Origin of the sequence: Micromonospora tulbaghiae (genome assembly GCF_900091605.1) — a bacterium.
GTDB classification, from domain to species: Bacteria; Actinomycetota; Actinomycetes; order Mycobacteriales; family Micromonosporaceae; genus Micromonospora; species Micromonospora tulbaghiae.
In genome coordinates this window covers 910,214-965,773 of the sequence record NZ_FMCQ01000001.1, presented here as the reverse complement: position 1 = coordinate 965,773, position 55,560 = coordinate 910,214, and the positions used below count along the sequence as shown (strand labels likewise).

The following is a 55,560-nucleotide window of genomic DNA, read 5'->3' as shown; positions in this document are numbered from 1 at the left end:
GGTGACGTACTGGGCGATCGCACCACCGAGCAGCAGCGCGAAGCCGATCAGATGGACGTAGAGAAGAATCAGTCGAAGAGCTTCCACGCGCCCCATCCTCCCTCATCAACGACGCAACGTAGTAGTCACCCCGCCGACCGCCGTCATACCGTGACCCGCCCTCCCCCGCCCCGTCCCCGCCCCTCTCCCCCGCGATCTTGCAGTTACCGCCCCGGCATCCGGGACGAAAGCCGCGTGCCGCGGGCCGGAACCGCAAGATCGACGGGGTGGGGAGGGGAGGGAAGGCGTCGGCTCAGGGCAGGCGCCAGACCTGGAACGTGGGGCCGTCGGCCGGGAGAGTTACCGCGCCCTCGATGTCGGGGTGGAGGGCGGGGGCGTTGCCGTAGACGTTCTCGGCGGCGGGCAGGCCGGTCAGGCGGACCGGGGTGCCCGCGGCGCGTCTCGCCAGCACCAGCACCGTCGACGTGGGCGCCTCGCGCAGGAAGACGAGCGTGTCCGCGTCCGCGTGCACCCACCGCAGGCCGCCGTGCCGCAGCGCCGGCTCGTCGCGGCGCAGCGTCAGCAACGACCGGTACGCGTCGAACGTGCGCCGGTCCCAGCTCTCCGGCCGGTGCCACGGCATCGGGGTACGCGAGCCCTCCCCGTTCGTGCCGGTCAGGCCCAGCTCGTCCCCGGCGAAGACCACAGGCGTGCCGGGCATGGTGGCGAGCAGTCCGGCGGCCACCTCCTGCCGGGCCGCGTCGCCGACCACGGTGCGGATCCGGGCCGAGTCGTGCGAGCCGAGCAACTGCCACGAGTGCGTGTACGACCGCCACGACACCAGTGACCGGTAGGTGTTCATGGTGGCGAGAATCGCCGCGGCGTCGCGCCGCCGTACCCCGCCCGGGGTGCCGAGGAAGTTCGGCACCGGGTCGTCGCCGTGACGCAGCCAGGACCAGACCGGGTCGGTGAAGCCGACGTAGTTCATGGTGCCGTGCCAGCCGTCGCGGTCCAGGTCACCGGTGTGGTCGTGGCCGTGCTCGGCGAGCAGCAGCGCGTCGGGCCGGGTTTCGGCCACCACCTCGCGCAACAGCCGCGCCACCTCGTGGGTGTACGCGTCCGCGCCGCGCCGCCCGGTCATGTTCGCCACGTCGACCCGCCACCCGTCCAGCCCGTACGGCGGGCGCAGCCAGCGGCGCAGCAGCGAGTCCTCGGCGGTGGCGAACCGGCGGCGCAGCTCCGCGCTGCCCCAGTTCAGCTTCGGCAGCGACTTCACCCCGTTCCACGACTCATAGTCCGAGCCGGGCAGGTCGAAGTAGTACAGCTCGCGTTCCGGCGCGTTCACGTCGGAGACGGCGGCGGTGAACCAGTGGTGGGCGTCGCCGGTGTGGTTGCTGGTGATGTCGCCGAGCATCCGCCAGCCCCGGGCGTGCACCGCGTCGGCGAGCCGAGCCAGCGCCGCGTCGCCGCCGAGCAGCGGGTCGACGGTGTCGAAGCTCGACGCGTCGTACCTGTGGTTGGAGCGCGCCGGGAAGACGGGCGTGAGGTAGACGGTGTTGACGCCGAGCCGGTCCAGGTGGTCCAGGTGCTCGGTGACGCCGTCGAGGTCGCCGCCGTAGAACTGGCGGGGCGTCTCCGGGCCGCGGCCGATCACCGGGGTGTCCCAGTCGCACGGGATCGCCCAGTCCGGCGCGGTCCGGCCGTCGGCGGCGGCCGAGCGGGCGAACCGGTCCGGGAAGATCTGGTAGATGACGGCGTCGCGGGCCCAGGCCGGCGGCGGGGCGTAGCCGACCAGCTTGAAGTCGCCGTTGTCCGGCACGTCGTGGCCGGCCAGACCGGCCGCGTTGAGCCAGCGGGTACCGCGCTCGCCGTCGAGCAGGAAACGGTAGTTGCTGACCGGGTTGCGGACCTCGACGTCGGCCCGCCACCACACGTCGCCGCCGTCGGTGCGGTCGATCCGCGCCTCGGCGAAGCGCGGCTCGCCGTCGCCGGTGGTGCGCACGTGCACCTGGGAGACGCCGGATCCGGCCGGCACCCGGACGAAGACCGGCACGGTCTGCCCGAGCGCGGGCTCCTGCTCCGGGACGTAGGTGGCGGAGCCGTCGTGGTGCGGCTGAAGAGACATGGTGCTGCCTTTCGCGTCGTACCGACAGGGAGAGGGGCGGGCACCCGCCGCGGCCGGTTTCACCCGACCGCGGCGGTCCGCCCGGAAACCGCTCCGGTGTACGCCGACACGACGCCCTTGCCGCAGCGTGAGCCGAGGAGGCTCAGCCCTTGACCGCTCCGGAGGTGAGTCCGGAGACGATGTAGCGCTGGAGCAGCTGGAACACCAGCACCGTCGGGATCGCGGTGAGCAGCGTGCCCGCCGCGAACATCCCGAAGTTGTTGTTACGCTCGCCGGCCACCAGGCCGTACATGCCGACCGCGAGGGTCTTCGACTCGGGTTCGGTGAGGAACACGTTGGCGATGATGAACTCGTTGATCGACCCGATGAACGCGAGCAGGCCGGTCACCGCCAGGATCGGCGCCACCAGCGGCAGCATGATCCGGAAGAAGACCTGCACGTGCGACGCGCCGTCCATGGTCGCCGACTCGTCCAGCTCCTTCGGCAGGGTGTCGAAGAAGCCCTTCATCAGCCAGGTGTTCGCGCCGAGCGCGCCACCCATGTAGAGCAGGAACAGGCCCCACGGGGTGTTGAACCCGATCGCCGGGTAGAGGTCGGTGAGCGTGGTGAAGATCAGGAAGATCGCCACGATCGCCAGGAACTGCGGGAACATCTGGATCAGCAACAGCGCGAGCAGGCCGACCCGGCGCCCGGCGAAGCGCATCCGGGAGAACGCGTACGCCGCCAGCGACGACAGGAAGATCGACGCGAAGCTGGCCACGCCCGCGAGCAGCAGCGAGTTGAGGAACCAGTGGCCGAACGCGGTGTTGTCGAACAGGTTCGTGAAGTTCTCCAGCGACGCCCCGGTCGGCAGCAGCTCGGTGGAGGACAGCGTGCCGAGCGGGTTGAACGCCGCCGAGATCACGAACAGGATCGGGAAGAGGCTGAACACCACCGCCAGCACCCCGACCAGGTGCCGCCAGCCCACCTGGGCGAACCAGCGGCCGCGCGATCGGCGGGCCGGCCTGCGGGTGGACGTGGGCGTCTCCGCGATGGTGGTCACGAGTACACCTCCTCCTGCTTGCGGGTCCGCCGGAAGCTGATCGCCGACACCGTCGCCACGATCGCGAAGATGAAGATCGAGACGGTGGCGGCCAGGCCGAACTCGGCGCCCTGCGCGCCGAACGCGAGCCGGTACGTGTAGGTGATCAGCAGGTCGGTGGCGCCGTTGGTCGGGTTGTCCGGCGCGAACGGGCCGCCCTCGGTGGTGAACAGGATCGCGTTGACGTTGTTGAAGTTGAACGCGAACGACGCGATCAGCAGCGGCGACAGCGCCACCAGCAGCAGCGGCAGGGTGACCGCCCGGAACGACTGCCAGGGCGACGCGCCGTCGACCGAGGTCGCCTCGGTCAGCTCCCGCGGGATGGCCTGCAACGCGCCGGTTGCCACCAGGAACATGTACGGATAGCCGAGCCACAACTGCACCAGGACCACCGCGATGCGGGCCGACCAGTTGCCGCCGAACCAGTCGACGTCCAGCCCGAACAGGTTGTTGAGCAGGCCGAAGTCGGTGTTGAACATGTCCCGCCAGATCAGCAGCATGGCGAACGACGGCATGGCGTACGGCAGGATCAGCACCATCCGGTAGAGGTTGGTGCCGCGCATCCGGGGTGAGTGCAGCGCGAGCGCGATGGCCATGCCGAGCAGGAACGTCAGCCCGGTGGATCCGATCGCGAACGCGAAGTTCCAGGCCAGCGTGCCGAAGAACGGGCCGGAGATGTTGCGGTCGGTGAGCACCGTGGCGAAGTTCTTCAGACCGACGCCGACCTTCCAGCCCTGGGCGAGGCGCTCGCCGTCGGCGGCGACGAAGGAGCCGGAGTCCTCGTCGGCGGTCCACGTCTTGCCGGTCTCGCTGTCCTTGACGCAGTCGCACGCGGCGTCGTACGCCCGGATCGCCTTGCCCTCGTACGCGCGGGTCAGGCCGTTGGAGCGGATGGCGCCGTCGTCGGTGGGCACGATGAGCGCGGTGATCGCGTCGCTGCGGCTGCTGGCCTGCCCGATGTTCAGCAGGGTGTAGCCGTCCGCGGCGGTGATCTTGCCGCTGAGACTGCTCACCTCGACGTCGGCGGCGTCGAGCTTGCGCAGCCCGTCCGCGTCCCCGGCGAAGACCTCCTTGCTCTTCGGGTCGCTGAGCAGGAAGGTCAGGGAGCCGGTCGCCGGGTCGCCGGTGGTCGCGATGGTGAGGTTGTACTCGGTCGAGCCGGGCACCTGCTTCACCGAGGCCGTCTGCACGGCGACGATCGCGTCGTCCTTGCTGCCGCGGTGCCCGTCGCCGAAGTTCGTGAACGCGGTGCTCGCGGTGTAGAGCACCGGGAAGACCTGGAAGGCGATCAGGAAGAGCGTGCCGGGGACCAGGTACTTGGCCGGGATGTGCCGGCGGCTCAGGTAGAGGTAGAACAGGCCGGCGGTGGTGACCGCCAGGACGCCCAGCGCGAGCCAGTGTTCGGCCTCGATGAGCGGGAAGGCCGCCCAGATCGCGATCCCGGCCACCAGGCCGAGCAGGACCACCTTGACGACGAGGCCGGTCGCGGTGATCGGCGCGTGTTGCCGCGCGGTACGGGACATGCGCGGGAGCCCACGGCGTACGGGCTCCCGGCCCGGGGCCTGCGGTGCAGACCCCGGGCCGGACACCGGCGCGCTCATTACTTGATCTGACCCTGGATGGTCTTGCCGGCGGCCGTGATCGTCTTGGCCGGGTCGGCGCCGCCGATGATGGCGGCCTCGGCCTTGCCGAACGGGTCCCAGATCGCGGCCATGGCCGGGATCGCCGGGAGCACCTGGCCGTTCTTGCCGGCCTCGGAGAACTTGGCCAGGTCCGCGTCCTCGCCCTTGACCTGGTCGAAGGCGGCGGTCAGCGCCGGCGGGCGCGGCTCGGCCTTGTACAGCGCGACGGCCAGCTCGGGCTTGGTCACGTAGTTGGTGACGAACTCCTGGGCCAGGGCCTTGTTCTTGCCCTTGGCGGCCACGTAGAACGCCTGGACGCCCACGAACGGCTGAGCCTCCTTGCCGCCGGCGAAGCCGGGGACCGGGGAGATGTCGTACGCGATGTTGGCCTTCTTGGCGTCGGCCACGGCCCACGGCCCGGAGACCAGGAACGCGCACTTCTTGCCGGTGAAGGTGGCGATGGAGTTCTCGCCGGTGATGGAGCGCTTCAGCGCACCCTCGCCCTTCTCACCCAGCTTCGCGATCTTCTGGAAGGCCGCGATCGACTCCGGCTTGCCCACGCCCAGGTCCTTCGGGTCGTAGTCGCCGTTCGCAGCGGTGCCGAACAGGTAGCCGCCGCCGGAGGTGTAGAGCGGGTAGATGTGGTAGGCGTCGCCGTTCTGACCGGACTGGAGGCACAGGATCTCGCTGGCCTTCTTCTCGGCCTTGAGCTTCTTGCCGGTGGCGACCAGGTCCTCGATCGTCTTCGGCGCCTCGGGGGCCAGCTCGGTGTTGCGGATCAGCGCGACGTTCTCGGTGGCGTAGGGAACGCCGTAGACCTGGCCGTTGAACGTGACGGCCTTGATGGCGGTCTCGTTGAAGCCGGCCTTCTGCTCGGCCGGGAGCTGCACCGGGTCGATGGCGCCGTTCTGGACCAGGTTGCCGATCCAGTCGTGCGCGCCGACCACGACGTCCGGGCCGCTGCCCTGCTGCGAGGCGGTGACGAAGTTGGTCTGCAGGTCCTTGGAGACGGCCTGGACCTCGACGGTCACGCCGTTCTCCTTGCCGAACTCCTCGGCGAACGGCTTGAGGGCGGCCGTGCGCTTGTCGTCGGCCCAGATGACCAGCTTGCCGCCGGTCGCCTTGGCGGACTCGTCGGCGGCCGGCTTGTCGCTGCCGCTGTCACCACAGCCGGAGGCGGCGAGCGCCAGGCCGAGGACGGCGACCACACCCGCGGTACGGATGCGCATCGGTACTCCTGTCGTCATGGCGGCCCGCCGGGGGAAGGGCGGCCGCCAGTGGAAACTCTGAAATTTCTTGCTGATCGGCGCCGAGACGCTGCGCCGCTGCTCTCGCATGTTGCGGGGACGTTAGCAAGAGGTTGCAGAGAATGGAAGGGCTTGCAAAAGTGTACGCAAGACTTTGCCGTTCGGCTAAAGTGCCGCACATGCGCGCTCGACTGTCCGACATCGCCCAACAGGCTGAAGTCAGCGAGGCCACGGTGTCGCGGGTGCTCAACGACCGCCCCGGCGTGGCCCCCGAAACCCGCCAGGCGGTCCTCACCGCCCTCGATGTGCTCGGCTACGAGCGCCCCGCCCGGCTGCGCAAGCGAAGCGCCGGACTGGTCGGCCTGGTCGTGCCGGAGCTGGACAACCCGATCTTCCCGGCGTTCGCCCAGATCATCGAGTCCGCGCTCGCCCCCACCGGCTACACGCCGGTGCTCTGCACGCAGACCCCGGGCGGCGTACGCGAGGACGAGTACGTGGAGATGCTGCTGGACCGTCAGGTCTCCGGCATCGTCTTCGTCTCCGGCCTGCACGCCGACACCGCCGCGGACCACGACCGCTACCGCACGCTGCTGGCCCGGCCGCTGCCGATCGTCATGATCAACGGGTACGCGCCCGGCATCCCCGCGCCGTTCGTCTCCTGCGACGACCGGGAGTCGGCCGAACTCGCGGTCGCCCACCTGGTCGCGCTCGGGCACCGGCGGATCGGCCTGATCACCGGCCCGGACCGGTTCGTGCCGGTGCAGCGCAAGGTCGCCGGCTACAAGGCAGCGATGGGGCGCCTCACCGACATCGCCGAGGACGAGCTGACCGAGCTGACCGAACTCTCCCTGTTCGGCGTCGAGGGCGGCGAGGCCGCCGCCGGCCGGCTCATCGAGCGCGGCGTGACCGGGCTGGTCTGCGGCTCCGACCTGATGGCGCTCGGCGCGATCCGGGCCGCCCGGCAGCGCGGGCTGTCGGTCCCCGGCGACATCTCCGTGGTCGGGTACGACGACTCCCCGCTCATGGCGTTCACCGACCCGCCGCTGACCACGGTGCGCCAGCCGGTCGCCGCCATGGCCGTGGCCGCGGTGCGGGCCCTGGTCGACGAGATCAACGGCCACCCGTCCCCGAACTCCGAGTACCTGTTCCGCCCCGAGCTGGTGGTACGCGGCTCGACAGCGGTGACGCGCCCCGTCGATCCCCCGAAGCGCCAGCGCCCCGCCACGCCTTCCTCCCCCACCCCGTCCCTCCCCATCCCCGCCTGACCGCTCGCCGCGCCCACCCTCGACGCGTCGATCATGAAGTTGACGGCGACAAATCGGACGGTGCAGGCCGCCAACCTCATGATCGCGCCAGCCTCCCCGACCGTCCCCACTCCGCGCGCACCCCTCCAGCCCCTCCTCGGTTGATCAAGGAGTTTGGGTCCGAGTCGATCTCCAGCGGGCACACCAACTCCTTGATCAACGCTCGCGGGCGAGTCGGCCGAGGCAGAGGCGGGCAGGGGCGGGCAGGGGCGGGCAGGGGCACCGACGCGCGGCGGGACAGGGGCGGGCGTCCCGGGATTCGGGAGAGGGTTTCGGGGCGAGGGCGGGTGATGGCTGTCATTTCTTGCGCAAGGAATGCTTGACTCTTGCAGTGCAATGGCGGCATTCTGCTCAGACACCCTGCGCCGCACCAGAAGCCGCCACAGAACGGGATCGACAGCGATGACCTCCGCCCCCAGCACCACCCCACGCACCGCCGACGACGACTGGTGGCGGTCCGCTGTCGTCTACCAGGTGTACGTCCGCAGCTTCGCCGACGCGAACTCCGACGGTGTGGGTGACCTCCAGGGCATCCGGCAGCGTCTGCCGTACCTGCGCGACCTCGGCGTGGACGCGCTCTGGCTGACGCCGTTCTACACCTCGCCGCAGGTCGACGCCGGCTACGACGTGGCCGACTACCGCGACGTCGACCCGCTGTTCGGCAACCTGACCGACTTCGACGAGATGATCACCGACGCGCACGCGCTCGGCCTGCGGATCATCGTGGACATGGTGCCGAACCACACCTCCAGCGCGCACCCGTGGTTCGCCGCCGCGCTCGCCGCCGGACCGGGCTCACCGGAGCGCGAGCGCTACCTGTTCGCCGACGGCAAGGGCGAGCAGGGTGAGCTGCCGCCGAACGACTGGGAGAGCATCTTCGGCGGCCCGGCGTGGACGCGCGTGGTCGACGGCCAGTGGTACCTGCACCTGTTCGACCCGGCCCAGCCCGACCTGAACTGGCGCCATCCGGAGGTGCGGGCCGAGTTCGAGGACGTGCTGCGCTTCTGGCTGGACCGGGGCGTGGACGGCTTCCGGATCGATGTGGCGCACGGGATGATCAAGGCGGAGGGCCTGCCGGACGTCGGCTTCAACTCGATGACCACCGGCCAGCGCCAGTCCGAGCTGCTGGGCAAGGGCCGGCTGCCGTACTTCGACCAGGACGAGGTGCACGACATCTACCGCGCCTGGCGGCCGATCCTGGACAGCTACCCGGGCGGCCGGATGGCGGTCGCCGAGGCGTGGGCCGAGACGCCGCAGCGGCTGGCCCGCTACATCGGCCCGGACGAACTGCACCAGGCGTTCAGCTTCGACTTCCTCGACGCCACCTGGTCGGCCGACTCGTTCCGCAAGGTGATCGACACGGCGCTGGCCGAGTCCACGATCGTGGGCGCGCCGACCACCTGGGTGCTCTCCAACCACGACCGGCAGCGGCACGTCACCCGGTACGGCGACGGCGAGGTCGGCCTGCGCCGCGCCCGCGCCGCCGCGCTGCTGATGTTCGCGCTGCCCGGCTGCGCGTACGTCTACCAGGGCGAGGAACTGGGCCTGCCGGAGGTGCTGGACCTCCCCGACGAGCTGCGCCAGGATCCGGCGTTCCGGCGTACCGGGGAGAGCCGGGACGGCTGCCGCGTGCCGATCCCGTGGGGCGGCGAGCTGCCCCCGTACGGCTTCGGGCCGGACGGCAGCGAACTGAGCTGGCTGCCGGCGCCGGCGACCTGGCGGTCGCTGTCGGTGGCCGCCCAGACCGGGCTGCCCGGCTCGACGCTGGAGCTGTACCGGACCGCGCTGCGCATCCGGCACGAGCACCCGGCGCTGGCCGGCCTGGACGGCATCACCTGGCTGGAGACCGAGCCCGGTGTCCTGGCGTTCCGCCGCGCCGCCGGGGACGCCGAGGTGACCTGCGTGGTGAACATCAGCGGCGCCGACGTGACGGTGAGCGGCCACGGCCGCCCGCTCGTCGCCAGCGCCGACCTCACCGAGCGGGGCGACGGGTACGTCCTGCCGGTGGACGCGGCTGCGTGGTTCGAACGGCGCTGAGCCGGGTAACCCGCCAACGACCTGGCCGTCCGTTGTGCCCCGCGCCGACGGGCGGCTGGGCTGCCGACCCCTTGTGGTGGGGGGTGAGGTGGTCCCGGCCCCTCGGGAGTGCGCTCCCGGGGGGCCGGCGTCCATCGGGACCGAGCGTTCTCAGCCGCCCTTGGCGGTGAGCAGCGCGGCGATCCGGGCGAATCCGGCCCGGATCTCCTCCCGGTCGGGCGCCTTCGCCGGCTCGGGCTCCGGCTCGCGCTCGGCGGCCAGTTCCAGCTCCTCGTCGATGACGTCCTCGAAGTCGCCGTAGAGATCCGCCTGGTCGACCTGGGCCGCCTCGTCCTCGGCGGCGATCTGCGCGGCCGCGATCTCGCCGCGGATCTCCTCCGGCGTGAGCGCCGGCAGCAGCGGCTCCACCACCGCCATCAGCTGCTCGTCTGCCACCACCGCCTCGGCCAGCGCCAGCGCGTGCGGTCGCTCGTACGGGCCGCAGACCACCGGCTCCCAGTCGTCCTCGGCGCCGAGCGGGCCGAACGTGATGATCCACGGCAGGCCCCGGATCGGGGAGTCGTCCGGCAGGTCCAGTGTCACGAGTGCGCCCACCGGCCCATCATGGTCGTCGCGCGTCGGCTCGGGGAGCGCAAACATCGGACTCTCCCCGCTTCGGGGACCGCACTCAGCCACGCGTACCGGCGTCCAGCGCCGCACGGACCAGGGCGACCGCCCGCTCCGGCGCGACGCCCAGGCGACGCGCCTCGGCGGCGTACTCGGCGGCGGCCCGGTGCAGCCGGTCGGTGGCGTCGTCCCGGCCGGGGGCGACCACGGTGCCGTGCCGGCCGCGCGTCTCCACCAGCCCGGCGCCCTCCAGCTCCCGGTACGCCCGCGCCACGGTGTTCACCGCCAGGCCCAGGTCGGCGGCGAGCTGCCGCACCGCCGGCAGCCGGGTGCCCACCGGCAGCCGCCCGTCGCCGATGCGCGCGGCGAACTGCGCCCGCACCTGCTCGTACGGCGGCACCGCCGACTCGGCGTCGATCCGGATGCGCGCGCTCATCCCGCTCCCCCCGGTGTGCCCGGTTCGGTCTCCTCGTCGAGCACGTCCGCCTCCACGTCCACCTCCCGGGCGCCGCCCTCGGCCAGGTCCACCACCCGGCCGTACCGGCTGGTGGCGGCCAGCGCGGCGCCGAAGAGCACCAGCTGGTTGAGCAGGTAGAGGTAGAGCAGCAGGCCCACGGCGGTGGCGACCACGGTGTACGCGGGGTTCCGCTCGGTGCGTACCACGTAGTAGCGCCCCACGGTGTTGAGCAGGGTGATCCCGACGGCGATGGTCAGCACCGCCGGGCGCAGCCGGCGCCGGCTCATCCGCAGCCGGGGCACTGCGAGCAGCAGCGCGGCGGCGAGCACGGCGTTGACGAGCACGCTCAGCACCGCGCTGACGGTGGTCAGGCCCACCGAGCCGGTGCTGCGCAGCAGGAAGCGCAGCAGCGACTCCAGCGCGTCCACGGCGGCCACCGAGACGAACAGCAGCACGAAGACCGCGACCAGCACGCCCAGGTCCACCAGGCGCCGCACCACCAGGTTGCCGGGCTGCTGGTTGAAGCCGTACATCAGCCGCTGCGAGGAGCGGATCGCCTCCACCCAGCCGATGCCGGTGAAGACCAGGATGACCAGGCCGACCACGCCGACGGTGCCGCTGCTCTCGGCGATCTGCGCCGGGTCGAGGAAGGGCAGGTTCTCCTCCAGGAAGTGGGCCGCGCCGCGGCTGACCTCCTCGTTGTCCCGGAGCACCGCGCCGAAGATCCAGTACGCGACGAGCGCGAGCGCGAACACGGCGAAGAAGCCGTAGTACGCGATGGCGGCGGCGAGCCGCCCGGCGAGCAGGTCGGCGTAGAGCGTCCCGGCCCGCCAGACGTGGTCGAAGACCGACGAGCGGCTCCGGGCCGCGTCGATGCGGCGCCCCGCCGCCGCCTCGATCCGGCCGAAGACGTTCACCCCGTCATCCTCGCCGATCTCCGCCCGTGGCGGAGGGGCCCCGGCCGGTCGGATGTTCAGCTCCGGCCGCCGAGCCGGAAGTCGCGGCGGGGCTGCCACCGGGTCGCCCCGCTGTGCGAGAACAGCGTGAACGCGTCCACCTGGAACAACGCGGAGAAGTCGGCCAGATCCTCGTACGCCTTGTCGAGCACCTCGGGCGGCACGTCCTGCGCCACCGTGACGTGCGGGTGGTACGGGAAGCGCAGCTCGCGGCGCAGCTCGGGAGCCGAGTTGATCGCGGCGGCCAGCAGTTCGCACTCGCTGATCCCGGCCGCCACCGCCACGAAGACCACCTGGGTGACCGGACGGAACGTGCCGGTGCCACGCAGGTGCAGCGTGAACGGCAGGTGCGTGGCGGCGACCCGGCCCAGGTGGTCCTCGACGGCGGGCAGCGCGCGTACCGGGATCTCGGTGGGCCCGAGGAGGGTGACGTGTGCGGGGACGGCGAGCGGGTCGCCGGCCTCGACCCGGCGGCGGGTGAGCATCCCGCCCCAGGGCTCGGGGACGTCGACCGCGATCCCGATCTGGATCGTGTCCGCGCCGCCCGGCGCCGTGTCACTGCCCGCCACGTCGCGCGCCACCCCTCCGGCCACCGGCTGCGTCACCCGTTCCCGCCCGTCCGGGCCGTTACTCGAACCGCACGGGCGGGAAGAAGCCGACCCGCTCGTACGCGTCCCGCAGCGTCCCGGCAGCCACCGCCCGGGCCTTCTCCGCGCCCCGCGCCAGCAGCTTGTCGAGCTGGGCCGGGTCGTTCAGGTAGGCGTTCGTGCGTTCCTGGATCGGCGTGACGAACTCCCGCACCACCTCGGCGAGGTCCTTCTTCAGGTCGCCGTAGCCCTTGCCGTCGTACGCGGCGACCAGGTCGTCGATGCTCCGGCCGGAGAGCGCGGAGTAGATCGTGAGCAGGTTGGTGATGCCCGGCTTGCCCTCGGCGTCGAAGACGATCTCGCGGCCGGTGTCGGTGACCGCCGAGCGGATCTTCTTGGCCGAGCGGGCCGGGTCCTCCAGCAGGTCGATGATGCCGGCCGGGGAGGACGACGACTTCGACATCTTGGCCGTCGGATCCTGCAGGTCGGTGATCTTCGCGGTGTCCTTCACGATGTGCGGGGAGGGCACGGTGAAGGTGCGGCCGAACAGCGAGTTGAACCGCTGCGCCAGGTCGCGGGAGAGTTCCAGGTGCTGTCGCTGGTCCTCGCCGACCGGCACCGCGTTCGCCTGGTAGAGCAGGATGTCCGCGGCCTGGAGGATCGGGTACGTGAACAGGCCGACGCTGGCCCGCTCGCTGCCCTGCTTCTGCGACTTGTCCTTGAACTGGGTCATCCGGCCGGCCTCGCCGAAGCCGGTGATGCAGCCGAGCACCCAGGCCAGTTGCGAGTGCTCGGGCACCTGCGACTGCACGAACAGCGTGCTGCGCTCCGGGTCCAGGCCGAGCGCGAACAACTGCGCGGCGGCGACCCGGCTGCGGCGCTTGAGCACCTTCGGGTCGTGCCCGGCGGTGATCGCGTGCAGGTCGACGACGCAGTAGTAGGCGTCGTGGCTGTCCTGCAACGCCACCCAGTGCCGCAGCGCGCCCAGGTAGTTGCCGAGGTGGAACGAGTCGGCCGTCGGCTGGATGCCGGAGAAGACGCGCGGGCGGGCGGGTACGTCGGACATGGCGGCAATTCTGTCAGCAAGCCCCGGCGTCCGTCATGACGGGCCGGTGGATCGGGCGGGTACGGGCGGAAGCGGACCGTTCACCTCACGCCGGGGCTCGGGCAGCCGTGCGGCGGAGACCGCCAGGCGGGACACCCGCCGGCCGTCGAGTGTGAGCACCCGCAGCAACCAGCCGGCCGGATCGGCGGGAACCGATCCGGTGGCCGGGTCGGCAGCAACCGGCACCTCGTCCCCGGCCACCGGCAACCGGCCCAGGGCGGCCATCACGAACCCGCCTACCGTCTCGTACGGCCCGGCGGGCAGCGGCACCCCGGTGCGCTCGGCGAAGTCGGTCAGGTTGAGCCGGCCGTCGACGACGGCGGGCAGGCCGGCGGGTTCCGGTTCGGGCGGGCCGTGCTCGTCGTCCCGGATCTCCCCGACCAGTTCCTCGACCAGATCCTCGCAGGTGACGATGCCGGCGGTGCCGCCGTACTCGTCGACGACGACGGCCAGGTGGTGGCCCTCCCGGCGCATCTCGGTGAGGGCCGCCAGCACGCGCTTGCTGTCCGGCAGGCGCTTCACCTCCCGGATCAGGTCGCCGACCAGCAGCGGCCGGTCCGCCTCCGGGCGCAGCAGCACGTCCCGCAGGTGCACGAGGCCGACCACGTCGTCGTGGGTGCCGTCGACCACCGGGTAGCGGGTGTGCGGGTCGGCCCGGACCAGCCGCTGGGCCTGCGCCAGCGGGAGCGCCGCGCTGAGGAAGACCACCTCGGTGCGGGGCACCATCACCTCGCGGACGAGCCGGGCGCCGGCGACCAGCACCTCGTCGATGATCCGCCGTTCGTCCGGGTCGAGCAGCGTGTTCGCCGCGACCAGGTCACGCAGCTCGGCCTCGCTGATCCGTTCCCGGCCGGCGGTGGGGCTGGCCCCGAGCAGGGCGGTGACCAGGCGGGTGGCGCCGTCGGCGCCGCGCACCACGAGACGGGCCACGGTGCGGGCCAGCGGGCCGGGTTCGCGTCGGGGCCGCCCCGACGGTTTCCGCCGGGGCCCGGGACCACCACCCTCCCGCATGAGAAGGATGGTAGACAGCGGCCACCGCACGCCCGGTCCAATGTTCGGATCTGTTCAATCGTGAAGGATTATGATGGAATAGAGGCGGATTCAACTCGACAGCCGCAACACCGCCCCCGGCCGTAGGGTGATCACGGGACGGCCGCCGCGGGACGCGGCCCAGGCAGGAGGACCGACGTGAAACTGCTCGTCACCGGCGGCGCCGGCTACATCGGCAGCGTGGTGACCCGGATGCTGCTCGACCACGGCCACCAGGTGACCGTGCTGGACGACCTGCGCACCGGTCACCGGGAAGCCCTCGCCCCCGAGGCCACCCACGTCGAGCTGCCGGTGCACGAGGCCGCCCGGGTGCTCACCCCCGACGCCGGCTTCGACGGCGTGCTGCACTTCGCCGCCCTGATCGCCGCCGGCGAGTCGATGACCCGCCCCGAGCTGTACTGGCACACCAACACGGTCGGCTCCATCGCGCTCATCGACGCGGTCCGCGCCGCCCGGGTGCCCCGGATGGTCTTCTCCTCCACCGCCGCCGTCTACGGCAACCCCACCGAGCTGCCCATCCCGGAGACCGCCGTCAAGGCCCCCACCAGCACCTACGGCGCCACCAAGCTGGCCGTCGACATGGCGCTCACCTCCGAGGCGATCGCGCACGACCTGGCCGCCGTCTCGCTGCGCTACTTCAACGTCGCCGGGGCGTACCTGCGCGACGGGCTGGCCATCGGCGAGCGGCACGACCCGGAGACCCACCTCATCCCGATCGCGCTCGACGTGGCCGCCGGGCGGCGGGAGAAGCTCCAGCTCTTCGGCGACGACTACCCCACTGTCGACGGCACCTGCGTACGCGACTACATCCACGTCGAGGACCTGGCCCGCGCCCACCTGCTCGCGCTGGACGCGGCCACCCCGGGCCGGCACCGGATCTACAACCTGGGCAACGGCAACGGCTTCACCAACCGGCAGGTGGTCGACGTGGTCCGCGAGGTCACCGGGCACCCGGTGCCGGTCGAGGTGGCCGCCCGCCGCGAGGGCGACCCGGCCGAGCTGGTCGCGTCGTCCGCGCTGGCCCGCGACGAGCTGGGCTGGACGCCGGCCAAGCCGACCCTGCACGACATGGTCGGCGACGCCTGGGCGTTCTACCGCGAGCACGTCGCGGGACAGCCCTCATGAACGTCGCCGACCGCGCCACGGCCGGCTTCCGGCAGCGGTACGGCACCGAGCCGGCGGGCCGCTGGGCGACTCCCGGGCGGGTCAACCTGATCGGCGAGCACACCGACTACAACGACGGCTTCGTGCTGCCCTTCGCGCTGCCGCTGCGTACCGTGGTCGCCGCCGCGCCCGCCCCCGACGGACGCTGGACCGTCTGGTCGGAGCTGGACGACGAACCGGTCGAGTTCGGCGCGGCGGAGGCCGACGAGCCCGGCCGGGTCGACGGCTGGGCCGCCTACGTGGCCGGGGTGGTGTGGGCGCTGCGCGCCGACGGCCACGACGTCCCGGGCGCGCGGCTCGCCGTCGCCTCCGACGTGCCGGTCGGCTCCGGGCTCTCCTCGTCCGCGGCGATCGAGTCGGCGGTGCTGGCCGCCCTGGTCGACCTCGGCGGTCTCGACCTGCCCGCCGGGCGGTGGCCGCGGCTCGCCCAGCGGGCCGAGAACGACTATGTCGGCGCGCCCACCGGGATCATGGACCAGTCCGCGGTGATCCGCGGCCGGGCCGGGCACGCCCTGTTCCTCGACTGCCGCACCGAGGAGATCGAGCAGATCCCGTTCGACCTGGACGGCGCCGGGCTGGCCGTGCTGGTGATCGACAGCCGGGCGCCGCACCGGCACGCGGACGGCGAGTACGCGGCCCGCCGCAAGAGCTGTGAGCGGGCCGCCGCGACGCTCGGGGTGAGCGCGCTGCGCGACGTGACGGTGGCCGACCTCGACGGCGCGCTGGCCCGCCTCGACGACGACGAGACCCGCCGCCGGGTGCGGCACGTGGTGACCGAGAACCAGCGGGTCCTCGACACCGTCGCATTGCTGCGCGCCGGCCGGGTCCGCGACACCGGTCCACTGCTGACCGCCTCGCACGCCTCCATGCGCGACGACTTCGAGATCACCGTGCCGGAGATCGACACCGCGGTCGAGGCGGCGCTGTCCGCCGGGGCGTACGGCGCGCGGATGACCGGCGGCGGTTTCGGCGGCTGTGTGCTCGCCCTGGTCGACGCCGGCGCCGCCGACGCGGTGGCCGCCGCCGTCACCGACGCGTACGCCCGGGACGGCTTCACCGCCCCCGGCACGCTCACCGTCCTGCCGGCCGGCGGCGTCACCCGCCTGGACTGAACGCGAAAGGCCCCCGGCGTCGCGCCGGGGGCCTTCTCGTCACGTGCGTCAGCCGGCCTCGACGATCATGCCGGCGCCGACGGTACGGTTCGTCGACTCGTCGATGATCACGAAGCCGCCGGTGGTGCGGTTACGGCGGTACTCGTCGGCGAGCAGCGGAACCGTGGTCCGCAGCCGGACCCGGCCGATCTCGTTGAGCTTCAGCTCACCGGCCGTCTCGTCGCGGTGCAGCGAGTTGATGTCCAGCCGGTAGTGCAGCCCGCGCACGATCGCCCGCGCCGAGCGGGTCGTGTGCTTGATCGCGTACCTGCCGCCGACCTGCAACGGCCGGGTCTCGTCCATCCAGCAGACCATCGCCTCGATGTCCTGCACGGCCATCGGGGCGTTGTTCGGCCGGCAGATCATGTCGCCGCGGGAGATGTCCAGCTCGTCGGTCAGCCGGACCGTCACCGACATCGGCGGGAACGCCTCGTCCACCGGGCCGTCGGCGGTCTCCACCGCCGCGATCCGGCTGGTGAAGCCCGACGGCAGCACCATCACCTCGTCGCCCGGCTTGAGCACGCCCGAGGCCACCTGACCCGCGTAACCCCGGTAGTCGGTGACGGTGGTGGACTGCGGCCGGATCACGTACTGCACCGGGAACCGCACGTCGACCAGGTTGCGGTCCGAGGCGATGTGCACCCGCTCCAGGTGGTGCAGCAGCGACGGACCCTCATACCACGGCATGTTCTCCGAGCGGGTGACGATGTTGTCGCCCTGCAGCGCGGAGACCGGCACCACCGTCAGGTCCGGCACGTCGAGCTTCGCGGCGAACGCGGTGAACTCGTCCGCGATCCGCTCGTAGACCTCCTGCGACCAGTCCACCAGGTCCATCTTGTTCACACACAGGACCAGGTGCGGCACCCGCAGCAGCGAGCAGAGGAACGCGTGCCGGCGGGACTGCTCCACCAGGCCCTTGCGCGCGTCCACCAGGATCAGCGCCAGGTCGGCGGTGGAGGCGCCGGTGACCATGTTCCGGGTGTACTGGGTGTGCCCCGGGGTGTCGGCGATGATGAACTTCCGCCGCGGCGTGGCGAAGTAGCGGTACGCCACGTCGATGGTGATGCCCTGCTCCCGCTCGGCGCGCAGGCCGTCGGTGAGCAGCGCCAGGTTGGTGTACTCGTCGCCCCGGGCGGCGCTGACCGCCTCGACGGCGGCGAGCTGGTCGCTGAACAGCGACTTGGTGTCGTAGAGCAGACGGCCGATCAGCGTCGACTTGCCGTCGTCGACGCTGCCCGCGGTGGCGAACCGCAGCAGGTCCATCGGCCGGGCGGTCTCACTCTCGGCCGGGGCCAGGGTCTCGACGCTCATCAGAAGTAGCCCTCTCGCTTGCGGTCCTCCATGGCGGCCTCGCTGACCCGGTCGTCACCGCGGGTCGCGCCGCGCTCGGTGATCCGCGTGGCGGCCACCTCCTCGATCACCTTCTCCACCGTGTCGGCGTCCGAGCTGACCGCCGCGGTGCAGGAGGCGTCACCCACGGTCCGATACCGCACCTGGGCCTTGAACGGCTGCTCACCGGCGCGGGCCCGGAAGAACTCGTTGACCGCGTAGAGCATGCCGTCGCGCTCGACCACCTCGCGCTCGTGCGCGTAGTAGATCGACGGCAGCGGGATCCGCTCCCGCGCGATGTAGTGCCAGACGTCCAGCTCGGTCCAGTTCGACAGCGGGAACACCCGGATCGACTCGCCCGGGTGGTGCCGGCCGTTGTAGAGCGCCCACAGCTCCGGACGCTGGTTCTTCGGATCCCACTGGCCGAACTCGTCGCGGAAGCTGAACACCCGCTCCTTGGCCCGCGCCTTCTCCTCGTCGCGGCGGGCGCCGCCGAACAGCGCGTCGAAGCGGTGCTTCTCCACCGCCTCCAGCAGCACCGGCGTCTGGATCCGGTTGCGCATGCCGTCGGCGGACTCACGGACCAGGCCCTTGTTCAGCGCCTCCGGCACGCTCGCCACGATGAGCTGAAGGCCCAGCTCGGCCACCCGCCGGTCGCGGTAGTCGAGCACCTCGGGGAAGTTGTGCCCGGTGTCCACGTGCATCACCGGGAAGGGGATGTTGGCCGGCGCGAACGCCTTCTGAGCCAACCGGAGCATCACGATCGAGTCCTTGCCGCCGGAGAACAGCAGCACCGGCCGTTCCATCTCGGCGACGACCTCGCGCATCACGAAGATGCTCTCCGCCTCGAGCGCGTCGAGGTGCGACACCTGGTACGCGGCGGGGGACGTCATGACACGAACTCGATTCGCACGGATCCGTACATCGGATTCCAGACCTTTCAGGTCGGAGTCGTGAAGAAGAACGCTCAGGTTACCCGGAATGCCGCTGCAACGCTGCAAGCAACCGACTCGCGAGATCCTTGCGGCAGACCAGCAGATCCGGTAGACGCGGGTCGGCCCCGTTGTATTCCAGCGCAGAACCGTCGATCCGGGAAGCATGCAGACCGGTGGCCGTCGCCACAGCGACCGGAGCGGCCGAATCCCACTCGTACTGACCGCCCGCGTGGATGTACGCGTCGACCTCACCGGTGACCACGGCGGCGATCTTCGCGCCCGCCGAGCCCATCGGAACCAGATGAGCGCCGACGTCCTCTGCCAGGTCGGTCAGGAAAACCGGCGGACGGCTACGGCTGGCCGCCAACCGGATGACCCGCGCGCCGCCCCCGGTGCCCGCCTCCACAGTCATCGGCGGGTACGCCGGCGGGTGGTCGGTGCCGAGCACCCGGTGCTGGGCCGGCAGGGCCACCGCGCCCGCCGCCAGACCGTGCGGCGTCGACGCGTTACGCGACCAGAGCGCCACGTGCACCGCCCAGTCCGCGCGCCCCTCCTCCGCGTACTCGCGGGTGCCGTCCAGCGGGTCGACGATCCAGACCCGGTCCGCGGTCAGGCGCGACAGCGCCTCGTCGGTCGCCTCCGCCGTCCGGGCCAGCCGCGAACCCTCGTCCTCCTCCGACAGCACCGCGTCCGCCGGCCGCCACTTCGCCAGTTCGGTCCGGATCAGGTCGTGCGAGACCTTGTCACCGGCCGACCGGAGCGCGCCCGCGTCGGCGAAGCCCATCTCCGCGCGCAGGGCCGTCAGCGCCTGACCGGCCCGGGACGCCAGCCACCGGGCGAACCCGCCGTCGATCATCGGAGGACTGCCCATGCTGCTCCCGTCACCCGCCTTCGCTCCCGTCACCCGAGGCGCAGACTACCGACCGCCCGTCAGGCCCCGTGGTAGAGGTTCTGCGTCGGCTCCACGCCCTTGAGAACCACCGACTCCACCACGTCCGCCGCGCGGTCCACCAGGAACTCCAGCTCCTTGCGCTCCGCCGACGAGAAATCCGAGAGCACGTAGTCAGCCGGGTCCTGCCGGCCCGGCGGCCGGCCGATGCCGAACCGCACCCGTACGTAGTCCTTCGTGCCGAGCGACTTCGACATCGAGCGCAGGCCGTTGTGCCCGCCCTCGCCGCCGCCGCACTTCACCCGCACCTGCCCGTACGGGATGTCCAGCTCGTCGTGCACCGCGATCACGCGCGCCGGCGGGATCTTGTGGAACTGCGCCAGCCCGGCCACCGGACCACCGGAGAGGTTCATGTACGTCAACGGCTTCAGCAGCACCAGCTTCGGACCGCCGAACCCCAGCCGCCCCTCGGCGGCCTCGGCCATCGCGCGCTTGTGCCGCCCGAACTTCGCGCCCACCCGGGCCGCCAGCAGGTCCGCCACCATGAACCCGACATTGTGCCGGTTGTTCGCGTACTCCCGGCCGGGGTTGCCCAGGCCGACCACCAGCCACGGCCCCGCCTCGTCCGTCACCCGACGCCCCTTCCCGCTCGCTCGCCCGACCAGTCCCGATACGCCGACAGGCGCCCCCGGGAACCGGGGACGCCTGTCGCACAGCCTTGCGGACCGGTCAGGCCTCGGTCTTCGCCTCGGCCGGGGCCTCCTCGCCCTCGGCGGCCGGAGCGCCCTCGGCACCCTCGGCGGTCTCCTCGCCGACCTCGGCCTCGGCCTCCTCGGCGGCCTCCTCGACCTCGGGGAGGGTGGCCTCGAGCTGCTCGGCGGTCGGAGCGGCGGTCACCGAGGCGACAGCGGTCTCCTCGTCGGTGGCCAGCTCGACGCCGGACGGCAGCTCGACGTCGGCAGCGGTGATCGTGGTGCCCGGCTCGGCGCCCTCGATCGACGCCTCCAGGTGGTCCGGCACCTTGGTCGCGTCGGCGGTCACCGACAGCGTGTCGTGGTCGTGCACGATCAGGGTGTCCTTCGCGGCCTCACCGGTCAGCTGGACCGGAACCTCGACGGTGACCTTCTCGCCCCGGCGGACCAGCAGCAGGTCCACGTGCTCGAAGGTGTCCTTGATCGGGTCACGCTGGATCGCCTTCGGCAGCGCCAGCACCTGGGTGCCGTCGCTGACCTCGATCGCGAAGAGCTGGTTCGCACCGCCCTTACGGATCGCGGCGGCGAACTCCCGCGACGGGAGCGCGATGTGCTTGGGCTTCTCGCCGTGGCCGTACAGCACGGCGGGCACCTTGCCGGCCCGGCGGGTACGACGGGCACCACCCTTGCCGAACTCGGTACGGGGCTCGGCGCTGATCTTTACCTCGGACACGGGGAAACTCCTGATGCTTCGCTGCGGCGGCTTGTCGTCTGGCGGTGCTGGGGCGAGGGGCTCGCTGGGGCTAGGGTCATGAACGACCGCCCGGAGCACCGCGTCGATGACGGCGCCTCCGTGCGGTGCTTGTCAGCAGCCCGCCGGGCACCCTCGCCGTGGCAACCGCACCAGTCTACCCGAGGGAATTCCCGGCTCTCCGGCAGTCCCCCGTTATCACCGCCGGGCCGGTTCCGCAGGGCATCGGCCCGGTCGCCGGAGAACTCCCCGGCGACCGGACCGGCGTGCTCAGCTCAGGCCACCGAACAGGGTGGTCACCGACCCGTCGTCGAAGACCTCCCGGATCGCCCGGGCCAGCAGCGGGGCGATCGACAGCACGGTCAGCTTGTCCAGTTGCTTCTCCGACGGCAGCGGCAGCGTGTTCGTCACCACGACCTCGCTGATCGGGCTGTTCTTCAGCCGCTCCGTCGCCGGGTCGGACAGCAGCGCGTGGGTCGAGGCGACCACGATCTCCGCCGCGCCCTGCTCCTTGAGGATGTCAGCCGCCTTGGTGATCGTGCCGCCGGTGTCGATCATGTCGTCCACGATCAGGCACACCCGGCCCTCGACCTCACCGACCACCCGGTTCGCCACCACCTGGTTCGGCTTGAGCGGATCGCGGGTCTTGTGGATGAACGCCAGCGGGCAACCGCCCAGCCGGTCCGTCCACCGCTCGGCCACACGTACCCGGCCAGAGTCCGGCGCGACCACCGTCATCGGCCGGCCCGCGTACTTGTGCTCCACGTACTCGGCCAGCACGTCCATCGCGAACAGGTGGTCCACCGGGCCGTCGAAGAAGCCCTGGATCTGCGCGGTGTGCAGGTCCACGGTCAGGATCCGGTTCGCACCCGCCGTCTTGAGCAGGTCGGCGATCAGCCGCGCCGAGATCGGCTCCCGGCCGCGGTGCTTCTTGTCCTGCCGCGCGTACGGGTAGAACGGCAACACCACTGTGATCCGCTTGGCCGAACCACGCTTCAGCGCGTCGACCATGATCAGGGTCTCCATGACCCAGGTGTTCACGCCGTGTGTCACGGACTGCACCACGAAGGCGTCCGAACCACGGACCGAGTCCTTGTACCGGACGAAGATCTCGCCGTTGGCGAAGTCGTACGCGTCGGCCGGCGTCGGCGCGACGCCGAGCACCTCACCGATCTCCTTGGCCAGCTCCGGAAAACCCCTCCCGGAGAAGAGCATCAGGCTCTTGCGGTTCTCGGCGACGATGCTGCCCATGGGCCCGTCTGCTCCCGTATGTCGGTGGTGCCCGGCGGCGGTGGGCCGGGGACTGTTCGGTTGCAGTATGCCCCCGGTTCAGCGATCCACCCACGGCCCGGCGATCGCCGTGGAGTCAGTCACCTTCGCTTGCGGCGCCGCCCGTGTCCGACGCACCCTCACCGGCCCGCCGCGCCGCCTCCGCGGCGTCCGTGCCGGCCCGCTTGCGCAGCACCCAGCCCTCCACGTTGCGCTGCTGACCACGCGCCACCGCCATCGCGCCCGGCGGCACGTCACCGGTGATCACGGAACCCGCAGCGGTGTACGCGCCGTCGCCCACCCGCACCGGCGCCACGAACATGTTGTCCGCTCCGGTACGCGCGTGACTGCCGATGGTGGTGTGGTGCTTGCGTACCCCGTCGTAGTTGACGAAGACGGTCGCCGCGCCGATGTTGCTGTGCTCGCCGATCGTCGCGTCGCCCACGTACGACAGGTGCGGCACCTTCGACCCGTCACCGATCGACGCCTTCTTGGTCTCCACGAACGTGCCGACCTTCGCCTTGCGGCCCAGCCGCGACTCCGGCCGCAGGTACGCGTACGGGCCGACGCTCGCCTGCGGGCCCACCTCGGCGCCGAGCGCGTGGCTGCGCACGATGCTCGCGCCCGCGCCCACCACCGTGTCGACGAGCGTGGTGTCGGGGCCGACGAGCGCGCCCTCGCCGACCGTCGTGGCGCCCTGGAGCTGCGTGTTCTGGTCGATCACCGCGTCCCGCTCGACGGTCACCGTCACGTCGATCCAGGTGGTGTGGGGGTCGAGGATGCTGACCCCGGTACGCATCCAGCTCTCGTTCACCCGGTCGCGCAGCAGCCCGCGCAGCGCGGCCAGCTCGACCCGGTCGTTGCAGCCGAGCGTCTCCACGTGGTCGGCGGCGCAGTGCACAGCCACCGGCTCCCCCGCGTCGCGCAGCAACGCGAAGACGTCGGTCAGGTACTCCTCGCCCTGGTCGTTGTCGGTGGAGAGCTTGCCCAGCGCCTCCCGCAGGCGAGCCGCGTCGAACGCGTAGATGCCCGCGTTGATCTCGCGCAGCGCGCGCTGCTGGGGGGTGGCGTCGCGCTCCTCGACAATCTGCTCCAGCTGTCCTTGCACGTCCCGCACGATCCGGCCCAGGCCGGTCGGGTCCGGCACCTCGGCGGCGAGCACCGTAGCCGCCGCGGCGGCCTCCTCGTGCGCCTCGACGAGCGCCTGGACCGTCTCCGGCCGCAGCAGCGGCACGTCCCCGTTGATCACCACGACGGTGCCGGAGGCGTCCGGCACCGCGTCCAGCGCGATGCGGACCGCGTGCCCGGTGCCGAGCTGGCGCTCCTGGAGCACCGGAGTGGCGCCGGGGGCGACCTCGGACAGGTGCTCCCGGACCTGGTCGGCGCCGTGGCCGACCACGACCACTGTGCGGTCCGCGCCCAGCGGGCCGGCCGCGGCGAGGACGTGACCGAGCAGGGTACGGCCGAGCAGCGGGTGCAGAACCTTGGGCAGGGACGACTTCATCCGCTTGCCCTCACCGGCGGCGAGCACGACAACGGTGCGGAGGTGGGGCTGGGACACGACGTGGCTCTCCCGTCGGGACGGCGACAGTCTCGCGGTCATGCTAACCAGAGCAGCCCGCAGGTTGCCGCGTACCCCAAGAAGGGCACCTATACCTGGATTTGCTCGGCCGCCAGGATTCGAACCTGAAACACAAGAACCAAAATCTTGGGTGTTGCCAGTTACACCACGGCCGAAGGGACGCAGACAGCTTAGCGGGTGCCGTCCGCCTCCGGAGGTCTCGGATCGGGGGCAGACGCCGCGACCATGCCCTCCACCGCGCCGGTCATCCACAGGTACAGGTCGCGCGAGCGCGGCACTCTCACGACGAGACATCCCGGTACTCCACCCCGACGTCGGTCCGCGTGGTCCGGGGGTGGTGTCTCTTCAACGTCTTCGTGGATGGCCACGCGATATCTCAGCTCATGGCGGCTTCGCCCTGTCGTCTCGACGAAGCGGACGAACAGTTCCACCAGGCGGATGTCGCTGTTGGTGAACGTCAGGTCGTAACGGGGGTTGCCCGGTTTGCTCTTCGTGCCAGCCCTCCTCGCGCAGCCGATTTGCGGCGCCCCGCAGCGCCCCACGCCGACTGCGGCCGCCGGTGGCATCCGGCTGATCACCCATCTCGCTCCTGTCCCACCGCGCGCCCGACCCCGGCCATCACGCCCTCGATGCGCCAGTAGAGCCACCGGCTGCGCGGAACGGTGATCACCAAACAGCCGCGGTAGTCCGCGCCGTTGTTCCGCCGTACCGTCGCCGGGTTGTGCCGTTTGAGGGTCGCCCGGCCGAACCGCTCCGGCGGAAGGGCCAGCCGTTCCACCCACCAGCGTTCCGCCGCAGGGACATCGGCGGACTCGTGGATCAGGAGCCGATAGGCCGGCACGTCGCGTTCGATCCCGCAGGAGGCCAGGAACGCGAGGAACAGGGCGAGCAGCCCGGGATCGCTGTTGACGAACTCCAACCGGCCCTGGGGCCGCCAGGGCTTGGACTTGGCTCCCTCACACCAGTAGATCGCGGCGCCCAGCATCAGCAGATCCCGCTCGCCGAGACCGCCGACCACACCGGCGGCGCGGGCCTGCTCCGCGGCCTGGGCGGCGTCCCGCGCCTCCCGGTACGCGCTCCAGCGCGCCTCCGTCATCGCCTTCGAGTGCTCGCGGCGCCGCTCGGCCGTCTCATCGTCCGGGTCCAGCGGCAGGTGCCGCACCCACTGGTAGGCGGTCGACTTCGCCACCCCGAGGCGCGCCGCGATCTCGTTGACCGACCGGCCCGCCGCGCGCAGCCGCAGGGCCTCGACACGGGCGTCGTCCCGGGCTCGCGGCCGGCGGGTCCACTCCGGCGGCGGGATGCCGCGCAGCAGCGCGTACACCCGGTCGCGGCCGATGCCCAGGCGAGCCCGGATCTCGGCGACGGAGAGCTGCTCGTCCACACGTAGGCGCCGCGCCTGGGCGGCGAGGGGGTCGGTCACGGGCACACATTAGAACGCGCGTACGACAGCGGCCGGTCTGACCGCGAGCGTCGCGCCTGGCAGGATGGACGGGTGACCGACGTTTCCGGCAGCGAACGCGCCCGTCGGCGGCCCGCGCCGGCGGCGAAGCCCTCCCGGGTGCGGATGTCCGCGACGCAGCGGCGCGAGCAGCTGATCTCGATCGCCCGGCAGATCTTCGCCGAGCGCGGTTTCGACGCGACCTCGATCGAGGAGGTGGCGGCGCGCGCCAAGGTCTCCAAGCCGGTGGTCTACGAGCACTTCGGTGGCAAGGAGGGGCTCTACGCGGTGGTGGTGGACCGGGAGGTCCGCGCCCTGCTGGACCGGATCACCACGGCGTTGACCGCGGGAAACCCGCGGGAGCTGCTGGAGCAGGCCGCGCTGACGCTGCTGACCTACATCGAGGAGGAGACCAGCGGGTTCCGGGTGCTGGTCCGGGAGTCGCCGCTGATGTCGGCGACGGGCAACTTCAGCAGCGTGATGAACGACGTGGCGCACCAGGTGGAGCACATCCTGGCGGGCGAGTTCTCCATCCGGGGGTACGACCCGAAGCTGGCGGAGCTGTACTCCCAGGCGCTGGTGGGCATGGTGGCGCTGACCGGCCGCTGGTGGCTGGAGGTGCGCGAGCCGCGCAAGGAGACGGTGGCGGCACACCTGGTGAACCTGGCCTGGAACGGGCTGTCGCACCTGGAGTCGAAGCCGGGGCCGATCCCCCGGGGCTGACGCCGCTCCGGCACGCGTCGGCAGCCGCGCTCAGCGCTCGCCGATGGGGTGGTAGCGGCGCTGCCGTTCCTCCTCGGCGTGCTCAGGTGTGCCGACCTTGTCGTACAGGCCGGTGGCGAGCAGGACCAGCCCGAACAGCAGCGACACGATGACTGTCGACATCGAGAAGTTGAGGAAGTTCGCGGAGGTCTGGAGCACGGACATCATCAGGATGCCGGTGACCAGGAAGACCGCCCCGGCGGTGAGGTTCATGTAGTGGCCGAGGTTGTCGCGGCGGGACGCGCCGACCAGCAGGACCGCGCCGAAGACCACCGAGACCAGCGAGAACGCCAGGTTGGTACGCAGGCCGAGAGCCCAGTCGCTGTCGCGGCCGAACAGTCCTTCGCCCCAGGTCTGGAAGACGCCGAAGACGCCGAAGACCAGGATGTAGAGGCCGATGAGCCCGGACAGCACCCGGTAGAGCGGCCGCGCGGGGTGGTTCACCGGGAAGTGCGCCATGATGCCCTCCAGCCGTGTGACTGATTCGGGGCAATTGTCGCCTGCGGTGTCCGCTCACGTCCGGAAAACACCGAAGGCCCGGCGCGCTGCGCCGGGCCTTCGGTAAGAGGCGGGATCAGAGCACCAGGCGGGCCTTCTGCCAGGCCTCGTGCTCGTCGTCGGAGCCGACCTTGCCGTACATGCCGACCATCAGGAGCACCAGCGCCAGGGTCAGGACCACGACGTCGGTCATGATCGAGAAGTTGAAGATGTTGGCGTCGGTCTGCAGGAACGCCAACGCGGCCAGGCCGATCACCATCAGCGTGTAGGCCAGCCACTGGTTGATCGCCACGTCGAGGTTGCGGCCGATCGCGGTGCCGACCAGGATCACGACGCCGACCAGCACCGACAGCAGCGAGAACGCCATGTTGGTGCCCTGGCCCAGAACCTTGGTGTCGTCCTGGGCGAGGAAGTCGTTGCCGGCGCTGGCGATGATGCCGAGGCCGCCGAAGACGACGAAGTACAGACCAACGATCCCGCCGATCGCCCGGTAGATCGGCCGCGCGGGGTGGTTGACGGGGGTGTGGGCCATCTCTGCGTCTCCAAAAGACCGTTCGGACGAGGGTTCCACCGGTGATTGTCCCGTACGCCGGTCAGTGACGCCGCACACCCCCCACCCCGGCGGCAGGTCAGCCGGCCGGAAGCTCCTCGGCGAGAGCCAGCCAGGTCTCCTCGGTCCGGTCCCGCTCGGCCCGTACCTCCTTGAGCTGGGCGTCCAGCTCGGCGACCCGGGCGTAGTCGGTGGCGTTCGCGGCGAGCTGCTCGTGCAGGCCCGCCTCCTTCTGTTCGAGCTTGGCGATCTGCCGTTCCAGCCGGTTGAGTTCCTTCTTCGCGACGCGTACCTCGGCGGCGGACATGCCCTCACGCGCCGGGGCCGCCGTGGCCGGGGTGAGGTCGGCGGGCGCCGGGCCGCCGGCCGCGGCGGCGCGGGCCAGGTACTCGTCGACGCCGCCGGGCAGGTGCACCAGCCGGCCGTCACCGAACATGCCGTACGCGACGTCGGTGACCCGCTCGATCAGGTAACGGTCGTGGCTGGCCACCACGATCGTGCCGGGCCACGAGTCGAGCAGGTCCTCCAGCGCGGCGAGCGTGTCGGTGTCCAGGTCGTTGGTGGGTTCGTCGAGCAGGAGCACGTTGGGTTCCCCGGCGAGCAGCCGCAGCATCTGCAGGCGCCGGCGCTCGCCGCCGGACAGATCGCTCACCGGGGTCCAGAGCCGCCTGTCGTCGAAGCCGAAGATCTCGGCGAGCTGGGAGGCGCTGATCTCCCGGTCGCCGAACTGCACCCGGCGGGCGACCTCCTCGACCGCTTCCAGCACACGCAGGTGGCCGGGGAGTTCGGCGAGTTCCTGGGACAGGAACGCGGGCCGGACGGTCTGCCCGGCGGCGAAGCGCCCGCTGTCGGGGCCGGTCACTCCGGCGAGCATCCGCAGCAGGGTGGTCTTGCCGGCGCCGTTGCGGCCGAGGATCGCGACCCGGTCGCCGGGGCCGACCTGCCAGGTGGTGTCGTGCAGGATCTCCTTCGGGCCGGCGTGCAGCCGGACGTGTTCGAGGTCGTACACCTGCTTGCCGAGGCGGGCGGTGGCGAGCCGTTGCAGCGACGTGGTGTCGCGGGGTTCCGGCACGTCGGCGATGAGCGCGTTGGCCGCGTCGATGCGGAACTTGGGCTTGGAGGTACGCGCCGGCGCGCCGCGGCGCAGCCACGCGATCTCCTTGCGGAGCAGGTTCTGCCGGCGGGCCTCGGTGGCGGCGGCGACGCGTTGCCGCTCGACGCGGGCCAGCGTCCACGCGGCGAAGCCGCCCTCGTACGCCCGGACGGTCTGGTCGGCGACCTCCCAGGTGCTGGTGCAGACGGCGTCGAGGAACCAGCGGTCGTGGGTGACCACCACGAGCGCGCCCTTGCGGGTGACCAGGTGCCGGGCCAGCCAGTCGACGCCGCCGACGTCCAGGTGGTTGGTGGGCTCGTCGAGGACGAGCAGGTCGGCGTCGCGGACCAGCAGGGCGGCGAGCGCGACGCGGCGGCGTTCCCCGCCGGACATCGGGCCGACCGGCGTGTCCAGGCCGAGGTGGGGCATGCCGAGGCCGTCGAGGATGGCGCGCACACCCGCGTCGCCGGCCCACTCGTGCTCGGCGCCCATGCTCTCGCCGAGCCAGGCGGTGCCGAGCACCACGTCCCGCACGGTGAGGTCGGGGGCCAGGTCCAGGCGCTGCGGCAGCCAGGCCACCCGCAGGTCGCGGCGGTGGGTGACGCGGCCGTCGTCGGGTTCCTCGGTGCGGGTGAGCAGCCGCAGCAGCGTCGACTTGCCGGCGCCGTTGAGGCCGACGACGCCGACCCGGTCGGCGTCGTCGAGGCCGAGCGAGACGTCGGTGAGCAGCGGCCCCGCGGCGCCGTACCCCTTGGACACCCGGTCCAGGTTGACGATGTTGGCCACTGACCCACCCTTCACGACTCAGGCGTCCCGGGGGTCCGGGACGCCTGAGTCAAGGGTACGGGGCGTCAGACGACGCGGGCGCCGGCGACCGGGCCGTGCGCGACGCGGGCCTCCCGGCACACCCCGGCGGCGGTGATCTCGGCGGCGATCCGGACGGCGTCGGCCCCGCCGGTGGCGAGGAAGACGCAGGTGGGACCGGAGCCGGAGACGATGCCGGCGAGCGCGCCGGCCGCCTCGCCGGCCTTGAGCGTCTCGGCCAGCGACGGGCGCATGGTCAGCGCGGCGTCCTGGAGGTCGTTGCCGAGTGTGGCGGCGAGCACCCGCGGGTCGCGCTGGCGCAGCGCGGCGAGCAGCGCGTCGGTGCTGCCCAGCGGCGTGCCGGCGGTTCCGGCGTCGCGCAGCCGGTCCAGTTCCCGGTACGCGGCCGGGGTGGACAGGCCGGCGTCGGCGATCGCCACCACCCAGTGCCAGGAGGTGGGGCGGGCCAGCACCGGGCTGACCGCCTCGCCCCGGCCGGTGCCGAGCGCGGTGCCGCCGTGGATGAGGAACGGCACGTCGGAGCCGAGGTCGGCGGCGATGCCGGCCAGTTCGTCGCGGGACAGCCCGGTGCCCCAGAGCGTGTCGCAGGCGACCAGCGCGGCGGCGGCGTCGGCGCTGCCACCGGCGAGCCCGCCGGCGAGCGGGATCTGCTTGCGCAGGTGCAGCCGGGCGTGCGGGGCGACGCCCGCGTAGCCGGCGAGCGCGTGCGCGGCGCGCAGCGCCAGGTTGGTGTCGTCCAGCGCCAGCTCTCCGGCGCCCTCGCCCTCCATGGTGAGGGTGAGCGTGTCGCCGCGGCGGGCGGTCAGCTCGTCGTAGATGGAGATCGCGTGGTAGACGGTGTTCAGCTCGTGGTAGCCGTCACGCCGCAGCGGTCCGACGCCGAGATGCAGGTTGACCTTGGCGGGCACCCGCACCTTGACCGGCCCGCTGGCGCCGCGCCGCTGCCCGTCCTCGTCCTCCGGTCGCCATGCCTCGGTCACCGGGTGGACTCCACCGGACGTGGGCGGATGTCGAACGGCTTCGGCACGGTCAGCTCCTCGGCGCAGGGGCGGGCAACGGCGCCAGCCTACTGCTCGGCGCCGGGGGCGTCCGGGGCCGACGCGGCGATGGCGGCGAACTGCTCGACGGTGAGCGATTCGCCCCGGGCGCCCGGGTCGACACCGGCGGCGGTGAGCGCGGCGGCGGCCCGGTCGGCGCCGCCGGCCCAGCCGGCCAGGGCGGCGCGCAGCGTCTTGCGGCGCTGCGCGAACGCGGCGTCGACCACCGCGAAGACGGCCCGCCGGGGTACGTCCGGCCGGGGCGGCTCGCGCCGGGTGAACGCGACCAGGCCGGAGTCGACGTTCGGCACCGGCCAGAACACGTTCGGCGGGACCTTGCCGGCGGCGCGGGAGCGGGCGTACCAGGCGAGCTTGACCGACGGGATGCCGTACACCTTGGAGCCGGGACCGGCGACGAGCCGGTCGGCGACCTCCTTCTGCACCATCACCAGGCCGTGGCGCAGCGTGGGCAGTTCGGCGAGCAGGTGAAGCACGACCGGCACGGCGACGTTGTAGGGCAGGTTCGCCACCAGCGCGGTCGGCGCCGGGTCGGCCAGGTCGGCGGCGGTGACCCGCAGCGCGTCGGCCGGGTGGACGGTGAGCCGCTCGGCGGCCGTCCCGGCGAAGCGGGCGGCGGTGTCCGGCAGCGCGGCGGCGAGCGCCGGGTCGAGTTCGACGGCGTGCACGTGCGCGGCGACCGGGAGCAGGGCGAGCGTGAGCGAGCCGAGCCCGGGGCCGACCTCCAGCGCCACGTCGTCGGGGGTGAGCCCGGCGGTGGTGACGATCCGGCGCACGGTGTTGGGGTCGTGCACGAAGTTCTGGCCGAGCTTCTTGGTCGGCGTGACGCCGAGGCGTGCGGCGAGTTCCCGGATCTCCGCCGGGCCGAGGAGTCCGGTCACGCCGGGCATCCTCTCACCACGGCCCGAACGCGCGGTCGCCGGTCGCGGAGATGGTGGCGCAGAGTTCGTCCAGGTCGGTGCCGGTGGTCTCGGCGAGGAAGCGGACGGTCAGCGGGATCAGGTACGACGCGTTGGGCCGTCCCCGGTACGGCATCGGGGTGAGGTAGGGCGCGTCGGTCTCGACGAGCATCTGCTCCGGCGGGGTGACGGCGGCGGCCTCGCGCAGCGCGGCGGCGCTGCCGAACGTGACGGTGCCGGCGAAGCTGAGCAGGAAGCCGCGCCGGACGCACTCACGGGCGAAGTCGGCGTCGCCGGAGAAGCAGTGCATCACCACGGTGTCCGGGGAGCCCTCGTCGTCGACGACGCGCAGCACGTCGGCGTGTGCGTCCCGGTCGTGGATGACGAGCGCCTTGCCGTGCCGCTTCGCGATGGCGATGTGCGCCCGGAAGCTCTCCTCCTGCGCGGCCCGCCCCTCGTCGCCGGTACGGAAGAAGTCCATGCCGGTCTCGCCCACGCCCCGGACGCGGTCCCGCCCGGCGAGCGTCTCGATCTCGCGCAGCGCCTCGTCCAGGTCGGCCAGCCGGGGCGCCTCGTTCGGGTGCAGCGCGACCGTGGCGAGCACCGGGGCGTACCGGTCGGCGACGTCGGCGCTCCACCGGGACGAGCCGACGTCCACCCCGACCTGGACGAGCCGGTCCACGCCGGCCCGGGCGGCGACGTCGATCGCGGCCGCCACCGGGTCGTCGCCGGGGCTGCCGCCGGGAGGCGTGCCGAACTCGCCGACGGTGATGTCGAGGTGGGTGTGGCTGTCCAGCACGGGCACGGGCAGCGGCTCGGGGGCGGGCGGGAACTCCCCGGCCCGGCGGGCGGCGCGCTGCTTGCGGGTCTCGGTCTGCTCGGTCATCGCGGCCAGCATCACACACCGGCCCGGTGCGGCGTTCCCGGACCGCCACCGGCTGTTCACGTGCCCCACATCCGGCGGGCTTAGCGTCCTGGAGTGACCGTCACCGACCAGGCCGGCGGGCCCGCCTCCGACCGGGCCGGGTTGCGCGTGACGTACGGCGGCCGGGTGCACCCGGCCGAGGAGATCGCCCGGGGCGCGGCGTACGAGTTGTTCAGCGCCGACGAGGCGCCCGGCTTCGAGTGGTGTCCCCGACCCGGTGGCGGCTACCCGTGGCGCCGTTTCGTGCACGCGACCGAGGTGGACGCGGTGCACGGCGCGACCGGGCCGGGCGACGAGACGGACGCGCCGCTGCTGATGCCGCTGCACCGGGACCGGGGCTGGGCGTACGTGCACCGGCTCAGCCAGCAGCCCGGTGCGGCGGCCGATCCGACGCTCGCCGCGGTACGGGCGTCGGCGGTGATCCGGCCCGGCACCCGGATGGTGAAGGTGCTCTCCGCCCGGCAGCTCGCCGGCCACGTGCGCGGCGTGCTGCCGCACGGCTTCTGCTACCGGGAGCACGACGTGGCGCACCTGCGGACGCCGGCCGGGATGGCGGTGCTGCGGGGCGACTCCGAGGGCGGCGACGTGGCGTACGCGCTGCGCTGGCGGGCCGCCGACCCGGCCGACTACGAGATGCCGGTGGGCGCGGCGCACCGGGGCCTCATGGCGTTGCCGCCCCGGGACCGGCAGGGGCCGCCGGTGCTGGGCACCGGGTTCGTGCCGAGCAACGGGCAGCTCGTACCGGAGTTCGTCACCCGGGAGTTCGCCGACCTGCCGATGCCGGCGAACGCGACGCTGCTCGCCTACCCGGCCGAGGGGGTGGAGGTGGTGCTCTACACCTACCAGGCGGAGCAGCGGGGCTGGCTGCGCCTGGCCGGGCCGCAGTGGCGGCACCTGCTCGCCGCGGTGCCCGGTCTGGCCGCCGACCAGGAGTACGTGCCGACCGGCGAGACGCCGCTGTCCACCCGGCTCGTCGGCACGTACGCGGGTTCGGAGTACGAGGCGGTGGCCGACCAGCCGGGCGGGTTCCGGGTGCTGGCGATGACCCGGGCCGCCCGGTATCCGGTGGAAGCGGCGGCCCGGCGGCTGCGCACGGCGGCCTGGCGCGGGGTGCCGTGCCTGGTGCTGCGGGAGGAGGGCGGCTGGCTGCGGCTGCGGCTGCGCCGCCCGGATCCGGACGCGGTGGCCGCGACCGGCGCGCAGTGTCTGGAACGGGGTGTCTACGAGGTCTGGGCGCCCGGCGCCGAGCTGACCGACGACCGGGTGGTGGATCTGCCCTATCCGGCCGGGCACGAATAGACGGGGGCGGCTGGGGAAGGCGTGGGGCGTCCGAGAAGCCCGCGCGAGGGGGAATCCCGACATGCCTTTCGTCACCGTCGGTACGGAGAACTCCGCACCCATCGACCTGTACTACGAGGATCACGGTTCCGGTCAGCCGATCGTGCTGATCCACGGTTTCCCGTTCAACGGGGCGACCTGGGAGAAGATGAGCGGTCCGCTGCTGAACGCCGGATACCGGGTGATCACGTACGACCGGCGCGGGTTCGGCAACTCCGCGCAGCCGGCCATGGGCTACGACTACGACACGTTCGCCGCCGACCTGGACGTGCTGATGACCGAGCTGGACCTGCGCAACGCCATTCTGGTCGGGCACTCCATGGGCACCGGTGAGGTGACCCGCTACCTGGGCGCGTACGGGTCGGACCGGGTGGACCGGGCGGTCATGATGGCCCCGTTGGCGCCCTACCTGCTGAAGGCGCCCGAGGATCCGGAGGGCGTCGACAAGAGCATGTTCGAGGGGTTCCAGAAGGCGATCATCCAGGACCGGTTCGCCTACCTGACCCAGTTCTGCGACGCGTTCTTCAACGCCAGCGAGAACCGGGGGAAGCTGGTCAGCGACGAGGCGTACCACGCGCACTGGCAGATCGGCGCGCAGGCGTCGGCCAAGGGCACCCACGACTCGGTGGACGCCTGGCAGACCGACTTCCGCGCCGACCTGCCGAACATCGACGTGCCGGTGCTGATCATCCAGGGCGACAAGGACAACGTGCTGCCGTACCCGGTGACGGGCCAGCGGCTGGTGAACATGCTGTCCGACGCCAAGCTGGTCACGCTGAAGGGCGCGCCGCACGGCACGCCGTGGACCCATCCCACCGAGGTCAACAAGGCCATCATGGAGTTCATCGGCAAGCCGAGCATGGCGACCGCCTGACCTGGCGGACGACCGCGGCCCCGGGAATCTCCCCGGGGCCGCGGTCACGCGTGCGTGGTCAGCCGGCCAGGCGGGCCAGCTCCTCCTCGACGATGGACGGGTCGAGCTTGCGGAACACCGGCTTCGGCGCCGCGAGCGGCCGGCCCACCTCCAGGGGTACGGACTCCCAGCGCGCCCCGACCGTGTAGTCACCGGTCAGCACCGGGTACGACGGCCCGCCGTCGAGGTCGTCGACCTCCTCGATGACGGGCATCGGCGCGTGCACGCCGGTGCCGCCGAGCAGCTCGTGGATCTTCTGGGCGGAGTGCGGCAGGAACGGGGTCAGCAGCGTGTTGGCGTCGCTGACGACCTGGAGCGCGACGTGCAGGATGGTGCCCATCCGGGGCTTGTCGTCCTCGCCCTTGAGCTTCCACGGCGCCTGCTCGGAGAGGTACTTGTTGGCCTCGGCGACGACCTTCATGGCCTCGCCGATGGCCTGCTTCTGCCGGTGCCGGGCGATCAGGTCGCCGACCACCGTGAAGCCCGCCTTCGCGGTGTCCAGCAGCGCCTGGTCGGCCTCGGTGAGCCCGGCCGGGTCGACCGGCGGGATGGCGCCGAAGTTCTTCGCGGCCATCGAGACGGACCGGTTGACGAGGTTGCCCCAGCCGGCGACCAGTTCGTCGTTGTTGCGGCGCAGGAACTCGGCCCAGGTGAAGTCGGTGTCGTTGCTCTCCGGGCCGGCCACCGCGATGAAGTAGCGCAGCGCGTCGGCGTCGTAGCGCTCCAGGAAGTCCCGGACGTAGATGACCACCTTGCGGGAGGAGGAGAACTTGCGTCCCTCCATGGTCAGGTATTCGCTGGAGACGACCTCGGTGGGCAGGTTGAGCCGGCCCAGCTCGCCCGGCTCGCCGTCGCGGGCGCCCGCACCGGAGTAGCCGCCGAGCAGCGCCGGCCAGATCACCGAGTGGAAGACGATGTTGTCCTTGCCCATGAAGTAGTAGGAGCGGGCATCACCGCCAGCTCCGCTGGCAGAGACGGCGGAGCCCTCGCCGTCCGATGGATTCCAATACTTGCGCCACGCCTCCGGGTCGCCGGTGCGGCGGGCCCACTCGATGGACGCGGACAGGTAGCCGATGACCGCGTCGAACCACACGTAAATCCGCTTGTCCGGGCGGTCGCGCCAGTCGTCGAGCGGGATCGGCACGCCCCACTCCAGGTCGCGGGTGATGGCCCGGGGCTGGAGGTCGTCGAGCAGGTTGCGGGAGAACCGCAGCACGTTCGGGCGCCAGCCCTCGCGGGTGTCCAGCCACTGCCGCAGCGCGTCGGCCAGGGCGGGCAGGTCGAGGAAGAAGTGCTCGGTCTCGACGAACTCCGGCGTCTCTCCGTTGATCTTCGACTTGGGGTCGATCAGGTCGACCGGGTCGAGCTGGTTGCCGCAGTTGTCGCACTGGTCGCCGCGCGCGCTGTCGTAGCCGCAGATCGGGCAGGTGCCCTCGATGTAGCGGTCGGGCAGCGTGCGGCCGGTGGACGGGGAGATCGCCCCGGTGGTGACCTTCGGGACGATGTAGCCGTTGCGGTGCAGGCCGGTGAACAACTCCTGCACCACGGCGTAGTGGTTGCGCGTGGTGGTGCGGGTGAACAGGTCGTACGACAGGCCCAGCGCCCGCAGGTCCTCGGCGATCACCCGGTTGTAGCGGTCGGCCAGCTCGCGCGGGGTGACCCCCTCGGCGTCGGCCTGCACCTGGATCGGGGTGCCGTGTTCGTCGGTGCCGGAGACCATGAGCACGTCGTGGCCGGCCATCCGCATGTACCGGGAGAAGACGTCGGAGGGAACGCCGAATCCGGATACGTGGCCGATGTGGCGCGGGCCGTTGGCGTAGGGCCAGGCGACCGCGGCGAGAACGTGACTCATGAGCAGCAAGCCTAGTGATTGCCGTGGGTGCGCCGCGAACCAATGGGGTGTGCGCTCCGACCGTACGTCCGATTTGTCGCCGACACGCGGCGTGAGCTGCCCAACAAGCCAGACGTACCGGTGTGAAATGAACATCGTGACCAGCAGACCAGCGGCGCCCGAGCCTTCGGCGGCCGCCACCCGGCGCGCGGCGCGGCCCACGCCGCCCGGCGGGCCCGTCGCCCCGCAGCCCCGGCTCGACCCGGCGGACCCGCCGGTGGAGGTGGAGCCGACCACCGGAGCGCCGGTGGACGCGGTGCCGAACCGGGTGCCGGTACGCCAGCCGCGCTGGCAGCGCGAGGCCGCCCCGTCCGGCGGCTGGGCGCCGATCGAGGAGGTGCACTGGGACGGCACGCCGCTGCGCGACGAGCCGGGCCCACGCCCCGGGCGGGCGCCCGCGCGGCGGGAACGCGCCCGCCCGGCTGTGCCGCCGAGCCCGCCCGCCGGGCTGGCCGTACTGCTGACGCTGAGCCTGCTCGCCGCGTTCTTCGCCTGGGTGAGCGCCGGGCCGTTCTGGCTGGCGGTGGGGCACTCGACCGGCGGCACCGTGATGATCACGCAGTGCGCGGGCGGCGGGCTCACCCAGCGCTGCCGGGGCATCTTCTCCGCCGACGGGGACCGGTTCCAGGCCCACGGGGTACGCGTCAGCGGTGTGCCGGCCGGCCGCACCGACACCGGCAGCTCGCTGCGCGCGCGGATGACCGGGCCGGCCGGGTCCACCGCCTACGCGGACACCGGCGCCGGACGGCACCTGCGCTGGCTGCTGGGGTTGGCCCTGGTGGCCGGCTGCGCCGCCGGGATCGCCAGGTGGACCGGGGCGACCCGGCTCGCGGAGGAACGGCAGCGGCGCTGGGCGGTCGGCCTGGCGCTGGCCGGGCCGGCGTTGATCACTCTGGGTTTCCTGGCCGCCACCTGGTGAGGTGCCCGGCGCCTCAGCTGTGCACCACCGCGTACACCTCCCGCCGCCGCAGCCCGTACGCGGTGGCGACCTCGGTGATCGCGTCCCGGCGGGACAACCCGGCCGCCTCGCGCTCGGCCACCGCGGCGCGCAGCGTCTCGTCGTCCGGCCGGACCGCGGGCGTGGCCGGGGCACCGGCCACGACGAGCGTGATCTCGCCCCGGGGGTCGCCCTCGGCGGCCCACTCGGCCAACTCGCCGAGCGGCCGGCGGACGACCTCCTCGTAGGTCTTGGTCAGCTCACGGCAGAGCGCGGCTGGACGGTCCCGGCCGAACGCCTCGGCCAGGTCGGCGAGCGCCCCGGTGATGCGGTGCGGCGCCTCGAAGAACACCAGCGTGCGGTCCTCGGCGGCGAGCGCGCGCAGCCGGGAGCGGCGGGCGCCGGGGGTACGCGGCAGGAAGCCCTCGAAGCAGAACCGGTCGCAGGGCAGCCCGGACAGCGCCAGCGCGGTGGTCACAGCGCTCGGCCCGGGCGCCGCGGTGACCGGCACCCCGGCGTCCAGCGCGGCCCGGACCAGCCGGTATCCGGGGTCGGAGACGCTCGGCATGCCGCCGTCGGTGACCAGCGCGACCGTGTAGCCGGCGGTGAGCACCTCGGCCAGTTCGGGGGTACGCCGTTCCTCGTTGCCCTCGAAGTACGAGACGATCCGGCCGGGCACCGTCACGTCCAGGTCGCGGGCCAGCCGGGTGAGCCGCCGGGTGTCCTCGGCGGCGACCACGTCGGCGACGGCCAGCACCTCGCGGAACCGGGCGGACGCGTCGGCCGGGTTGCCGAGCGGCGCGCCGAGCAACACGAGCCGCCCTACCTCGGACATTTCCCCCACGGCGTGCGCTCCTTCATCGACGGTCGTACCAATTTCGGAGACGACGGACGCCACCGGGCACCCTCGCAGCCTACGATCGCCGGGTGACGAGTGCGTCGACAGCACAGAGCGCGAACCCGGACCCTTCCACCACCGACCGGGGCGACGGCGCCGGGCGCGGGCTCCCCGCGGCCGTGCGGCGCCGGCTCGCCACGGTCGACGACCGCATCGGCCGAGGTCAGGCGTGGCTGGCGACAGCGGTGGTGGTGGCCATCGCCGCCATCCTGCGCTTCGTGGGGCTCAGTTTCCCGCCCGGGAAGATCTTCGACGAGACCTACTACGCCAAGGACGCGTACGGGCTGATCGACCGCGGCTTCGAGTGGAACTACAAGGACAACGGCCCCTCGTACGTGGTGCATCCACCGCTGGGCAAGTGGATGATCGGCATCGGCGAGTGGGCCTTCGGCTACCAGGACGCGGACAGCGGCGTCTCGGTGCCGGGTCATCTGATGACCACCTCGCCGGAGTTCGGCTGGCGGTTCGGCGCGGCGGTGGCCGGCACGCTGTCGGTGCTGCTGCTGGTCCGGATCGGGCGGCGGATGTTCCGCTCCACGGTGCTCGGCTGCGCGGCCGGCCTGCTGCTCGCGCTCGACGGCTACCACCTGGTGCTGTCCCGCACGGCCATCCTCGACATCTTCCTGCTGCTGCTCGTGCTCGCCGCGTTCGGCGCGCTGGTGCTCGACCGGGACGCCCGGCGGCGGCGCTGGGCCCGGGCGCTGGAGGGCGGGCTCGACCCGACCCAGCCGGGGCGGGCCGGCCGGCCGTCGTCGGGCTGGCGGGACTGGCCGTGGTGGCGGCTGGCGGCCGGGGTGCTGCTCGGCTGCGCCTGCTCGGTGAAGTGGAGCGCGCTCTACTTCGTGCCGGCGTTCGCGTTGCTGGTGCTGCTCTGGGAGGTGGGCGTCCGCCGCTCGTCCGGGGTACGCCGGCCGTGGCGCGACGCCGTGCTCGACGAGTTGCCGTGGCTGCTCGCCGCGGGCGTGCTGATGCTCGTGACCTACGTCGCGACCTGGTCTGGCTGGCTGCTCGGGCAGGACGGCTACTACCGCCTGGCGGAGCGCTACCCGAACAACCCGGAGCTGAGCGACACCCCGTTCGTCGGGGCGCTGATCAACCTGTGGGAGTACCACAAGGCCGCGTACGGCTTCCACACCCAGCTCGACGACCCGCACAAGTACCAGTCCTGGCCCTGGCAGTGGCTGCTGCTCGGCCGCCCGGTGGCGTTCCACTGGTCCGGGGACGGCAGTTGCGGCGCGCCGAGCTGCGCCTCGGAGGTGCTGCTGCTGGGCACGCCGCTGCTGTGGTGGTCGTTCCTGCCGGCGCTGGCCGCGACCGCCTGGCTCGGCCTGGCCCGGCGGGACTGGCGGGCGGGCGCGATCCTGCTCAGCGTCGCCGCCGGCCTGCTGCCCTGGTTCTGGTTCGCCCTCGACGGCCGGACGATGTTCTCCTTCTACGCCGCGCCGGCGGTGCCGTTCCTGGTGCTCGCGGTGGTCTACGTGCTCGGCGCGATCGCCACCCCGGCGCCGGTGACGAACACTGCCGCGCCACCGGACCCGCAACAGGTCCACGACCGCCGGTTGGTGGGCGGGATCATCGCGGGCGCGTACGTGTTGCTCGTGGCGCTCTGTTTCGCGTACTTCTACCCGATCTTCGTGGGCCGGGTGCTGCCGTACGCGGACTGGTCGGCGCGGATGTGGCTGGACGGCCGCTGGATCTGACGCGGGGCGCCGGGCACTGTGCGGCGCCGGGCACAGAGAAGCGCGCCCCGATCGCCTGCCACGGGGGAAGCGGGCGATTGGGGCGCGCAAGACAGAGCTTAACCACACTCCGGCAACCGCACAACGGGTGCGGGCCGGTCAGATTTCCGACGGGTGCACCACCGGCCGAAAGGTTTACATGGTGCAGCTGACGGTGGGTCGCGGCGCGCGACCGTGACGGGTCCGGCAGGCGCCGGAAAGATCCCCCGCCGGGGACCTCCGACCCGGATGATCTTCCAAAGTGGATCTCACTACACTTCGCCCGGTGATCAACAAGAGACGATCGACGGCCGTCCTCATCGGACTGCTGGCGGCGGCCGCGATGATCGGGCCGAGCCCCGCCGGGGCCGACGACGAGACCACCGAGCCCGTCGCCGAACCACCCAAGGTCGAGCTGGTCCTCGACGTCAGCGGGTCGATGCGGGCCCGCGACATCGGCGGCCGCAGCCGGATCTCCGTCGCCCAGCAGGCGTTCAACGAGGTGGTCGACGCCCTGCCGGACGAGACACAGCTCGGCATCCGGGTGCTCGGCGCCACCTACCGGGGCAAGGACAAGAAGCAGGGCTGCCTCGACACCCAGCAGATCGTGCCGGTCGGCCCGGTGGACCGCACCCAGGCCAAGGCCGCCGTCGCCGGGCTGCGCCCGACCGGCTTCACCCCGGTCGGGCTGGCGCTGCGGTCCGCCGCGCAGGACCTCGGCACCGGCAGCACCGCCCGCCGGATCGTGCTGATCACCGACGGTGAGGACACCTGCGCGCCGCCCGACCCGTGCGAGGTGGCCCGCGAGCTGGCCGCCCAGGGCACCCGGCTCGTCGTGGACACGCTCGGCCTCGCGCCCGACGAGAAGGTACGCAAGCAGTTGCTCTGCATCGCCGGCGCGACCGGTGGCACCTACACCGCCGCGCAGAGCGCCGACGAGCTGACCGGCCGGATCAAGCAGCTCGTCGACCGCGCCCGGGACACGTACACGGCCGCCCCCGCGGTGGTCGGCGGCGGCACGGCGTGCGAGGGCGCGCCGCTGCTCGCCCCCGGCGTCTACAGCGACCGGGAGGCGTTCTCCGAGCACCGCTGGTACCGGGTGCCGGTGCGGCCCGGGCAGGAGCTGCGCGCCTCGGTGAGCGTCGCGCTGGACCGCCCGGTCAACCCGGACTACGGCGTGCTGCTGCGCGCCACCGCGCCGGACGGGCGGGAACTGGTCCGAGGCGTCGACGCCGGCAGCGGGCGTACCGACGTGGTCTCCGCCGGGCTGCGCTGGTCGGCCGCCGAAGAGGAGCAGGACGGCCCGAGCGCCGAGCCGACGCCGGGCGCCGAGCAGGCCGTACGGACCGTCTGTCTGGTGGTCAGCAACTCGTTCGCGGCCAAGCCCGGCACCCAGGCCCGTCCCGGCATGCCGGTCGAGCTGACGGTCGACGTGGTGGCCGCCTCCCCCGCGCCGGACGGGCCGGACCTCGGCCGCGGCTGGGTGCTGCTGCTCCTGCTCACGCTCGCCGGACTGCTCACCGGGCTGCTCGCCGGACTGCTCACCCGCTGGTGGGTGCACACGTGGAGGACGAACTGAGCATGCGTACGCTGATCCGCGCCGCGGCGGCGACCACCGCCGTCGGACTCACCCTCACCCCGGCGGCGGCCCTGGCCGCGCCCAGCCCGTCACCGGGCGCGACCACGGTGACCAAGGCCGGCACCTCGTTCCTCACCGCCACGACCGTCGCCGCCGGTCAGCCGGTGCAGGTGGGCGCGTCGACCGGCGACCACCTGTACTGGTCGTTCCGCGCCGACGCCGGGCAGGTGCACGAGGTCACCGCCACCGTCACGTTCCCGAAGTCACGCAGCGGCGCGTCCACCTGGACCGTCGACGTCTTCGACGGGCTGCGCCGCCGGCAGGCGTGCACAGCGGGCGCGCAGACCCCCACCGCTGACGCGTCGGCGACGAGCGTCGCGCTGGGCTGCACGCTGCGGCGGGTACGGCCGTGGGCCGAGCCCTGGTCGGGCGACCCGCTGCCCGGCACCTACTACATCCGGCTCTCCGTCACCGACCTGCCCGAACCCGACCTCGGTCTGCCGATCGACGTGGAGATGCTCGTCGGCGCGACCGACGAGGGCGGCGCGTCCGGCGACGACGGCGAACTGGCCGCGCCGCTGGTGCCGAACACCCGCGCCGGAACCGTGCTCACCGCCGAGCCGACACCCGAGCCGGTGGCCGACGAGGAGTACGACCTGACCGGCTGGCTCCCCGAGGCCGGATCGCGCTGGGTGTGGACCACAGTGGGCGGCGTGCTCGCCGCCGTGGCCGGCGTGGTCGGCTTCGGGCTCACCCGGCGGCCCCGCCGCCCCTGAGGACCGCAACCGGTGGCCGCCGCGAACCCGACGCGGCGGCCACCGGACGCGCTCACGCCTCGGCGGTACGCGGGCCGCGCGGCACCCAGCCGATGAACCGGTCCTGGAGCGCGGTGACCGGCACGGAGCGCAGATCCTGCGCCGCCGCGGCGAGGCAGGACCCGAGATAGACGCTCAACGACGCCCGGTCCACCTGGTACTCGCGCAGCAGGTGATGACGTTTCGTGGTGCAGGGCCAGTCGTCACCGCACGAGCCGCAGGTCCAGTGGGGGGTCACCGGCACGTGCTCGCCGCCGGTGCTCCCCGAAACCTCCGCGCCAGGCGTCATCGGCCGCTCCTTCCGAGTCGGGAATGGGTGGTGATGGACCGGTTGCCTCCCCGCAACGTTCCGTCAGCGCAGCGGCACGCCCAAGCGTTACGGTACGTTCACCGCGTGTCCCCGTCATCCACCTCTCGTGCGTGATCTGCTTCCGGCCGAGGTCGCCGTGGCGGTGGCCGGCCCCGCCGACTGGGCCGGTGACCTGCTCCCGGCCGAGCTGGCCGCCCTGGGTGAGCGCGCGGTGCCCGGCCGTCGCCGCGACTTCACCGCCGGGCGGGTCTGCGCCCGCCGGGCGCTCGGCGCGCTCGGCCTGCCCGCCGCGCCGGTTCCCGCCGGCGCCGACCGGGCCCCGATCTGGCCGCCCGGCGTGGTCGGCGCGATCACCCATACCCGCGACTACTGCGCGGCGGCCGCCGCCCGCGCCACCGACGTGCGCGCCGTCGGTATCGACGCCGAGCGCTACCGGCCGCTCTCCCCGGGGGTACGCCGGAAGGTGTGCCGCCCCGACGAGGAGGCGGACCTGGTCCGGCTGCCGTCCGGCACGCCCTGGCCCACCGTGTTGTTCAGCGCGAAGGAGACCGTCTACAAGGTCTGGCACCCGCTGGTCGGGACGTGGCTGGGCTTCGCCGACGCGCGCGTCGTGCTCGACCCGGAGGCGGGCACGTTCCACGCCCTCATCGCACCGGCCCGGCTCGCTGCCGCCCCGGTGCCCGATCCGCCGTCAGCGGTGACCGGACGGTTCGCCGTGGACGACGACCTGGTCCGAACCGCGGCCGTCCTGCCACATCGATGAGGCACTGCCGGGCGGGTTGTGCCCGGCTTGTACCGTCGTTCCGACTGAAAATTCCGAAGGCGCCCAAGGAGTACGGTGAGCCACCCTCAGCCTCCGTCCGGGTCACCGGACCCGAACCAGCAGCCGCAGGAACCGCCGACGCAGGCGTTCCCCACCGCCCCGATGCCGCCGGTGCCGGGCAACCCGTACGCGCCCCCACCCGCTCCCACCTCGGGTGCGCCCTACCCGCCGCCTTCGGACGCGCCGCAGCCGCCCGTCTCCGGTGCGCCACCCGTCTCCGGTCCGCCGCAGCCGCCGACTTCCGGGGCGCCCTATCCGCCGCAGCCGGGTCCGGGCGAGCAGTACCCGCCCGCGCCCACCACGGCGTTCCCGCCGGCACCGCCCACCTCGGGCGCGCCCTACCCGCCGCCGGGCAGCGAGTACCAGCCCTCGGCCGGGGCGTACCAGCCGCCGGGGTTCGAGTACCAGCCGCCGGGCGGGGCGTACCCGCCGCCGGGCGGTTACCCGCCGCCGGGTGGTGGCGCGTACCCGCCGCCGCCCGGAGCGCCGTTCGGGCCGCCGGCGAAGAAGTCGAACAAGAACATCTGGATCACGGTCGGCATCGTCGCGGTGATCCTGCTGCTGCTGTGCTGCGGTGGCGGCATCTTCGCCATCTACAGCGGCGCGAAGAAGACCCAGGAGGCGATCGACTCGCTGCCCACCCCGGGCGTCACCTACGGCCAGCCCACAGGTGACACCCCGACGGGCGCTCCCACCGGCACGTCGCAGCCGGGCAACACCGACGACAAGACGTTCAACATGCCGGCCGGCGACAAGCTGGTCGTCAACGACGACCGCGGCACCATCGAGATCACCGTCGGCAACTTCCGGACCAGGAACGCCGCCTGCAGCGAGGTCATGCCCGGCCCGAAGAACGGCATGTTCCTGATCGCCGACGTGACCGCCGAGATCACCAAGGGCACCGGCTCGATCAACCCGTTCTACTTCACCTGGGTCGCCGCGGACGGCACCGAGGAGAGCGGGATCGGCGGCGCCTTCTCCGGCTGCGGCAAGCTGATGACCTCGGGCACCAACCTGCCCGAGGGGTCGAAGCGCAGCGGGCAGCTCATCTTCGACGTGAAGGACCAGAACGGCGTCGTCGAATACAAGCACCGCTTCCGTTCCGCCGGGTCCTGGAAGCCCTGACCTGACGCGAAACCCCGCACGGGGGCCGGTCCACTGCGGACCGGCCCCCGTGTCCGTTCGGGTGGCGCCGGCAGCCGTTCGGACATTTCCATGTGCGCGTGCCGGCCCCCGGTCGCCAGGCTCGGAGCATGGCGAACGAGACGACGATCCCGCTGCTGCCGTGCCGCTCCCTGGACGACGTGGCGCCCTTCTACCAGGCCCTCGGCTTCGAGGTCACGTACCGGCAGGAGCGCCCCAACCCGTACCTCACGCTGCGGCGGGAGGATCTCCATCTGCACTTCTTCGGGATGCCGGAGTTCGATCCCGCCGACTCGTACGGCTCCTGCCTGGTCGTGGTGGACGACCTGGTCGACATCCACCGGGCCTTCGCCGACGGGATGCGTGCCACGTACGGCAGGGTGCTCGTCTCCGGCGTGCCCCGGATGACCCGACCCCGGCCCCGCCGCAACCAGGATGGCCACTTCGGGTTCAGCATCGTCGACCCCGGCGGCAACTGGATCCGGTTCGTCGGCCGGGCCGAGCCACCCCGGGCCGACGACAAGGGCGGCCTGGCCCGCACGCTGGGCAACGCGGTGGTGCAGGCCGACTCGCGCGGCAATCCCGGACAGGCCGCGCGGATCCTCGACGGCGCGCTGGCCCGCCCGGAGGCCGCCGACGACCCGGCCGTCCAGGTGGAGGCGCTGGTCTACCGGGCGGAGCTGGCGCTGCAACTCGGCGAGCCGGAGTCCGCGCGGGAGCTGGTGCGGCAGGCCCGCTCGATCCCGCTGGACGACGGTTCGCGCCAAGCGCTGGCAGACACGCTCCGGCACGCCGAGGACCTGACCGCGAGCATGCCGCCCGCATAGCCGCCCGGCGCGGCCGGCTGAGTCGCGGCGCGCAGCCGGCCCGGGTCGTGCGGCGGAGCCGGGCCCGGTGGCGGCGGTTTGCCGGCCGGGCCAGCGGGGACGCGACGCGGCAGGCGGCGAGGGCCGCCACGCGACGATCCGGGGAGGCGGCATGAGCGTCGAGCGCGCGAAGAACGACCTGGAGGACCTGGCCGGTCCGGCCCGGGCGCGGCTCGGTGACCTGAACCAGGGCGAACACGCCGAAGCGGACCGGGCACGCGAACAGGACGAGATCCGGGGCAAGCGCCCCGGCGAGCACATCCAGGCGGACGCCCACGACGCCGACGACAACTTCTCCGCCTGACCCTGCCCCGCCGGAGATCTTGGTAGCAAACGGCCCTCATAGGGGCCGAAATCTTCCAAGATCTCCCCGGACCGGCGTGGAAGGGCAGTGTCGGGGGTGGTTCCTATTCTGTGGCGATGGTTCTCACCGACGTCACCGGGTCCTGGGTGGGCACCAACGGCTTCCGGCTGATGCCCGCCGATCCGCTCGCCGAGTCGCCGGCCGCGCTCACAGTCGCCACGGCGGCCGGCGGGCACCTGACCACCGTGTCGTACTCGTGGGACCACCCTGACGACGGTCCGCAGGACGGCTTGCTGGTGATCGCCGCGGGCGACCGGCCGGGCTCGCTCGTCGCCTGGTGGGGCGACTCGTGGCACCAGCAGCCGACACCGATGACGCTCACCGGCTCGGCGGGCGGGTCGTCGGCGGTGGAACTGACCGCCGAGTACGGCGGCGGCTGGGGGTGGCGGATCGTCCTCGACACCGCCGAACCGGCCCTCCTGCGGCTCCGGATGGAGAACGTCGTCCCCGCGGACCAGGCCGGGCCCGGCACACCGGCCGGGCCCTACGCGGCGATGGTCACCGACGTGCGCCGCGCCTGAGCCGTCGCGGGCACCCGCGTCACGGCGCCGCCGCAGTCAGGCGTCGAGGATCTCCCGTAGCCGGCGCGCGAACGCCTCCGGCTGCCCGGCGTAGCCCGTCCCCTCACCGAGGAACCCGCCGTGGTGGCTCGGGAAGACCGCAGGCTGCCCGCCGAGCAGCTCCGCGGTGGCCACCGACGTCCGCGCGGTGAGCGTTTCCGCCGACTCCTCGCCCACCGCCACCACGACCCGGGTAGGCGCGGCGCGCAACGCGTCGAGGTCCGGCCGGTAGACGGTGACCGCCGCGGACCGGTCGGAGAGCAGCGGGTCGTCCCGGCTGCCGTCGTCCTCGGCCGGCATCCCGAACGCTGCGGGGTTCGGCGCGGGCTGGGCGAAGTAGTCGTCGGTGAACTCGCCCCGCCACGACGTCATGACGATGAACGTCGCCATGCCGGCGCCCCAGCCGTTCTTCCGGTACGCCTCCTGACAGGCGGCCATGGCCCGGCCGGCCGCCTCGGCGTCGGGGAGCAGCGTGGTCAGCGGCGGCTCGTGCGCCACGAGCGTGGTCACCACGTCCGGGTACGCGGCCACCAGGGCGAGCGCGGTCACCGCGCCGCCGCTGCTGGCGAACATGTCGACCGGGCCCACGCCGAGGGCGTCGACGATGTCGCGTACGTCCCGGGCCTGCACCTCGGGCAGCGAGTCGTTCCGGCCGTCCTTGCGGACGCTCCGGCCGAGCCCGCGCGGGTCGTACGTGATGACTGTGCGGTCGGGGAAGTACGACGCGAGCGTGGTGAAACCGTCGGCGCACATGGGCTGGCCGATCATGAACAAGGGGCGGTGCCCGGCCTCGGTCGCCTCGGGGGCGTGGACGTCGTAGACCAGGTCGACCTCGGGCGTCTGGAGAGTGAGCGTCTTCATGCCTCTGTCGACCGGCGCCGGCCGCGGAAGTCATCGGTCCAGCGGAAACGTGTTCGGGGCACGGCTCGCGACGGTGTCGACGCCCACCGCCGCGAGCCGTGCCGTCGCCGTCAGCTCACCGTGCCGGTCACGCTGCTGCCGGACTTCGTGACGTAGTAGGTCAGCTTCGTGCCGCTCCAGAAGTGGAACGTCAGGGTGACCCGCTGGCCGTCGTTGACCTCGGCGAAGAACTCCGGCTTCAGGGCGATGGTGTTGCCGGCGTAGTCCGGCGCGAACGTCACGTCGAACTCCTTGTACGAGGTCCAGTTGTGCGGGCCGGCGTTGCTGCCGTCGGCGTACTTCGCCTCCATCGTGGCCAGCTGGTCGCCGCGGAACTGCGCCGGGAGTGTGAACGCGGCGGTGGTGCCTGTGGCGTTGGACAGCACCGGCGGGTCGTACGTGATGATGCTGATCCGCCACGGCACGCCCGTGGAGAAGCGGGCCTGGAGGTTGGCGTTCACCCCGTACGCGCGGGAGCCGACCAGCCGGGTCAGCGCCGACGCGGTGAGCGTCAGGGTGCTGCCGGAGACCGTGTAGTCGGTGCCGTTCACCAGGTCGGTGGTGCCCTGGCGCAGCCCCTGGAACGTGGTGCCGTTCAGGTTGAGCGTCAGGCTCTTGGCGGTGATCGAGCCGGTACGCGGCACGTACACCTGGTCGCTGGACGCGGTGCCGGAGCGGGTGGTCCAGCTCGACTTGATCTGCGCGAACAGCTCGGGGTCCTTCCAGACGAAGGAGGTCCGGTCGAGGTGCTGGCCGTTGTCCCAGAGCTGGGTGGTCAGCTTGCGGCTGCGCGCGTAGTGGCCGAGGAACTCGAAGAACTTGAGCTTCTCGCCCTGCTCGATGGTGCCGGTGTGGCGGTCGAAGCCGAGCAGGCCGTACTCGCCGATGATCACCGGGATGTTGCGCGTGACGAAGGCGTTGTAGACGCGGTCGAACTGGTCGGTCAGATCCTGCTGGACAGTCGCGTCGAACCGGGTGCCCCCGGCGACGTTCACGCTGAACGGCCAGTACCCGTAGAAGTGCACGGTGGCGATCAGGTTCGGGTCGTTGAGCGTGTTGAACGTGCTGACCAGCTCGTCCACCCGGGCCTGCTCGGCGGAGGTGTGCAGGGTCGGCAGGACGAGCAGCCGGGTGGCGTTGTTCCCGCCGGACTGGCGGACGATGCGGTGGAACGAGGTGTTCAGCTCGTTGAGCAGGGTGGCGTTCTGCGCGTCGCCGGAGCTGCCGGTGAACTGCGGCTCGTTCACGCTCTCGAAGGTCAGCTTCGGCGAGGAGTCCTTGAACGCGGCGGCGATCTGGGTCCAGAGCGCGTTGTAGCGGTTCAGCACGCCTGCGCGGTCGGTGGGCATCGTGTTGATCCACTGCCACGAGTCGTGGTGGATGTTGAGCACCACGTAGAAGCCGTCGGCGAGCGCCCAGCCGACCACCTCGCGTACCCGGTTCAGCCACGCCGCGTCGATCGTGTAGTTCGGCGCGGCGCCGTGGTGGTTGCTCCAGGTCACCGGGATGCGGATGCTGTTGAAGCCCTGCGCCCGGACGTTGTCGAGCAGCGCCTCGGTGACCCGCGGGTTGCCCCAGGCGGTCTCGTCGGCGCCGACCGCGTCGAAGGAGTTGCCGAGGTTCCAGCCGGGCTGCATGGCGGCGACCGCGGCCATGGCGTTGCCGGCGGGCGGCGGGGTCGTGGGCGGTGGCGTGGTGGGCGGCGGGGTGGTCGGGGGCGGAGTGGTCGGCGGGGGCGTGGTGGTCGGCGGCGGGGTGGTTCCGCCGACGCCGCCGGTGCAGGCCACTCCGTTCAGCGAGAACGCTGTCGGCGCGGTGTTCGCGCCGGACCAGGAGCCGTTGAAGCCGAACGAGACGCTGCCGTTGGTGGCGACGGCGCCGTTGTAGCCGACGTTCGTGGCGGTGACGTCGGCGCCGGAGGAGGTGACCGTGGCGCTCCACGCCTGGGTGACCCGCTGGCCGGACGGGAACGTCCAGCGCAGGTTCCAGCCGTTTATCGGATCACCGAGGTTCGTCACGTCGACGTTCGCGGTGAAACCGCCGGGCCACTGGCTGGCGGTCGTGTAGGTGACGCGGCAGCCGGCCGCCGCCTGGGCGTTCGTCGCCATCACGGCGGTGCCGGTCACGAGCGTGGCGGCGGTCGCGGCGACCAGGCCGACCCGCAATCGGGCGGTACGGGGAGAGCGGAACATGGTGGTTCCTTCGTGGTGGGGTGGGGCGCGTGGACGGGGAAGGCGGGGCGCGCACCCGCCCAGCGCGAGAGTAAGTTTGGATTCCAAACATTGTCAATCGGTAGGCGTGAATGCGGATGACCGGCTGACGCATCAGGCGGCCGGCAGCGGTTCTACGGTGAGGTGCGCCGACAGCGCGCGCAGGAAATCGGGCGCGTCGAAGATCCGGCCGGCCGAGGCGACGCCCTTCGCCCGCGTCCGCCCGGTCAGGATCCGGTGGACCGCCTCGACCGCCAGCGGCGCGCTGATCGCGTAGATGTCCTGCCCGTGGGCCGCGACCCGCCGCCGGACGTCACCCGCGCGCACCACCACGTCGACTGTGAACGTCTGCGCCGACCGGCCACGCTCGTCCACAGCGGCCGGCGCGTCCCCGGCGGCCAGATCCCCCGCCGCGTTCACGGTCATGTACGTGCACACCTCCGGGACGTCCAGGTGGCTCGGCACCGTCACCACGTCGGCCATGGTGAACTCGCCGAGCACCGGCCGCACACCCAGCGGCGCCGGGAACTCCCAGTCCAGCCGGGGCAGGTCGCCGTCGGCGTACACCAGGCGCCCGTCGGTGAAGCGGACCCGCCGGCCGTCGCGGCGCTCGCGCGAGACGACGCCGGAGGCGACCGTCCCGGCCGTCGGGTGCCAGCTGCTCAGCCCGTACGCGACGTGCGCCTCGTCGGCCGCCGTCCAGTCCCCCATCGCAGCGGTGACCAGCAGGTCGCCGAGCCCGCCGAAGAACGCCATGGCCGGCACCACGGCGACACCCGCGGCCTCGGCCCGGCCGGCGTAGCGGGCGAACGTGTCCCGGTTCGCCTCGATCTCGGCCGCCACGTCGACGTAGGGGATCCCGGCCCGCAACGCGGCCTCGATCAGCGGGCCGGCGGTCGAGGCGAACGGCCCGGCGCAGTTGACCACCGCCGCCGCCCCGGCCAGCGCCCCGTCCAGCGAGGCCGGATCGTCGACCGACGCCACCCGCTGCTCCACCCCCGGGAACGCGGCCGCCAGCTTCCCCGCGTCGCGTCCCACCGGCAGCGGCTCGTACCCCCGCCCTCGCAGCTCCGCCACCACGAACCGCCCGGTGTGCCCGTACGCCCCGAACACCGCTACCCGCATGATGCTCTCCCTCGAAGATCGACTGAGATGATCCTCGCCGGGATCGGAGGGCCGGGCCAGTGTCGCAAACGCCAATGCCCGTACAGTTTCGGACATGACCCTGATCGCACTCGCCGCCACCGACGGGATGCTGCACTTCGAGCTGGCGGCGGCCTGCGAGATCTTCGTCCGCGACCCGACCGGCCTGGCCGACCCCTGGTACGACCTGGTGGTCTGCGGTCCCGGCCCGGTCGGGGTCGGCCGGTTCGCCGTCACGCCCGACCACGGGCTGGACCACCTGGCCCGCGCCGACACGGTGATCGTCCCGGCGATCGAGGACACCGATGCCGAGCCGCCGTCCGATCTGGTCGACGCCGTCCGCGCCGCGCATGACGCGGGCGCCCGGATGGTCTCGTTCTGCACCGGCGCGTTCGTGTTCGCCGCCGCCGGCATCCTCGACGGGCTCCGCGCCACCACCCACTGGGCGCACACCGACGCGCTCGCCGCCCGCTATCCGCGCGTCCAGGTCGACCCGGACGTGCTCTACGTGGACAACGGCGCGGTGCTCGCCTCCGCCGGCAAGGCCGCCGCGATCGACCTGTGCCTGCACCTGATCCGCCGCGACCACGGCTCCACGGTCGCCAACGCCGTCGCGCGCCGCCTGGTGGTGCCGCCGCACCGCGCCGGCGGCCAGGCGCAGTACGTCACCACGCCGGTTCCGGCCCGCGAGGACCACCCGCTCGCCACGCTGCTCCCCTGGGCGATGGCGCGGCTGGACCGCCCGCTCACCGTCGCGGACCTGGCCCGCCACGCGAACATGAGCACCCGCAACCTGGTCCGGCACTTCACCGCCGCGACCGGCGCCACGCCGTCGCAGTGGCTGGCGACGCAGCGCATCCGGCGGGCGCAGGAGCTGCTGGAGAACACCGACGACAGCATCGACGCCGTCGCCGAGGCGTCCGGCATGGGTACGGCGACGACACTGCGCCGGCACTTCCAGCGCACCGTGGGCGTGCCGCCGGACACCTACCGCCGCACGTTCCGCCGCGGCTGACCGGATTGCCCGGCGGTAGTAGCGTCGGCCTCCCGACCACCGGGAGCAGACCATGGCGGAGCAGGTACGGGTGCCCGATGACGGCGCCGGCAGCAGCGAGTTCTTCAGCTTCGCGCACACGTACAACGGCTACGAACTGCGGGACGGCTTCGAGCCGCTCGCCGCCGTCGCGCAGGCGGTACGGGAGCGGTGGGAACGGACCGGCGAACTCGGCGACGACGTGGACCAGTTGCGCGCCTGCCTGTTCTTCGAGGCCCGCGCGTTCCGGCACGGGGGATATGGTCGGTTCGACCAGCGGCCGATCGTCGCCGCGCTCGTGTCACGCATCCGCTCCCTGTCCGGTGGTGTCGTGCCGCTCAGGGGGACGGTCGCCTGACACTCGACACGGGGGAAGATGTGTTCGACGTGATCGTGGTCGGCGGTGGACCGACCGGAATGATGCTGGCCGCCGAGCTGCGCCTTCAGGGCGTCGGCGTGCTCGTGCTGGAGCGGGACGCCGAGCCGCCGCCGTACGTGCGCTCGCTCGGCCTGCACGTCCGCAGCATCGAGGTGATGGACCAGCGCGGGCTGCTGGAGCGGTTCCTCGACAACGGCGGCAAGCACCCGATCCGGGGATTCTTCGCCGGCATCGACAAGCCCGCGCCCGCCGACCTGGACACCGCCCACCCGTACGTGCTCGGCATCCCGCAGACGCTCACCGACCGGCTGCTCGCCGACCACGCCGCCGAGGTCGGCGCCGAGATCCGGCGCGGCCGTGCGGTGACCGGGCTGGAGCAGGACGACGACGGCGTGACGGTCCACCTCGACGGCGAGCCCTCGGAGCCGTTGCGGGCGCGGTTCGTGGTCGGCTGCGACGGCGGGCGCAGCACCGTCCGCAAGCTGCTCGGCGTCGGATTCCCCGGCGAGCCGTCGACAATCGACACGCTGCTGGGCGAGATGGAGGCGACCGCCTCCCCGGACGAGATCACCACGATCATGACCGAGGTACGCCGCACCGAGAAGCGGTTCGGGCTCGGGCCGTCCAGCAGGCCCGGCGTGTTCCGGGTGGTCGTACCGGCGGCCGACGTTACTTCGGTGCCGCCGACGCTCGACGACTTCAAACGGCAACTGACCGCGTACGCGGGCACCGACTTCGGCGTGCACTCCCCCCGCTGGCTGTCCCGCTTCGGCGACGCGACCCGCCTGGCCGAGCGGTACCGGGTCGGACGGGTGTTCCTGGCCGGCGACGCCGCGCACATCCACCCGCCGCTGGGCGGGCAGGGGCTCAACCTGGGCATCCAGGACGCGTTCAACCTGGGCTGGAAGCTGGCGGCGACCGTGCACGGCTGGGCGCCGGGCGACCTGCTGGACACCTACGAGTCCGAGCGGCGGCCGGTCGCCGCCGACGTGCTGACGAACACCCGTGCCCAGATGCTGCTGACCACGAACGAGCCCGGACCGCAGGCCGTGCGGGAGGTGCTGACGCAGCTCATGGACTTCGACGAGGTCAACCGCTTCCTGATCGAGAAGGTCACGGCGATCGGCGTCCGGTACGACGTCGGCGAGGGGCACACCCTGCTCGGGCGGCGGCTGCGCGACGTACCGCTGCCGCAGGGACGCCTGTACGAGCTGATGCGTACCGGCTGCGGGTTGTTGCTCGACGGGACCGGGAAGCTGTCGGTGGACGGCTGGGCCGACCGGGTCGGGCTCGTCGCCGGCACCGGCGACGAGCTGGACGTGCCGGCGGTGCTGTTGCGGCCGGACGGGCACGTGGTCTGGGTGGGTGACGACCAGCGGACGCTGGAGGGTGCGCTGACCAGGTGGTTCGGCGGAGCGACGCGGTGAGCTGCCGCCGATCGCCCGCGGGTGTTCAGGGTCCGGTCGTCTGGTAGCTGCGGAGCGCGGCTTCGGCGAGTCGGGAGAGGTGGTCGTCGCCGCCGGGCTCGTTGCCCTGCTCATGAACGGTCACCAGGGTGGTGCCGGTCCGGACGAGGATGCTGTCCCATTCCAGCGTGGTCGATCCGGAAGTCGTGCTGGAGTCGACGCGCATGCTCTCGTCGCCCAGTCGCGGCCCCGGTACCACAGCGAAGCGGTAGCTGCCTCCGTCCCGGCCCGGTGACGCGACGGCGGGGCACCGGGCGATGAACGCCCGCAGGTCCGCCATCGCGCCTCGGGCGCCGTCGTCGGCGTACGTCCTGAGCACTTCGCTCGCCACCCACGAGTAGTCGGGGCCCTCGGCGGAGCTGACGGTGGCAGCGGCCATCGCCGACGGAGTGCCGGTCAGCCGCTTGGCCGACAACAGCGGAATCATGTCCGCACAGGGCACCTCGGGGCCGGGGCGCTGCCGGCCCGCATCCGGGGCCATGGCCGTCGCGATGTCCACTGTGAACCTCGGTGGCAGCGCGTCCGTGGTCACCAGCCGCGCCGACAACGACGCGGAGTAGCCGGTGCCGCCGGTCGCCGGAATCGCGGACGGCTTCCGGGTGGTGGGCGTGCCGGTCGCCTCGGCCGTGGAGGGGACGGCTTCGCCCGCCGAACGATCCACTGGATCAGCAGTCGAGGGTCCGCACGCGGCCACCACGCAGACCGCGCCCGCCGCGCCGAACCTCCGCAGCACCATCCTGAGCACCGGGCAGACTCCATCTGTCGTACGGACGCGTCAGGCTACCAACGGACGTGACTCCAATCGGCCGCCCGGCCGCGGGGCCGGCTGCCGGACGGACCCCAGCGCATCCGCGCTCCCCTATGCTGCGCCGCGTGACGGTTCTGATGATCTACAACGGTGACACGGCGCCGGACGCTTCCGGCACACGTACCGGTGGTGTTCCGCTCGTGCCCGCGGGCTTCGACTGGCCGGTGTGCGACGAGTGCGACGGACCGATGCAGTTCCTGGCCCAGGTCCGGCTCGGCGACATCGACGCGGCCGACGACGGGCTCTTGTCGATCTTCATGTGCCAGAACGATCCGGGCCTGTGCGACGAGTGGGATGCGACCGCCGGCGGCAATCGCGCATTCGTCTTCCCTTCCGGAGCGCTGGCTCCGCCTGCCGTGCCCTCCGGCGACACCGTCCTGGCGGCCGAGACGTCCGCCGTCGCGTACGTGCCGATGCGGGACTCCGACGGCTACGACGAGGCGCGCGAACGCTGGCGCGGTGAGTCCGGCCGACCGCTGCGAGACGTCCTCGGACAACTCGGCGGACTGCCGGCGTGGCTCCAGTTCGACCAGACGCCCACCTGTCCCGCCTGTGCCCTGCCCATGTCGTTCGTCGTCCAGCTTGAGGAGGGCCACGATCACCACACCGGCTTCAACTTCGGGGCGGTGGCTGCGGGTACGGCTTCCGCTGCCGACCGTGCTCGACGGCGGCGTTCCTGTGGCAACAGTGACCTGCTTTTCGGGCTTGACGAACGTCAATGGTAATCCGTAGCTTACCGTTCGTGGGCACTTACCGAACCGAGGACGGGTGGGACGCCCTGGGCGACCCGACGCGGCGGGCGATCATCGCGTGTCTCGCGGAGCAGCCGCGGGCGGTCGGCGAACTGGCCGCGGTGCTGCCGGTCAGCAGGCCGGCGGTGTCGCAGCATCTGCGGGTGCTGAAGGACGCCGGCCTCGTGACGGACCGCACGGCGGGCACGAAGCGTGTCTACCGGCTCAATCCCGCCGGCGTGGCCGCCCTACGAGATCAGCTCGACACCTACTGGAGCCGCGCGTTGGACGGCTTCAAGGACGTCGCCGAGCGCCCTGACGAGGAGGAATCATGAGTGGAACGGATGCGGTGGTACGGCGGCAGATCGTGGTCGACGCGCCGGTCGAGCGCGCCTTCGCGGTGTTCACGGAGCGGTTCGGCGACTTCAAGCCGAAGGAGCACAACCTGCTGTCGTCGCCGATCGCGGAGACGGTGTTCGAGCCGAAGGTCGGTGGACACATCTACGACCGCGCCGAGGACGGCAGCGAGTGCGCCTGGGCGCGGATCCTCGTCTTCGAGCCGCCGGACCGGCTCGTCTTCAGCTGGGACATCAGCCCGGCATGGCAGCTCGAACAAGATCTGGAGAACGCCAGCGAGGTCGAGGTCCGGTTCGTCGCCGAGACACCGGGGCGGACCCGGGTCGAGTTGGAGCACCGCAACCTGGACCGGCACGGTCCGGGCTGGGAGTCGGTTCGTGACGGCGTCGGCCACGACGAGGGCTGGCCGCTG

Annotated in this window: 54 protein-coding genes, 1 tRNA gene and 1 pseudogene (2 of these 56 only partly in view); 22 read left to right on the top strand and 34 right to left on the bottom strand. The window is 72.4% G+C overall.

All coding sequences use genetic code 11. The features are described 5' to 3' along the window. The 5 genes from GA0070562_RS04730 to GA0070562_RS04710 all read right to left on the bottom strand — a co-directional run. Positions 1-87, bottom strand: partial view of a hypothetical protein gene (locus tag GA0070562_RS04730; RefSeq protein ID WP_091415352.1) — the 5' portion only. It extends 255 nt beyond the left edge of the window; only the first 87 of its 342 coding nucleotides appear in the window; it begins with the start codon at positions 85-87; its stop codon lies beyond the left edge, outside the window. A gap of 205 nt (positions 88-292) precedes the next feature. Further along, positions 293-2,104: a glycoside hydrolase family 13 protein gene (locus GA0070562_RS04725; protein ID WP_091415349.1), complete on the bottom strand. Its 1,812-nt coding sequence runs from the start codon at positions 2,102-2,104 to the stop codon at positions 293-295. 142 nt (positions 2,105-2,246) lie between these two features. After that, positions 2,247-3,146 carry a sugar ABC transporter permease gene (locus tag GA0070562_RS04720; protein ID WP_091415346.1) on the bottom strand — a complete coding sequence of 300 codons (900 nt, stop codon included), beginning with the start codon at positions 3,144-3,146 and terminating at the stop codon, positions 2,247-2,249. Continuing rightward, complete coding sequence (locus tag GA0070562_RS04715; RefSeq protein ID WP_091415342.1) at positions 3,143-4,786, bottom strand: ABC transporter permease subunit; 1,644 nt, start codon at positions 4,784-4,786, stop codon at positions 3,143-3,145. The genes GA0070562_RS04720 and GA0070562_RS04715 overlap by 4 nt, the downstream gene beginning before the upstream one ends. Continuing rightward, entirely contained in the window at positions 4,786-6,036 is a 1,251-nt protein-coding gene (locus GA0070562_RS04710; protein ID WP_091415339.1) for a sugar ABC transporter substrate-binding protein, read from the bottom strand. Before GA0070562_RS04710 ends, GA0070562_RS04715 begins: the two co-directional genes overlap by 1 nt. Before the next feature lie 197 nt (positions 6,037-6,233). Here GA0070562_RS04710 and GA0070562_RS04705 point away from each other — a divergent pair, with 197 nt between their 5' ends. Both GA0070562_RS04705 and GA0070562_RS04700 read left to right on the top strand, forming a co-directional pair. Next, a complete protein-coding gene (locus GA0070562_RS04705; protein WP_091415336.1) occupies positions 6,234-7,319 on the top strand; it encodes a LacI family DNA-binding transcriptional regulator in 1,086 nt (361 codons plus the stop codon). Between the two features lie 441 nt (positions 7,320-7,760). Further along, the gene (locus tag GA0070562_RS04700; RefSeq protein WP_091415332.1) at positions 7,761-9,395 is read left to right on the top strand and encodes a glycoside hydrolase family 13 protein; all 1,635 of its coding nucleotides are present in this window, start codon (positions 7,761-7,763) and stop codon (positions 9,393-9,395) included. Positions 9,396-9,545: 150 nt separating this feature from the next. On the opposite strand, the gene GA0070562_RS04695 is transcribed toward GA0070562_RS04700, so the two are convergent. From GA0070562_RS04695 to GA0070562_RS04670, 6 genes are all read right to left on the bottom strand, one after another. Beyond that, positions 9,546-9,989 carry a hypothetical protein gene (locus GA0070562_RS04695; protein WP_175438614.1) on the bottom strand — a complete coding sequence of 148 codons (444 nt, stop codon included), beginning with the start codon at positions 9,987-9,989 and terminating at the stop codon, positions 9,546-9,548. Between the two features lie 73 nt (positions 9,990-10,062). After that, positions 10,063-10,437 (bottom strand): GntR family transcriptional regulator, encoded by a 375-nt coding sequence (locus tag GA0070562_RS04690; RefSeq protein WP_013283968.1) that lies wholly within the window; start codon positions 10,435-10,437, stop codon positions 10,063-10,065. Beyond that, positions 10,434-11,375, bottom strand: coding sequence for a YhjD/YihY/BrkB family envelope integrity protein (locus tag GA0070562_RS04685; RefSeq protein WP_091415325.1), 942 nt, complete (start codon positions 11,373-11,375; stop codon positions 10,434-10,436). The genes GA0070562_RS04690 and GA0070562_RS04685 overlap by 4 nt, the downstream gene beginning before the upstream one ends. A 56-nt stretch (positions 11,376-11,431) precedes the next feature. Then, positions 11,432-12,019, bottom strand: coding sequence for a 2'-5' RNA ligase family protein (locus tag GA0070562_RS04680; protein WP_091415321.1), 588 nt, complete (start codon positions 12,017-12,019; stop codon positions 11,432-11,434). A gap of 22 nt (positions 12,020-12,041) precedes the next feature. Then, positions 12,042-13,067 carry a tryptophan--tRNA ligase gene (trpS, locus tag GA0070562_RS04675; protein WP_091415318.1) on the bottom strand — a complete coding sequence of 342 codons (1,026 nt, stop codon included), beginning with the start codon at positions 13,065-13,067 and terminating at the stop codon, positions 12,042-12,044. Between the two features lie 33 nt (positions 13,068-13,100). Next, entirely contained in the window at positions 13,101-14,117 is a 1,017-nt protein-coding gene (locus tag GA0070562_RS04670; RefSeq protein WP_175438613.1) for a hemolysin family protein, read from the bottom strand. A 177-nt stretch (positions 14,118-14,294) separates the two neighbouring features. Here GA0070562_RS04670 and galE point away from each other — a divergent pair, with 177 nt between their 5' ends. Then, positions 14,295-15,281, top strand: coding sequence for a UDP-glucose 4-epimerase GalE (galE, locus tag GA0070562_RS04665; protein WP_091415312.1), 987 nt, complete (start codon positions 14,295-14,297; stop codon positions 15,279-15,281). Then, positions 15,278-16,432 (top strand): galactokinase, encoded by a 1,155-nt coding sequence (gene galK, locus GA0070562_RS04660; RefSeq protein WP_091415308.1) that lies wholly within the window; start codon positions 15,278-15,280, stop codon positions 16,430-16,432. Before galE ends, galK begins: the two co-directional genes overlap by 4 nt. Before the next feature lie 48 nt (positions 16,433-16,480). Here galK and GA0070562_RS04655 read toward each other — a convergent pair whose 3' ends face one another. The 10 genes and pseudogenes from GA0070562_RS04655 to GA0070562_RS04615 all read right to left on the bottom strand — a co-directional run bounded on the left by GA0070562_RS04655 (position 16,481) and on the right by GA0070562_RS04615 (position 25,341). Then, a complete protein-coding gene (locus tag GA0070562_RS04655; protein ID WP_091415305.1) occupies positions 16,481-17,782 on the bottom strand; it encodes a sulfate adenylyltransferase subunit 1 in 1,302 nt (433 codons plus the stop codon). Next, entirely contained in the window at positions 17,782-18,693 is a 912-nt protein-coding gene (cysD, locus tag GA0070562_RS04650; protein WP_091415302.1) for a sulfate adenylyltransferase subunit CysD, read from the bottom strand. Before cysD ends, GA0070562_RS04655 begins: the two co-directional genes overlap by 1 nt. Positions 18,694-18,772: 79 nt before the next feature. Next, positions 18,773-19,606 (bottom strand): inositol monophosphatase family protein, encoded by an 834-nt coding sequence (locus tag GA0070562_RS04645; RefSeq protein ID WP_091415298.1) that lies wholly within the window; start codon positions 19,604-19,606, stop codon positions 18,773-18,775. Positions 19,607-19,665: 59 nt separating this feature from the next. After that, positions 19,666-20,256 carry an aminoacyl-tRNA hydrolase gene (gene pth / locus GA0070562_RS04640; protein ID WP_091415293.1) on the bottom strand — a complete coding sequence of 197 codons (591 nt, stop codon included), beginning with the start codon at positions 20,254-20,256 and terminating at the stop codon, positions 19,666-19,668. Between the two features lie 97 nt (positions 20,257-20,353). Next, positions 20,354-21,049: a 50S ribosomal protein L25/general stress protein Ctc gene (locus GA0070562_RS04635; RefSeq protein WP_091415290.1), complete on the bottom strand. Its 696-nt coding sequence runs from the start codon at positions 21,047-21,049 to the stop codon at positions 20,354-20,356. A 288-nt stretch (positions 21,050-21,337) separates the two neighbouring features. Next, positions 21,338-22,318: a ribose-phosphate diphosphokinase gene (locus GA0070562_RS04630; protein ID WP_030501163.1), complete on the bottom strand. Its 981-nt coding sequence runs from the start codon at positions 22,316-22,318 to the stop codon at positions 21,338-21,340. Between the two features lie 55 nt (positions 22,319-22,373). Next, a pseudogene (gene glmU / locus GA0070562_RS04625) lies at positions 22,374-23,939 on the bottom strand (bifunctional UDP-N-acetylglucosamine diphosphorylase/glucosamine-1-phosphate N-acetyltransferase GlmU); the annotation flags it as partial. Between the two features lie 62 nt (positions 23,940-24,001). Further along, positions 24,002-24,073: transfer RNA gene (locus tag GA0070562_RS04620), tRNA-Gln, on the bottom strand. Positions 24,074-24,088: 15 nt separating this feature from the next. After that, positions 24,089-24,496, bottom strand: a complete 408-nt coding sequence (locus GA0070562_RS29900) for a hypothetical protein (RefSeq protein ID WP_139135428.1) — start codon at positions 24,494-24,496, stop codon at positions 24,089-24,091. Next, the gene (locus GA0070562_RS04615; protein WP_091415281.1) at positions 24,493-25,341 is read right to left on the bottom strand and encodes a helix-turn-helix domain-containing protein; all 849 of its coding nucleotides are present in this window, start codon (positions 25,339-25,341) and stop codon (positions 24,493-24,495) included. Before GA0070562_RS04615 ends, GA0070562_RS29900 begins: the two co-directional genes overlap by 4 nt. Positions 25,342-25,413: 72 nt before the next feature. Between GA0070562_RS04615 and GA0070562_RS04610 the strand changes: the two genes are divergently transcribed. Further along, entirely contained in the window at positions 25,414-26,082 is a 669-nt protein-coding gene (locus tag GA0070562_RS04610) for a TetR/AcrR family transcriptional regulator (RefSeq protein ID WP_091415277.1), read from the top strand. A 30-nt stretch (positions 26,083-26,112) separates the two neighbouring features. Here GA0070562_RS04610 and GA0070562_RS04605 read toward each other — a convergent pair whose 3' ends face one another. The 6 genes from GA0070562_RS04605 to GA0070562_RS04580 form a co-directional block, all read right to left on the bottom strand. Continuing rightward, complete coding sequence (locus GA0070562_RS04605; protein WP_091415273.1) at positions 26,113-26,580, bottom strand: DUF4383 domain-containing protein; 468 nt, start codon at positions 26,578-26,580, stop codon at positions 26,113-26,115. A 115-nt stretch (positions 26,581-26,695) separates the two neighbouring features. Continuing rightward, a complete protein-coding gene (locus tag GA0070562_RS04600) occupies positions 26,696-27,151 on the bottom strand; it encodes a DUF4383 domain-containing protein (protein ID WP_091415268.1) in 456 nt (151 codons plus the stop codon). Positions 27,152-27,248: 97 nt separating this feature from the next. Then, entirely contained in the window at positions 27,249-29,048 is a 1,800-nt protein-coding gene (locus tag GA0070562_RS04595) for an ABC-F family ATP-binding cassette domain-containing protein (protein ID WP_091415265.1), read from the bottom strand. 65 nt (positions 29,049-29,113) lie between these two features. After that, on the bottom strand, positions 29,114-30,067 hold the full coding sequence (locus GA0070562_RS04590; protein WP_091415261.1) for a 4-(cytidine 5'-diphospho)-2-C-methyl-D-erythritol kinase: 954 nt from the start codon (positions 30,065-30,067) through the stop codon (positions 29,114-29,116). Positions 30,068-30,153: 86 nt separating this feature from the next. Next, the gene (rsmA, locus tag GA0070562_RS04585; RefSeq protein ID WP_091415257.1) at positions 30,154-31,023 is read right to left on the bottom strand and encodes a 16S rRNA (adenine(1518)-N(6)/adenine(1519)-N(6))-dimethyltransferase RsmA; all 870 of its coding nucleotides are present in this window, start codon (positions 31,021-31,023) and stop codon (positions 30,154-30,156) included. Between the two features lie 13 nt (positions 31,024-31,036). Further along, positions 31,037-31,939 (bottom strand): TatD family hydrolase, encoded by a 903-nt coding sequence (locus tag GA0070562_RS04580; RefSeq protein WP_091416211.1) that lies wholly within the window; start codon positions 31,937-31,939, stop codon positions 31,037-31,039. Positions 31,940-32,020: 81 nt separating this feature from the next. On the opposite strand from GA0070562_RS04580, the gene GA0070562_RS04575 reads away from it, so the two are divergent. Together GA0070562_RS04575 and GA0070562_RS04570 are read left to right on the top strand one after the other, a co-directional pair. Then, on the top strand, positions 32,021-33,265 hold the full coding sequence (locus tag GA0070562_RS04575) for a hypothetical protein (protein ID WP_091415255.1): 1,245 nt from the start codon (positions 32,021-32,023) through the stop codon (positions 33,263-33,265). A 61-nt stretch (positions 33,266-33,326) separates the two neighbouring features. Beyond that, positions 33,327-34,178: an alpha/beta fold hydrolase gene (locus GA0070562_RS04570; protein ID WP_091415250.1), complete on the top strand. Its 852-nt coding sequence runs from the start codon at positions 33,327-33,329 to the stop codon at positions 34,176-34,178. Between the two features lie 58 nt (positions 34,179-34,236). On the opposite strand, the gene metG is transcribed toward GA0070562_RS04570, so the two are convergent. After that, the gene (gene metG / locus GA0070562_RS04565; protein ID WP_091416207.1) at positions 34,237-36,069 is read right to left on the bottom strand and encodes a methionine--tRNA ligase; all 1,833 of its coding nucleotides are present in this window, start codon (positions 36,067-36,069) and stop codon (positions 34,237-34,239) included. A 127-nt stretch (positions 36,070-36,196) separates the two neighbouring features. On the opposite strand from metG, the gene GA0070562_RS04560 reads away from it, so the two are divergent. After that, positions 36,197-37,027: a hypothetical protein gene (locus GA0070562_RS04560; protein WP_225853259.1), complete on the top strand. Its 831-nt coding sequence runs from the start codon at positions 36,197-36,199 to the stop codon at positions 37,025-37,027. Between the two features lie 13 nt (positions 37,028-37,040). Here the strand turns inward: GA0070562_RS04560 and rsmI are convergent, their stop codons facing one another. After that, on the bottom strand, positions 37,041-37,880 hold the full coding sequence (rsmI, locus tag GA0070562_RS04555; protein ID WP_393350041.1) for a 16S rRNA (cytidine(1402)-2'-O)-methyltransferase: 840 nt from the start codon (positions 37,878-37,880) through the stop codon (positions 37,041-37,043). Positions 37,881-37,972: 92 nt separating this feature from the next. Between rsmI and GA0070562_RS04550 the strand changes: the two genes are divergently transcribed. The 3 genes from GA0070562_RS04550 to GA0070562_RS04540 all read left to right on the top strand — a co-directional run bounded on the left by GA0070562_RS04550 (position 37,973) and on the right by GA0070562_RS04540 (position 42,016). Next, entirely contained in the window at positions 37,973-39,643 is a 1,671-nt protein-coding gene (locus GA0070562_RS04550; RefSeq protein WP_091415240.1) for a dolichyl-phosphate-mannose--protein mannosyltransferase, read from the top strand. 304 nt (positions 39,644-39,947) lie between these two features. After that, a complete protein-coding gene (locus GA0070562_RS04545; RefSeq protein WP_091415236.1) occupies positions 39,948-41,240 on the top strand; it encodes a VWA domain-containing protein in 1,293 nt (430 codons plus the stop codon). A 2-nt stretch (positions 41,241-41,242) separates the two neighbouring features. Beyond that, complete coding sequence (locus tag GA0070562_RS04540) at positions 41,243-42,016, top strand: peptidase (protein WP_091415231.1); 774 nt, start codon at positions 41,243-41,245, stop codon at positions 42,014-42,016. 52 nt (positions 42,017-42,068) lie between these two features. Here GA0070562_RS04540 and GA0070562_RS04535 read toward each other — a convergent pair whose 3' ends face one another. Next, entirely contained in the window at positions 42,069-42,344 is a 276-nt protein-coding gene (locus GA0070562_RS04535; protein ID WP_091415228.1) for a hypothetical protein, read from the bottom strand. 127 nt (positions 42,345-42,471) lie between these two features. Between GA0070562_RS04535 and GA0070562_RS04530 the strand changes: the two genes are divergently transcribed. The 5 genes from GA0070562_RS04530 to GA0070562_RS04510 all read left to right on the top strand — a co-directional run bounded on the left by GA0070562_RS04530 (position 42,472) and on the right by GA0070562_RS04510 (position 46,082). Further along, a complete protein-coding gene (locus tag GA0070562_RS04530) occupies positions 42,472-43,128 on the top strand; it encodes a 4'-phosphopantetheinyl transferase family protein (protein WP_175438612.1) in 657 nt (218 codons plus the stop codon). A gap of 75 nt (positions 43,129-43,203) precedes the next feature. Then, positions 43,204-44,313 carry a hypothetical protein gene (locus tag GA0070562_RS04525; protein ID WP_091415224.1) on the top strand — a complete coding sequence of 370 codons (1,110 nt, stop codon included), beginning with the start codon at positions 43,204-43,206 and terminating at the stop codon, positions 44,311-44,313. Between the two features lie 128 nt (positions 44,314-44,441). After that, positions 44,442-45,158, top strand: a complete 717-nt coding sequence (locus GA0070562_RS30870) for a VOC family protein (RefSeq protein ID WP_091415220.1) — start codon at positions 44,442-44,444, stop codon at positions 45,156-45,158. Positions 45,159-45,309: 151 nt separating this feature from the next. Then, complete coding sequence (locus tag GA0070562_RS04515) at positions 45,310-45,501, top strand: general stress protein CsbD (protein WP_091415216.1); 192 nt, start codon at positions 45,310-45,312, stop codon at positions 45,499-45,501. 116 nt (positions 45,502-45,617) lie between these two features. After that, on the top strand, positions 45,618-46,082 hold the full coding sequence (locus tag GA0070562_RS04510) for a hypothetical protein (protein ID WP_091416196.1): 465 nt from the start codon (positions 45,618-45,620) through the stop codon (positions 46,080-46,082). 36 nt (positions 46,083-46,118) lie between these two features. Here the strand turns inward: GA0070562_RS04510 and GA0070562_RS04505 are convergent, their stop codons facing one another. The 3 genes from GA0070562_RS04505 to GA0070562_RS04495 form a co-directional block, all read right to left on the bottom strand. Next, complete coding sequence (locus GA0070562_RS04505) at positions 46,119-46,982, bottom strand: alpha/beta fold hydrolase (protein ID WP_091415213.1); 864 nt, start codon at positions 46,980-46,982, stop codon at positions 46,119-46,121. 110 nt (positions 46,983-47,092) lie between these two features. Then, positions 47,093-49,213 (bottom strand): cellulase family glycosylhydrolase, encoded by a 2,121-nt coding sequence (locus tag GA0070562_RS04500; RefSeq protein WP_091415208.1) that lies wholly within the window; start codon positions 49,211-49,213, stop codon positions 47,093-47,095. Between the two features lie 132 nt (positions 49,214-49,345). Then, positions 49,346-50,356: a saccharopine dehydrogenase NADP-binding domain-containing protein gene (locus GA0070562_RS04495; RefSeq protein WP_091415205.1), complete on the bottom strand. Its 1,011-nt coding sequence runs from the start codon at positions 50,354-50,356 to the stop codon at positions 49,346-49,348. Positions 50,357-50,450: 94 nt separating this feature from the next. Here GA0070562_RS04495 and GA0070562_RS04490 point away from each other — a divergent pair, with 94 nt between their 5' ends. Genes GA0070562_RS04490 through rox form a run of 3 tightly spaced genes read left to right on the top strand, consistent with a single transcriptional unit; the run spans position 50,451 to position 53,213 of the window. Then, positions 50,451-51,389, top strand: coding sequence for a helix-turn-helix domain-containing protein (locus GA0070562_RS04490; protein WP_091415202.1), 939 nt, complete (start codon positions 50,451-50,453; stop codon positions 51,387-51,389). Positions 51,390-51,441: 52 nt separating this feature from the next. Further along, positions 51,442-51,765 carry a hypothetical protein gene (locus tag GA0070562_RS04485; protein WP_091415199.1) on the top strand — a complete coding sequence of 108 codons (324 nt, stop codon included), beginning with the start codon at positions 51,442-51,444 and terminating at the stop codon, positions 51,763-51,765. 20 nt (positions 51,766-51,785) lie between these two features. Beyond that, on the top strand, positions 51,786-53,213 hold the full coding sequence (gene rox / locus GA0070562_RS04480) for a rifampin monooxygenase (protein WP_091415197.1): 1,428 nt from the start codon (positions 51,786-51,788) through the stop codon (positions 53,211-53,213). Between the two features lie 25 nt (positions 53,214-53,238). Here the strand turns inward: rox and GA0070562_RS04475 are convergent, their stop codons facing one another. Next, complete coding sequence (locus GA0070562_RS04475; RefSeq protein ID WP_139135427.1) at positions 53,239-53,997, bottom strand: hypothetical protein; 759 nt, start codon at positions 53,995-53,997, stop codon at positions 53,239-53,241. 128 nt (positions 53,998-54,125) lie between these two features. Between GA0070562_RS04475 and GA0070562_RS04470 the strand changes: the two genes are divergently transcribed. The 3 genes in view from GA0070562_RS04470 to GA0070562_RS04460 are tightly spaced (each overlapping or abutting the next) and all read left to right on the top strand, a layout consistent with a single transcriptional unit that may run on beyond the window. Continuing rightward, positions 54,126-54,785: a DUF1963 domain-containing protein gene (locus tag GA0070562_RS04470; RefSeq protein ID WP_254663723.1), complete on the top strand. Its 660-nt coding sequence runs from the start codon at positions 54,126-54,128 to the stop codon at positions 54,783-54,785. Next, positions 54,779-55,126 carry an ArsR/SmtB family transcription factor gene (locus GA0070562_RS04465; protein WP_091415190.1) on the top strand — a complete coding sequence of 116 codons (348 nt, stop codon included), beginning with the start codon at positions 54,779-54,781 and terminating at the stop codon, positions 55,124-55,126. The genes GA0070562_RS04470 and GA0070562_RS04465 overlap by 7 nt, the downstream gene beginning before the upstream one ends. Next, positions 55,123-55,560: the 5' portion of an SRPBCC family protein gene (locus tag GA0070562_RS04460; RefSeq protein WP_091415186.1), read on the top strand. Its footprint extends 42 nt past the window's final position; the window shows 438 of its 480 coding nt (coding positions 1-438); its start codon is at positions 55,123-55,125; the stop codon falls past the right edge of the window. Before GA0070562_RS04465 ends, GA0070562_RS04460 begins: the two co-directional genes overlap by 4 nt.

Coding starts and splice junctions, on each gene's coding strand:
- GA0070562_RS04495 (WP_091415205.1), bottom strand. CDS start 50,356: ATGCGGGTAGCGGTGTTCGGGGCGTACGGGCACACCGGGCGGTTCGTG.
- cysD (WP_091415302.1), bottom strand. CDS start 18,693: ATGACGTCCCCCGCCGCGTACCAGGTGTCGCACCTCGACGCGCTCGAG.
- GA0070562_RS04515 (WP_091415216.1), top strand. CDS start 45,310: ATGAGCGTCGAGCGCGCGAAGAACGACCTGGAGGACCTGGCCGGTCCG.
- GA0070562_RS04705 (WP_091415336.1), top strand. CDS start 6,234: ATGCGCGCTCGACTGTCCGACATCGCCCAACAGGCTGAAGTCAGCGAG.
- GA0070562_RS04715 (WP_091415342.1), bottom strand. CDS start 4,786: ATGAGCGCGCCGGTGTCCGGCCCGGGGTCTGCACCGCAGGCCCCGGGC.
- rsmI (WP_393350041.1), bottom strand. CDS start 37,880: ATGTCCGAGGTAGGGCGGCTCGTGTTGCTCGGCGCGCCGCTCGGCAAC.
- metG (WP_091416207.1), bottom strand. CDS start 36,069: ATGAGTCACGTTCTCGCCGCGGTCGCCTGGCCCTACGCCAACGGCCCG.
- GA0070562_RS04645 (WP_091415298.1), bottom strand. CDS start 19,606: ATGGGCAGTCCTCCGATGATCGACGGCGGGTTCGCCCGGTGGCTGGCG.
- GA0070562_RS30870 (WP_091415220.1), top strand. CDS start 44,442: ATGGCGAACGAGACGACGATCCCGCTGCTGCCGTGCCGCTCCCTGGAC.
- GA0070562_RS04500 (WP_091415208.1), bottom strand. CDS start 49,213: ATGTTCCGCTCTCCCCGTACCGCCCGATTGCGGGTCGGCCTGGTCGCC.
- GA0070562_RS04580 (WP_091416211.1), bottom strand. CDS start 31,939: ATGCTGGCCGCGATGACCGAGCAGACCGAGACCCGCAAGCAGCGCGCC.
- galK (WP_091415308.1), top strand. CDS start 15,278: ATGAACGTCGCCGACCGCGCCACGGCCGGCTTCCGGCAGCGGTACGGC.
- GA0070562_RS04605 (WP_091415273.1), bottom strand. CDS start 26,580: ATGGCGCACTTCCCGGTGAACCACCCCGCGCGGCCGCTCTACCGGGTG.
- GA0070562_RS04540 (WP_091415231.1), top strand. CDS start 41,243: ATGCGTACGCTGATCCGCGCCGCGGCGGCGACCACCGCCGTCGGACTC.
- GA0070562_RS04490 (WP_091415202.1), top strand. CDS start 50,451: ATGACCCTGATCGCACTCGCCGCCACCGACGGGATGCTGCACTTCGAG.
- GA0070562_RS04535 (WP_091415228.1), bottom strand. CDS start 42,344: ATGACGCCTGGCGCGGAGGTTTCGGGGAGCACCGGCGGCGAGCACGTG.
- GA0070562_RS04560 (WP_225853259.1), top strand. CDS start 36,197: ATGAACATCGTGACCAGCAGACCAGCGGCGCCCGAGCCTTCGGCGGCC.
- GA0070562_RS04670 (WP_175438613.1), bottom strand. CDS start 14,117: ATGCGGGAGGGTGGTGGTCCCGGGCCCCGGCGGAAACCGTCGGGGCGG.
- GA0070562_RS04505 (WP_091415213.1), bottom strand. CDS start 46,982: ATGAAGACGCTCACTCTCCAGACGCCCGAGGTCGACCTGGTCTACGAC.
- GA0070562_RS04485 (WP_091415199.1), top strand. CDS start 51,442: ATGGCGGAGCAGGTACGGGTGCCCGATGACGGCGCCGGCAGCAGCGAG.
- GA0070562_RS04655 (WP_091415305.1), bottom strand. CDS start 17,782: ATGAGCGTCGAGACCCTGGCCCCGGCCGAGAGTGAGACCGCCCGGCCG.
- GA0070562_RS04510 (WP_091416196.1), top strand. CDS start 45,618: ATGGTTCTCACCGACGTCACCGGGTCCTGGGTGGGCACCAACGGCTTC.
- GA0070562_RS04570 (WP_091415250.1), top strand. CDS start 33,327: ATGCCTTTCGTCACCGTCGGTACGGAGAACTCCGCACCCATCGACCTG.
- GA0070562_RS04690 (WP_013283968.1), bottom strand. CDS start 10,437: ATGAGCGCGCGCATCCGGATCGACGCCGAGTCGGCGGTGCCGCCGTAC.
- GA0070562_RS04700 (WP_091415332.1), top strand. CDS start 7,761: ATGACCTCCGCCCCCAGCACCACCCCACGCACCGCCGACGACGACTGG.
- GA0070562_RS04465 (WP_091415190.1), top strand. CDS start 54,779: ATGGTAATCCGTAGCTTACCGTTCGTGGGCACTTACCGAACCGAGGAC.
- GA0070562_RS04725 (WP_091415349.1), bottom strand. CDS start 2,104: ATGTCTCTTCAGCCGCACCACGACGGCTCCGCCACCTACGTCCCGGAG.
- GA0070562_RS04710 (WP_091415339.1), bottom strand. CDS start 6,036: ATGCGCATCCGTACCGCGGGTGTGGTCGCCGTCCTCGGCCTGGCGCTC.
- GA0070562_RS04600 (WP_091415268.1), bottom strand. CDS start 27,151: ATGGCCCACACCCCCGTCAACCACCCCGCGCGGCCGATCTACCGGGCG.
- trpS (WP_091415318.1), bottom strand. CDS start 13,067: ATGTCCGACGTACCCGCCCGCCCGCGCGTCTTCTCCGGCATCCAGCCG.
- GA0070562_RS04630 (WP_030501163.1), bottom strand. CDS start 22,318: ATGGGCAGCATCGTCGCCGAGAACCGCAAGAGCCTGATGCTCTTCTCC.